General features: G+C 64.8%; 52 protein-coding genes (2 of these 52 running past the window's edge). 21 read left to right on the forward strand and 31 right to left on the reverse strand.

The genetic code is table 11. From position 1 onward, the window contains the following. From bamA to rpsB, 9 genes are all read right to left on the reverse strand, one after another. On the reverse strand, positions 1 to 1,567 hold the 5' portion of the coding sequence (gene bamA, locus CCOS865_RS22540; RefSeq protein WP_119144990.1) for an outer membrane protein assembly factor BamA. It extends 782 nt beyond the left edge of the window; the window shows 1,567 of its 2,349 coding nt (coding positions 1–1,567); its start codon is at positions 1,565 to 1,567; its stop codon lies off the left edge, out of view. A 73-nt stretch (positions 1,568 to 1,640) separates the two neighbouring features. Next, positions 1,641 to 2,993 (reverse strand): RIP metalloprotease RseP, encoded by a 1,353-nt coding sequence (gene rseP, locus CCOS865_RS22545; protein WP_119144992.1) that lies wholly within the window; start codon positions 2,991 to 2,993, stop codon positions 1,641 to 1,643. Positions 2,994 to 3,039: 46 nt separating this feature from the next. Continuing rightward, positions 3,040 to 4,230 carry a 1-deoxy-D-xylulose-5-phosphate reductoisomerase gene (ispC, locus tag CCOS865_RS22550; protein ID WP_119144994.1) on the reverse strand — a complete coding sequence of 397 codons (1,191 nt, stop codon included), beginning with the start codon at positions 4,228 to 4,230 and terminating at the stop codon, positions 3,040 to 3,042. After that, positions 4,227 to 5,042 carry a phosphatidate cytidylyltransferase gene (locus CCOS865_RS22555; protein WP_119144996.1) on the reverse strand — a complete coding sequence of 272 codons (816 nt, stop codon included), beginning with the start codon at positions 5,040 to 5,042 and terminating at the stop codon, positions 4,227 to 4,229. The genes ispC and CCOS865_RS22555 overlap by 4 nt, the downstream gene beginning before the upstream one ends. Then, complete coding sequence (uppS, locus tag CCOS865_RS22560; protein WP_119144998.1) at positions 5,042 to 5,797, reverse strand: polyprenyl diphosphate synthase; 756 nt, start codon at positions 5,795 to 5,797, stop codon at positions 5,042 to 5,044. Before uppS ends, CCOS865_RS22555 begins: the two co-directional genes overlap by 1 nt. Positions 5,798 to 5,813: 16 nt before the next feature. After that, positions 5,814 to 6,371 (reverse strand): ribosome recycling factor, encoded by a 558-nt coding sequence (gene frr, locus CCOS865_RS22565; RefSeq protein ID WP_119145000.1) that lies wholly within the window; start codon positions 6,369 to 6,371, stop codon positions 5,814 to 5,816. After that, the gene (gene pyrH / locus CCOS865_RS22570; RefSeq protein WP_084854362.1) at positions 6,368 to 7,111 is read right to left on the reverse strand and encodes a UMP kinase; all 744 of its coding nucleotides are present in this window, start codon (positions 7,109 to 7,111) and stop codon (positions 6,368 to 6,370) included. The genes frr and pyrH overlap by 4 nt, the downstream gene beginning before the upstream one ends. A 181-nt stretch (positions 7,112 to 7,292) precedes the next feature. Further along, positions 7,293 to 8,156 carry a translation elongation factor Ts gene (tsf, locus tag CCOS865_RS22575; RefSeq protein ID WP_119145002.1) on the reverse strand — a complete coding sequence of 288 codons (864 nt, stop codon included), beginning with the start codon at positions 8,154 to 8,156 and terminating at the stop codon, positions 7,293 to 7,295. A 187-nt stretch (positions 8,157 to 8,343) separates the two neighbouring features. Then, complete coding sequence (gene rpsB, locus CCOS865_RS22580) at positions 8,344 to 9,081, reverse strand: 30S ribosomal protein S2 (RefSeq protein WP_119145004.1); 738 nt, start codon at positions 9,079 to 9,081, stop codon at positions 8,344 to 8,346. 347 nt (positions 9,082 to 9,428) lie between these two features. Between rpsB and map the strand changes: the two genes are divergently transcribed. From map to dapC, 3 genes are read left to right on the forward strand one after another with little or no spacing between them, the layout of a single operon-like run. Next, complete coding sequence (gene map, locus CCOS865_RS22585; protein ID WP_119145006.1) at positions 9,429 to 10,211, forward strand: type I methionyl aminopeptidase; 783 nt, start codon at positions 9,429 to 9,431, stop codon at positions 10,209 to 10,211. 21 nt (positions 10,212 to 10,232) lie between these two features. Beyond that, the gene (locus CCOS865_RS22590; protein ID WP_119145008.1) at positions 10,233 to 12,935 is read left to right on the forward strand and encodes a [protein-PII] uridylyltransferase; all 2,703 of its coding nucleotides are present in this window, start codon (positions 10,233 to 10,235) and stop codon (positions 12,933 to 12,935) included. Between the two features lie 22 nt (positions 12,936 to 12,957). Then, complete coding sequence (gene dapC / locus CCOS865_RS22595; RefSeq protein ID WP_119145010.1) at positions 12,958 to 14,154, forward strand: succinyldiaminopimelate transaminase; 1,197 nt, start codon at positions 12,958 to 12,960, stop codon at positions 14,152 to 14,154. A gap of 135 nt (positions 14,155 to 14,289) precedes the next feature. Here the strand turns inward: dapC and CCOS865_RS22600 are convergent, their stop codons facing one another. Further along, positions 14,290 to 15,936 (reverse strand): Na+/H+ antiporter, encoded by a 1,647-nt coding sequence (locus CCOS865_RS22600; RefSeq protein ID WP_119145011.1) that lies wholly within the window; start codon positions 15,934 to 15,936, stop codon positions 14,290 to 14,292. Between the two features lie 338 nt (positions 15,937 to 16,274). Between CCOS865_RS22600 and CCOS865_RS22605 the strand changes: the two genes are divergently transcribed. The 5 genes from CCOS865_RS22605 to CCOS865_RS22625 all read left to right on the forward strand — a co-directional run bounded on the left by CCOS865_RS22605 (position 16,275) and on the right by CCOS865_RS22625 (position 19,878). Beyond that, the gene (locus CCOS865_RS22605; RefSeq protein ID WP_147406536.1) at positions 16,275 to 16,586 is read left to right on the forward strand and encodes a hypothetical protein; all 312 of its coding nucleotides are present in this window, start codon (positions 16,275 to 16,277) and stop codon (positions 16,584 to 16,586) included. 180 nt (positions 16,587 to 16,766) lie between these two features. Further along, on the forward strand, positions 16,767 to 17,114 hold the full coding sequence (locus CCOS865_RS22610; RefSeq protein WP_119145015.1) for an ArsC family reductase: 348 nt from the start codon (positions 16,767 to 16,769) through the stop codon (positions 17,112 to 17,114). 41 nt (positions 17,115 to 17,155) lie between these two features. After that, entirely contained in the window at positions 17,156 to 18,190 is a 1,035-nt protein-coding gene (gene dapD, locus CCOS865_RS22615; protein ID WP_119145017.1) for a 2,3,4,5-tetrahydropyridine-2,6-dicarboxylate N-succinyltransferase, read from the forward strand. Between the two features lie 75 nt (positions 18,191 to 18,265). After that, the gene (locus CCOS865_RS22620; RefSeq protein ID WP_119145401.1) at positions 18,266 to 19,471 is read left to right on the forward strand and encodes a cysteine desulfurase; all 1,206 of its coding nucleotides are present in this window, start codon (positions 18,266 to 18,268) and stop codon (positions 19,469 to 19,471) included. After that, positions 19,468 to 19,878: a SufE family protein gene (locus tag CCOS865_RS22625; RefSeq protein ID WP_119145019.1), complete on the forward strand. Its 411-nt coding sequence runs from the start codon at positions 19,468 to 19,470 to the stop codon at positions 19,876 to 19,878. Before CCOS865_RS22620 ends, CCOS865_RS22625 begins: the two co-directional genes overlap by 4 nt. Before the next feature lie 138 nt (positions 19,879 to 20,016). Here the strand turns inward: CCOS865_RS22625 and tcdA are convergent, their stop codons facing one another. Continuing rightward, on the reverse strand, positions 20,017 to 20,826 hold the full coding sequence (gene tcdA / locus CCOS865_RS22630) for a tRNA cyclic N6-threonylcarbamoyladenosine(37) synthase TcdA (RefSeq protein ID WP_119145021.1): 810 nt from the start codon (positions 20,824 to 20,826) through the stop codon (positions 20,017 to 20,019). A gap of 275 nt (positions 20,827 to 21,101) precedes the next feature. Here tcdA and CCOS865_RS22635 point away from each other — a divergent pair, with 275 nt between their 5' ends. The 4 genes from CCOS865_RS22635 (at position 21,102) to CCOS865_RS22650 (ending at position 26,208) form a co-directional block, all read left to right on the forward strand. Beyond that, positions 21,102 to 23,693 (forward strand): glycosyltransferase, encoded by a 2,592-nt coding sequence (locus tag CCOS865_RS22635; RefSeq protein WP_119145023.1) that lies wholly within the window; start codon positions 21,102 to 21,104, stop codon positions 23,691 to 23,693. 155 nt (positions 23,694 to 23,848) lie between these two features. Further along, positions 23,849 to 25,000 carry a succinyl-diaminopimelate desuccinylase gene (dapE, locus tag CCOS865_RS22640; RefSeq protein ID WP_119145025.1) on the forward strand — a complete coding sequence of 384 codons (1,152 nt, stop codon included), beginning with the start codon at positions 23,849 to 23,851 and terminating at the stop codon, positions 24,998 to 25,000. After that, positions 25,000 to 25,812, forward strand: coding sequence for a putative RNA methyltransferase (locus tag CCOS865_RS22645; protein ID WP_119145027.1), 813 nt, complete (start codon positions 25,000 to 25,002; stop codon positions 25,810 to 25,812). The genes dapE and CCOS865_RS22645 overlap by 1 nt, the downstream gene beginning before the upstream one ends. Positions 25,813 to 25,830: 18 nt before the next feature. Then, positions 25,831 to 26,208 carry a hypothetical protein gene (locus CCOS865_RS22650; RefSeq protein WP_119145029.1) on the forward strand — a complete coding sequence of 126 codons (378 nt, stop codon included), beginning with the start codon at positions 25,831 to 25,833 and terminating at the stop codon, positions 26,206 to 26,208. Positions 26,209 to 26,301: 93 nt separating this feature from the next. Here the strand turns inward: CCOS865_RS22650 and CCOS865_RS22655 are convergent, their stop codons facing one another. Further along, positions 26,302 to 26,511: a cold-shock protein gene (locus tag CCOS865_RS22655; protein ID WP_119145031.1), complete on the reverse strand. Its 210-nt coding sequence runs from the start codon at positions 26,509 to 26,511 to the stop codon at positions 26,302 to 26,304. 231 nt (positions 26,512 to 26,742) lie between these two features. Between CCOS865_RS22655 and plsB the strand changes: the two genes are divergently transcribed. From plsB to CCOS865_RS22670, 3 genes are all read left to right on the forward strand, one after another. Continuing rightward, positions 26,743 to 29,241, forward strand: a complete 2,499-nt coding sequence (gene plsB / locus CCOS865_RS22660; protein ID WP_119145033.1) for a glycerol-3-phosphate 1-O-acyltransferase PlsB — start codon at positions 26,743 to 26,745, stop codon at positions 29,239 to 29,241. A gap of 81 nt (positions 29,242 to 29,322) precedes the next feature. After that, complete coding sequence (locus CCOS865_RS22665) at positions 29,323 to 29,721, forward strand: YbaY family lipoprotein (RefSeq protein WP_119145035.1); 399 nt, start codon at positions 29,323 to 29,325, stop codon at positions 29,719 to 29,721. A gap of 33 nt (positions 29,722 to 29,754) precedes the next feature. Further along, complete coding sequence (locus tag CCOS865_RS22670) at positions 29,755 to 30,444, forward strand: DUF4197 domain-containing protein (protein WP_119145037.1); 690 nt, start codon at positions 29,755 to 29,757, stop codon at positions 30,442 to 30,444. A gap of 124 nt (positions 30,445 to 30,568) precedes the next feature. Here CCOS865_RS22670 and CCOS865_RS22675 read toward each other — a convergent pair whose 3' ends face one another. Both CCOS865_RS22675 and CCOS865_RS22680 read right to left on the reverse strand, forming a co-directional pair. Next, positions 30,569 to 33,634, reverse strand: a complete 3,066-nt coding sequence (locus CCOS865_RS22675) for an efflux RND transporter permease subunit (protein ID WP_119145039.1) — start codon at positions 33,632 to 33,634, stop codon at positions 30,569 to 30,571. Positions 33,635 to 33,640: 6 nt separating this feature from the next. Beyond that, positions 33,641 to 34,741, reverse strand: a complete 1,101-nt coding sequence (locus CCOS865_RS22680; RefSeq protein WP_119145041.1) for an efflux RND transporter periplasmic adaptor subunit — start codon at positions 34,739 to 34,741, stop codon at positions 33,641 to 33,643. Between the two features lie 169 nt (positions 34,742 to 34,910). Here CCOS865_RS22680 and CCOS865_RS22685 point away from each other — a divergent pair, with 169 nt between their 5' ends. Further along, positions 34,911 to 35,552 carry a TetR/AcrR family transcriptional regulator gene (locus CCOS865_RS22685; RefSeq protein WP_119145043.1) on the forward strand — a complete coding sequence of 214 codons (642 nt, stop codon included), beginning with the start codon at positions 34,911 to 34,913 and terminating at the stop codon, positions 35,550 to 35,552. Positions 35,553 to 35,556: 4 nt separating this feature from the next. Here the strand turns inward: CCOS865_RS22685 and CCOS865_RS22690 are convergent, their stop codons facing one another. From CCOS865_RS22690 to CCOS865_RS22705, 4 genes are all read right to left on the reverse strand, one after another. Further along, complete coding sequence (locus CCOS865_RS22690; RefSeq protein WP_119145044.1) at positions 35,557 to 36,840, reverse strand: TRAP transporter large permease; 1,284 nt, start codon at positions 36,838 to 36,840, stop codon at positions 35,557 to 35,559. Then, the gene (locus CCOS865_RS22695) at positions 36,834 to 37,439 is read right to left on the reverse strand and encodes a TRAP transporter small permease subunit (protein WP_119145046.1); all 606 of its coding nucleotides are present in this window, start codon (positions 37,437 to 37,439) and stop codon (positions 36,834 to 36,836) included. The genes CCOS865_RS22690 and CCOS865_RS22695 overlap by 7 nt, the downstream gene beginning before the upstream one ends. A 34-nt stretch (positions 37,440 to 37,473) precedes the next feature. Then, positions 37,474 to 38,523 (reverse strand): TRAP transporter substrate-binding protein, encoded by a 1,050-nt coding sequence (locus tag CCOS865_RS22700; protein ID WP_119145048.1) that lies wholly within the window; start codon positions 38,521 to 38,523, stop codon positions 37,474 to 37,476. A 66-nt stretch (positions 38,524 to 38,589) separates the two neighbouring features. Continuing rightward, positions 38,590 to 39,261: an RraA family protein gene (locus tag CCOS865_RS22705; RefSeq protein ID WP_119145050.1), complete on the reverse strand. Its 672-nt coding sequence runs from the start codon at positions 39,259 to 39,261 to the stop codon at positions 38,590 to 38,592. A 112-nt stretch (positions 39,262 to 39,373) separates the two neighbouring features. On the opposite strand from CCOS865_RS22705, the gene CCOS865_RS22710 reads away from it, so the two are divergent. Further along, positions 39,374 to 40,273, forward strand: a complete 900-nt coding sequence (locus CCOS865_RS22710; protein ID WP_119145052.1) for a LysR family transcriptional regulator — start codon at positions 39,374 to 39,376, stop codon at positions 40,271 to 40,273. Positions 40,274 to 40,318: 45 nt separating this feature from the next. On the opposite strand, the gene CCOS865_RS22715 is transcribed toward CCOS865_RS22710, so the two are convergent. From CCOS865_RS22715 to CCOS865_RS22740, 6 genes are all read right to left on the reverse strand, one after another. Further along, positions 40,319 to 41,122: an HpcH/HpaI aldolase family protein gene (locus CCOS865_RS22715; RefSeq protein ID WP_244216171.1), complete on the reverse strand. Its 804-nt coding sequence runs from the start codon at positions 41,120 to 41,122 to the stop codon at positions 40,319 to 40,321. 30 nt (positions 41,123 to 41,152) lie between these two features. Beyond that, positions 41,153 to 41,953, reverse strand: coding sequence for a carbon-nitrogen hydrolase family protein (locus CCOS865_RS22720; RefSeq protein ID WP_119145056.1), 801 nt, complete (start codon positions 41,951 to 41,953; stop codon positions 41,153 to 41,155). 58 nt (positions 41,954 to 42,011) lie between these two features. After that, on the reverse strand, positions 42,012 to 43,010 hold the full coding sequence (locus CCOS865_RS22725; protein ID WP_119145058.1) for a TRAP transporter substrate-binding protein: 999 nt from the start codon (positions 43,008 to 43,010) through the stop codon (positions 42,012 to 42,014). A gap of 28 nt (positions 43,011 to 43,038) precedes the next feature. Continuing rightward, complete coding sequence (locus CCOS865_RS22730) at positions 43,039 to 44,322, reverse strand: TRAP transporter large permease subunit (RefSeq protein WP_119145060.1); 1,284 nt, start codon at positions 44,320 to 44,322, stop codon at positions 43,039 to 43,041. Then, positions 44,322 to 44,840, reverse strand: coding sequence for a TRAP transporter small permease (locus CCOS865_RS22735; RefSeq protein ID WP_119145062.1), 519 nt, complete (start codon positions 44,838 to 44,840; stop codon positions 44,322 to 44,324). The genes CCOS865_RS22730 and CCOS865_RS22735 overlap by 1 nt, the downstream gene beginning before the upstream one ends. Before the next feature lie 307 nt (positions 44,841 to 45,147). Beyond that, the gene (locus tag CCOS865_RS22740; protein ID WP_415842602.1) at positions 45,148 to 45,909 is read right to left on the reverse strand and encodes a class I SAM-dependent methyltransferase; all 762 of its coding nucleotides are present in this window, start codon (positions 45,907 to 45,909) and stop codon (positions 45,148 to 45,150) included. Between the two features lie 115 nt (positions 45,910 to 46,024). On the opposite strand from CCOS865_RS22740, the gene CCOS865_RS22745 reads away from it, so the two are divergent. Next, the gene (locus CCOS865_RS22745; RefSeq protein WP_119145066.1) at positions 46,025 to 46,645 is read left to right on the forward strand and encodes an energy transducer TonB; all 621 of its coding nucleotides are present in this window, start codon (positions 46,025 to 46,027) and stop codon (positions 46,643 to 46,645) included. Position 46,646: 1 nt separating this feature from the next. Here the strand turns inward: CCOS865_RS22745 and CCOS865_RS22750 are convergent, their stop codons facing one another. From CCOS865_RS22750 to ppc, 7 genes are all read right to left on the reverse strand, one after another. Next, the gene (locus tag CCOS865_RS22750; protein WP_119145068.1) at positions 46,647 to 47,336 is read right to left on the reverse strand and encodes an extensin-like domain-containing protein; all 690 of its coding nucleotides are present in this window, start codon (positions 47,334 to 47,336) and stop codon (positions 46,647 to 46,649) included. Positions 47,337 to 47,342: 6 nt separating this feature from the next. After that, positions 47,343 to 48,173 (reverse strand): isocitrate lyase/PEP mutase family protein, encoded by an 831-nt coding sequence (locus tag CCOS865_RS22755; protein ID WP_119145070.1) that lies wholly within the window; start codon positions 48,171 to 48,173, stop codon positions 47,343 to 47,345. A 30-nt stretch (positions 48,174 to 48,203) separates the two neighbouring features. Further along, on the reverse strand, positions 48,204 to 49,073 hold the full coding sequence (locus CCOS865_RS22760; RefSeq protein ID WP_119145072.1) for a DUF72 domain-containing protein: 870 nt from the start codon (positions 49,071 to 49,073) through the stop codon (positions 48,204 to 48,206). A 3-nt stretch (positions 49,074 to 49,076) separates the two neighbouring features. Further along, the gene (locus tag CCOS865_RS22765; RefSeq protein WP_119145074.1) at positions 49,077 to 49,364 is read right to left on the reverse strand and encodes a hypothetical protein; all 288 of its coding nucleotides are present in this window, start codon (positions 49,362 to 49,364) and stop codon (positions 49,077 to 49,079) included. A gap of 130 nt (positions 49,365 to 49,494) precedes the next feature. Continuing rightward, complete coding sequence (gene tsaB, locus CCOS865_RS22770) at positions 49,495 to 50,169, reverse strand: tRNA (adenosine(37)-N6)-threonylcarbamoyltransferase complex dimerization subunit type 1 TsaB (protein ID WP_119145076.1); 675 nt, start codon at positions 50,167 to 50,169, stop codon at positions 49,495 to 49,497. 89 nt (positions 50,170 to 50,258) lie between these two features. After that, the gene (adk, locus tag CCOS865_RS22775) at positions 50,259 to 50,906 is read right to left on the reverse strand and encodes an adenylate kinase (protein ID WP_119145078.1); all 648 of its coding nucleotides are present in this window, start codon (positions 50,904 to 50,906) and stop codon (positions 50,259 to 50,261) included. Between the two features lie 258 nt (positions 50,907 to 51,164). After that, complete coding sequence (gene ppc / locus CCOS865_RS22780; protein ID WP_119145080.1) at positions 51,165 to 53,792, reverse strand: phosphoenolpyruvate carboxylase; 2,628 nt, start codon at positions 53,790 to 53,792, stop codon at positions 51,165 to 51,167. Between the two features lie 172 nt (positions 53,793 to 53,964). Between ppc and CCOS865_RS22785 the strand changes: the two genes are divergently transcribed. The 3 genes from CCOS865_RS22785 to lptF all read left to right on the forward strand — a co-directional run. Further along, positions 53,965 to 54,312, forward strand: a complete 348-nt coding sequence (locus CCOS865_RS22785; protein WP_119145082.1) for a pilin assembly protein — start codon at positions 53,965 to 53,967, stop codon at positions 54,310 to 54,312. A gap of 325 nt (positions 54,313 to 54,637) precedes the next feature. Beyond that, the gene (locus CCOS865_RS22790; RefSeq protein WP_119145084.1) at positions 54,638 to 55,051 is read left to right on the forward strand and encodes a DUF4398 domain-containing protein; all 414 of its coding nucleotides are present in this window, start codon (positions 54,638 to 54,640) and stop codon (positions 55,049 to 55,051) included. Positions 55,052 to 55,101: 50 nt separating this feature from the next. Beyond that, a protein-coding gene (gene lptF / locus CCOS865_RS22795; RefSeq protein ID WP_119145086.1) for a lipotoxin F family OmpA-related lipoprotein LptF crosses the window boundary here: on the forward strand, positions 55,102 to 55,389 show its 5' end (the start). It continues 501 nt past the right edge of the window; 288 of the gene's 789 nt are visible here — the first part of the coding sequence; it begins with the start codon at positions 55,102 to 55,104; its stop codon lies beyond the right edge, outside the window.

Consider the following 55,389-nt stretch of genomic DNA (forward strand, 5'->3'; position numbering starts at 1 on the left):
TCTCGCTGATCGGGTAACCGATGCTGACACCGGCACCCAGGCTGTCCACCGCGTAGCTGGCCACGTCGACGTCGAGGTCGTCGTAGTCGGTGCTGCGGTAGAACGCGTTGTAACCCAGGCTGACGCCATCGGCAGTCCAGTAGGGGTCAACGAAGCCGAAGTTGTAGCGGGTCTGGTATTCCGAACGGGTCAGACCGATCGAGACCTTGTTACCGGTACCGAGGAAGTTGGTCTGGCTGATCGAACCACCGAGGATCAGACCGGCGCTCTGGGCAAAGCCGACGCTGGCGGTGATCGAACCGGAGGCTTGTTCTTCGACGCTGTAGTTGACGTCGACCTGGTCATCGGTACCCGGTACCGGTGGGGTCTCGACGTTGACTTCCTTGAAGAAGCCCAGGCGCTCGAGGCGGGTCTTGGACTGGTCGATCAGGTAGGTCGAGGCCCAGCCGCCTTCCATCTGGCGCATCTCGCGACGCAGCACTTCGTCTTCGGTCTTGGTGTTGCCGCGGTAGTTGATGCGGTTGACATAGGCACGCTTGCCCGGATCGACCACGAACATGATGTCGACGGTGTGGTCTTCATCGTGCGGTTGCGGCACGCCGTTGACGTTGGCGAAGGTATAGCCTTCGTTGCCCAGGCGACGGGTGATCAGGTCGGACGTGGTGGTCATCACCTTGCGCGAGAAGACCTGGCCCGGCTGCACCAGCAGCAGCGACTGGACCTGGTCTTCCGGCACCTTGAGGTCACCGGAGAGCTTCACGTCACGGACGGTGTACTTCTCGCCTTCGGTGATGTTGACGGTGATGTAGACGTGCTTCTTGTCCGGGGTGATCGACACCTGGGTGGAGGCGATGTCCATGTTGATGTAGCCGCGGTCCAGGTAGTACGAGCGCAGGCGCTCGAGGTCACCGGAGAGTTTTTCGCGGGCGTACTTGTCGTCGTTCTTGAAGAACGACAGCCAGTTGGTGGTCTTCAGCTCGAACAGCTGACCGATTTCGTCATCATCGAACACGGTGTTGCCCACCACGTTGATGTGCTGGATCGCGGCCACCGTGCCTTCGTTGATCTTGATCTTCAGGCCGACGCGGTTACGCGGCTGCGGCACGACTTCGGCATCGACTTCGGCCGAGTAGCGGCCCTGGGCGACGTACTGGCGCTGCAGTTCGTTACGCACGCCTTCGAGGGTCGCACGCTGGAAGATCTCGCCTTCGGCCAGGCCCGATTGCTTCAGGCCCTTCATCAGGTCTTCGGTGCTGATCGCCTTGTTGCCTTCGATCTCGATGCTCGACACCGACGGGCGCTCGACCACGTTGATGATCAGGACATTGCCGTCGCGGCTCAGCTGGATGTCCTGGAAGAAGCCGGTCTTGAACAGCGAGCGGGTGGAGTCCACCAGGCGACGGTCGTCGGCCTGATCACCGACGTTGAGGGGCAACGCGCCGAACACGCTGCCGGCGGATACCCGCTGCAGGCCGTTGACACGAATATCGGAGATGGTGAAGGACTCGGCGTGAACTTCAGCGATCATCAGTGCGGAGAGGACCGCAGTTAGCAGCAGACGTTTCATGAAGTCCTTTTATTCCAACTGGCAATAAACAACCCGCCGCGAAAGGGCAGCGGGTTCGCAATTGAGTGAAGCTTTATAGTCGACCCAGATCGTTGATCAGGGCGAGCAACATCACCCCTATGACCAAACTGATACCGATCTGGACCCCCCAACCTTGCACCCGATCCGACAGCGGACGACCGCGCGCCAACTCGATCAGGTAGAACAGCAAATGCCCCCCATCCAGTACCGGGATGGGCAGCAGGTTCAGAACTCCCAGGCTTATGCTCAGGTAGGCCAGGAAATTCAGGAAATCCCCCACGCCGGACTGGGCTGAAGCGCCCGCCACTTTAGCAATGGTTATCGGTCCGCTCAAGTTTTTTACCGAGAGCTCCCCGAAGAGCATTTTCTTCAGCGATTCAAGGGTCAGGACGCTCATGTTCCAGGTGCGTGAAACGCCCTCGCCCAGGGCCGCCAACGGCCCGTAGCTGACTTCGCGGAGCATGCTCGCAGGCCATTCGACGCCTTTCACACCCGCACCCAGGTAGCCGCCGGAGGCCTGGCCTTCGCCGCGCCGCGCCAGGGTGACCGGGACATCCAGGGCTGCGCCATCGCGCTCGACGCGCAGCACGACCTTGGCGTCGGGACGCGCACGGACGCTGTCGACCACTTGCTGCCAGTCGTTCAACGCTACCCCGTCGAGGGCCAACAGTTTGTCGCCGGCCTTCAGCCCGGCAACGGCGGCCGGGCCCTTGGCCTCGATCTCGGCCAACACCGGCACCACGGCCGGGCGCCATGGGCGCAGGCCGAGCGACTGGATCGGGTCGGGCTCATCGGCGCCCTTGAGCCAGGCACTGAGCACGATGTCGTGCTGGCGCTCGGCCGTGGCGCCTTCGTCGAGCACGCCGAACCGCAGGGTGCCGCTCTCGCCGAGGCGGCGTACCAGCTGCAGGTTGACCGCAGACCAACCGTTGGTCGGCTTGCCATCAACCGAAACAATTTCCTGACCGGCGCTCAGGCCGGCAGTGGCAGCCAGGCTACCCGCCTCGACCGCACCGATCACCGGACGCACCTGCTGGGTGCCGAGCATCGCCAGCAGCCAGAAGAACACGATGGCCAGGAGGAAGTTGGCGATCGGACCGGCCGCGACGATGGCAATGCGCTGGCCGACCGTCTTGCGATTGAACGACTGGTCGGCGAGCGCTGGCGGGACGTCGCCCTCGCGCTCGTCGAGCATCTTCACGTAGCCGCCCAGAGGGATCGCCGCGACCACGAATTCAGTGCCGTGGCGGTCGTGCCAGCGCACCAGCGGCGTGCCGAAGCCCACCGAAAAGCGCAGCACCTTGACCCCACAACGGCGGGCCACCCAGAAGTGGCCGAATTCATGGAAGGTAACCAGCACACCCAGCGCAACCAGGGTACCGATAATCATGTAGAGCGCAGTCATATCCATCTCCGAATGACGTTCAGGACAACCCTGGAGCGAGCGCGCATCAGCGACCGTGTCGCCGCAACCATTCCCGCGACAGCTCGCGGGCGCGCTGGTCGGCGGCGAACACCGCCTCCAGCGACGACACTGCCACTACGGGCTCCTGGTCGAGCACCTGTTCGATCATACCCGCGATCTCCGGGAAGCGGATACGCCGCTGGAGAAATGCCTCCACGGCCACTTCGTTGGCCGCGTTGAGCACCGCCGGGGCACTGTTACCCGCTTCGGCAGCCTGACGCGCCAGGCGCAGGCAGGGGAAGCGCTGTTCGTCAGGTGCCTGGAAATCCAGACGGGCGATGGCGAACAGGTCCAGTGGCGCCACGCCGGAGTCGATCCGCTCGGGCCAGGCCAAGGCATTGGCGATCGGCGTGCGCATGTCCGGGTTGCCCAGCTGGGCCAGCACCGAACCGTCGACATAGTCGACCAGCGAATGAATCACGCTCTGCGGATGCACCACCACTTCGACCTGGGCCGGCGCGGCATCGAACAACCAGCACGCCTCGATCAACTCGAGGCCTTTGTTCATCATGCTCGCCGAGTCGACGGAAATCTTGCGCCCCATCGACCAGTTAGGGTGCGCGCACGCCTGCTCGGGGGTGACCTGCTCGAGCTGCGCCGCCGGCGTTTCGCGGAACGGCCCGCCCGAGGCGGTCAGCAGGATCCGCCGCACGCCGACCGCACCCAGGCCGCGGGCGTAGTCGCCAGGCAGGCACTGGAAGATCGCGTTGTGCTCGCTGTCGATCGGCAGCAACACCGCGCCACTGCGGCGCACGGCCTGCATGAACAGCGCGCCGGACATCACCAGCGCCTCTTTATTGGCCAGCAAGACTTTCTTGCCCGCCTCGACCGCCGCCAGGGTCGGACGCAGGCCGGCCGCGCCGACAATGGCCGCCATCACCGCATCGACATCACTGGCCGACGCGACCTGGCACAACCCCGCCTCGCCTTCGAGCACCTCGGTGGCACTGCCAGCGTCGGCCAGGCCTGCGCGCAGCCGCGCGGCAGCCTCGGCGCTGGGCACCACGGCATACACCGGGCGATGGCGCAGGCACAGCGCCAACAGCTGCTCGACCTGCGAGTAGCCACTGAGGGCGAATACCTGGTAGCGCTCGGGGTGACGCGCGATCACATCGAGGGTGCTGAGGCCGATCGAACCGGTCGCGCCCAGTACCGTGATGCGCTGGGCACGGCTCACATGACACCCCATTCGGCGGCCCAGAGCAGTACCGCGAACATCGGGATGGCTGCGGTCAGGCTGTCGATGCGATCGAGCACGCCGCCGTGACCGGGCAGCAGGTTACTGCTGTCCTTGATCCCTTCGCGGCGCTTGAACATGCTTTCGGTCAGGTCACCGACCACCGAGGCCATGACCACCACCACCGCACCGAGCAGGCCGAGCAGCAGCTGGCCGATGCTCCACTCACGCACCAGGGCAACGCCCAGGGCGATCAGCAGGCTGACCGTGAGGCCGCCATAAACGCCCTCCCAGCTCTTGCCCGGGCTCACCTGCGGGGCCAGCTTGCGCTTGCCGAAGGCACGCCCGGAGAAGTAGGCACCGATGTCGGCCGCCCACACCAGGACCATCACCGACAGGATCAGCCCGTTGCCCAGCGGCCAGTGCTTGAGCAGCACCAGGCCCTGCCAGGCCGGCAGCAGCACCAGCAGGCCGATCAGCAGGCGGCAGGCGGCACTCGCCCACAGCTCGCTGCTGCGCGGGTAGGTCAGCACCAGCCAGGTAGCCAGCGCCCACCAGATCACCGAAGCACCGAGCACCCAAGGCGCCAGGTCGGGCATCAGGTACAGCAGCATCAAGGCCCCGGCGACCACCGCGGCATAGGCAATGCGCAGCGGCTGGGCCATGAGCCCGGCCAGGCGCGCCCATTCCCAGGCGCCCAGCGTCACCACAAAGCCGATGAAGAGTGCGAAATCCCCGCCATTGAGCAGGAAGAAGCCGCACAGCGCGACCGGCAACAGGATCAGCGCAGTAATGATGCGTTGTTTAAGCATTAAGCACGAGCTCCAGCTTCGACCTGCTCGCTGGTCTTACCGAAGCGGCGTTGGCGCGAAGCGAAATCGGCCAGGGCGGTACGCATGGCCTCGTGTTTGAAGTCCGGCCAGAAGAGGTCGGAGAAGTACAGCTCGGCATACGCCAGCTGCCACAGCAGGAAGTTGCTGATGCGGTGCTCGCCACCGGTGCGGATGCACAGGTCCGGCAACGGCAGGTCGCCGGTCGCCAGGCAGGTCTGCAGCAGACCCGGGGTGATGTCGTCCGGCCGCAGATGCCCCGCCTGGACCTCGCGCGCCAGCCGCTGGGCGGCCTGGGCGATGTCCCACTGGCCACCGTAGTTGGCAGCGACCTGGAGGATGAAGCGATTGCTCCCGGCCGTCGCCGCCTCGGCTTCGCGCATGGCGGCCTGCAGCCCCGGATGAAAGCGGGTGCGATCACCGATGATGCGCAGGCTGATGTTGTTGTCGTTGAGGCGCCTGGCCTCGCGGCGCAAGGCCGTGAAGAACAACTCCATCAACGCACCGACTTCTTCGGCCGGGCGCTGCCAGTTTTCGCTGGAGAAGGCGAACAGGGTCAGCACCTCGACCCCGGACTCGGCGCAGACCTCAATCACCGCCCGCACGGCATCGACGCCGGCTTTATGGCCGGCAACACCGGGCAGCAGACGCTTCTTTGCCCAGCGATTATTGCCGTCCATGATGATCGCGACGTGGCGCGGCACCGATGACGGTACCGCTTGCTTGGTCTTTTCCATGAAGAGAACCCTGGCCTCAGACGGCCATCAGGTCCGCTTCCTTGGCCTTCACGGCAACCTCGATCTGAGCCACGAACTTGTCGGTCAGCTTCTGGATCTCATCCGCAGCGCGGCGCTCTTCGTCTTCGCTGATCTCTTTCTCTTTGACCAGGTCCTTGAGTTGGCTCAGCGCGTCGCGACGGATGTTGCGCACGGCGATACGACCGTCTTCAGCAGCGTCACGCGCCTGCTTGGTGAAGCCCTTGCGGGTTTCTTCGGTCAGTGCCGGCATGGTGATCAGCAGCAGCTCGCCGAGGTTGGTCGGGTTCAGGTTCAGGCCTGCACTGCCGATCGCCTTGTCGACGGCGCCCAGCATGTTGCGCTCGAAGGCGACGACTTGCAGGGTGCGCGAATCCTTGACGGTGATGTTGGCCACTTGCTTGATCGGCGTGTCCGCGCCGTAGTAAGGCACCATCACACCTTCCAGAATGCTCGGGTGGGCTACACCGGTGCGGATACGGCTGAACGCGTGCTGGAGCGATTCCAGCGACTTGGTCATGCGTTCCTGAGCATCTTTCTTGATTTCGTTGATCATGCTTGGCCTTCCTCGATCAAAGTACCTTCAGCGCCACCCACCACGATGTTCAGCAGGGCGCCAGGCTTGTTCATGTTGAATACCCGCAATGGCATCTTGTGGTCGCGGCACAGGCAGATTGCGGTCAGGTCCATCACACCCAGCTTGCGATCCAGGACCTCATCGTAGGTGAGGTGATCGAACTTCTCGGCGTGTGGGTCCTTGAATGGATCGGCAGTGTACACACCGTCGACCTTGGTCGCCTTCAGCACCACATCGGCATCGATTTCGATGGCACGCAGGCAGGCTGCGGAGTCGGTGGTGAAGAACGGGTTGCCGGTACCGGCGGAGAAAATTACCACATCCCCGGAGTTGAGGTGGCGAATAGCTTTGCGACGATCGTAATGATCGGTGACACCGACCATGGAAATGGCCGACATGACCAGCGCCGGGATGTTCGAACGCTCAAGGGCGTCGCGCATGGCCAGGGCGTTCATCACGGTGGCAAGCATGCCCATGTGGTCGCCGGTAACGCGATCCATGCCGGCGGCGCTGAGCGCGGCGCCGCGGAACAGGTTGCCGCCGCCGATGACCAGGCCGACCTGCACGCCGATGCCGACCAGCTGGCCGACTTCCAGGGCCATGCGGTCCAATACTTTCGGGTCGATCCCGAACTCTTCCGAGCCCATCAGGGCCTCGCCGCTAAGTTTGAGCAAAATGCGTTTATAGCGAGGTTGGCGACCACTCACCTGCTGAGCCATTGCGAGTCTCTCCTGCGGCGTCTAAAGAAAATTCTGCGCGGGCTGGGTAACAGCCTGCTAACTGTAGCGTGGCGCTGCTTCAGCGCCAGCGGAGCCAGGCCGGATAAACCTGGCTCCGGTTTGACAAAGAGGCTGCGCGCGTGAGCGGGCAGCCTCTTTGGGGCGACAGACGGTGTCTGTCTTACTGCTTGGCAGCAGCCAGCTGGGCGGCAACTTCTTCAGCGAAGTTGTCAACCGGCTTCTCGATGCCTTCGCCGACCTTGAAGTAGGTGAAGGAAACGATTTCAGCGCCGGCCTTCTTGGCCAGTTCGCCGACTTTGACTTCCGGGTTCTTGACGAAGGCCTGTTCTACCAGGCTGGCTTCGGCCAGGAACTTGGAAATACGGCCTTTGACCATGTTTTCAACGATGTTCTCAGGCTTGCCTTTGATTTTTTCTTCGTTGAGGGTCAGGAACACGCCCTTCTCACGCTCGATCGCTTCAGCCGAGACTTCCGATGGCAGCAGGAACTCTGGGTTGCTTGCAGCGACGTGCATGGCGATGTCTTTGGCCAGCTCGACGTCACCGCCTTTCAGGACCACAGCGACACCGATCTTGTTGCCGTGCAGGTAGGTACCGACAACGTCACCCTCAACGCGCACCAGGCGACGGATGTTGACGTTCTCACCAACCTTGGCGACCAGGGCTTCACGCGCCGATTCGCGAGCAGCGATCAGCGGTGCGGCATCGGTCAGCTTCTCGGCGAAAGCAGCTTCGACGCTTTCAGCGACGAAGTTCTTGAAGTCGTCTTGCAGGGCCAGGAAGTCGGTCTGCGAGTTCACTTCCAGCAGTACGGCAGACGTGTCGTCGGCCTTGATGGCGATAGCGCCTTCAGCGGCAACGTTGCCAGCCTTCTTGGCGGCCTTGATGGCGCCCGAAGCACGCATGTCATCAATGGCTTTTTCGATGTCGCCGTCAGCCTTTTCCAGGGCTTTCTTGCAATCCATCATGCCTTCGCCGGTACGCTCGCGCAGTTCTTTGACCAGCGCTGCAGTAATTGCTGCCATTTCAAAATCCTCTTGGAAAGTTTTTCAACCATTCCACCCGCTCGTCACGGGCGTTCAATTCTGTAAATCCACTGTCATCATGCCAGCAGGACATCATCATGCGGCCGTGTTGCTGACAGGAGGATTTCAGGTGGCAAAAAGGGGGCCAAGCCCCCTTTTCGCGTGCCAAGTAGACGCCGGGCGTCAATTACTCAGCAGCAGGTGCCGCCGCTTCTTCAACATAGACTTCGGTGCCGCCAGCAACATTGTTGCGGCCGCGGATGACGGCGTCAGCCATCGAAGTCATGTACAGCTCGATGGCGCGGATGGCGTCGTCGTTGCCTGGGATGATGTAATCAACACCTTCCGGGCTGCTGTTGGTATCGACTACGCCGATAACCGGGATACCCAGCTTGTTAGCTTCGGTGATCGCGATGCGCTCGTGATCAACGTCGATAACGAACAGAGCGTCTGGCAGACCGCCCATATCCTTGATACCACCCAGGCTGCGGTCCAGTTTCTCCAGATCGCGCGAACGCATCAGAGCTTCTTTCTTGGTCAGCTTGGTGAAGGTACCATCTTCGGCCTGGACTTCCAGGTCACGCAGACGCTTGATCGAAGCGCGGATGGTCTTGTAGTTGGTCAGCATGCCGCCCAACCAGCGGTGGTCAACGTACGGCGAGTTGCAACGAGCGGCTTGCTCGGCGACCAGTTTGCCGGCGGAACGCTTGGTACCGACGAACAGGATCTTGTTTTTGCCCTGGGCCAGGCGCTCGACGAACGACAGAGCGTCGTTGAACATCGGCAGGGTTTTTTCCAGGTTGATGATGTGAATCTTGTTACGCGCGCCGAAAATGTACTTACCCATTTTCGGGTTCCAGTAACGGGTCTGGTGACCGAAGTGCACACCGGCCTTCAGCATATCGCGCATATTGACTTGGGACATGATAGTTCCTTGATAAGTCGGGTTGGGCCTCCACGTATCCCAATGACCAACCCACGACGCCGAAGCGTTCGGGGCACCCAGGTCATCGTGTCGACACGTGTGTGGGTTAATGCTCACGGGGTCGTCCCCGAAAGCGGCGCATTTTATACCACAGACCGCGGCTTAACGGAACCCGGATACTGCCTCGTCCGTCAGTGGTTTTTGCAGCGAGCCGTCAATCGCGCCAGAATGCCCTCAATAGACCGCAGCCGAGGGGCCTTTTCTCCCGACAGAGGGGGGCGCTGCTCTGCTAGAATCCGGCCTTTCCCGTTTGTTCGCGCCCTGTACGGCGCCGTAGAGAGCCTGTAATGACCGTTACCATCAAGACCGCAGAAGACATCGAAAAGATGCGCATCGCCGGCCGCCTGGCCGCCGAAGTGCTGGAAATGATCGAAGAGCACGTCAAGCCCGGTGTCACCACCGAAGCGCTCGACCGCCTGTGCCATGACTATATCGTCAACGTCCAGCAGGCCATACCGGCGCCCCTCAACTACAAGGGTTACCCGAAGTCGATCTGCACCTCGATCAACCACGTGGTCTGCCACGGCATCCCCAGCGACAAGCCGTTGAAGGACGGTGACACGCTGAACATCGACGTGACCGTGATCAAGGACGGCTACCACGGCGACACCAGCCGCATGTTCCACGTCGGCACCGTGCCGGTCTGGGCCGAGCGCCTGTCGCAGATCACCCAGGAATGCATGTACAAGGCCATCGAGCTGGTCAAGCCGGGCTGCCGCCTGGGCGACATCGGTGAAGTGATCCAGAAGCATGCCGAGAAGAACGGCTTCTCGGTGGTCCGCGAGTTCTGCGGCCACGGTATCGGCAAGGTGTTCCACGAAGAGCCGCAAATTCTTCACTACGGCCGCGCCGGCACGGGCATGGAGCTCAAGGAAGGCATGACCTTCACCATCGAGCCGATGATCAACCAGGGCAAGGCCGACACCAAGGTGCTGGGCGACGGCTGGACCGCCATCACCAAGGACCGCAAGCTCTCGGCGCAGTGGGAACACACCCTGGTGGTCACCGCCACCGGCTACGAGATCTTCACCCTGCGCAAAGACGACACCATCCCGCGCGTTTCGGCCTAACACTTCCAGGAAAGCGACTCGATGCCCCAGGTGGATCCAGAGCTGTTCGACCGCGGTCAGTTCCAGGCCGAGCTGGCGCTCAAGGCCAGCCCTATCCCTGCCTTCAAGAAGGCCCTGCGGCTGGCCCGCGAGGAGCTCGACCGGCGCTTTCGCGAAGGCCGCGAGATCCGCCGACTGATCGAGGATCGCGCCTGGTTCGTCGACAATATCCTGCAACAGGCCTGGAACCAGTTCGACTGGCACAACTCCAGCGGTATCGCCCTGGTCGCCGTCGGCGGCTACGGCCGCGGTGAGCTGCACCCGTATTCGGACATCGACCTGCTGATCCTGCTCGACGGCGCCGAGCACGAGACCTACCGCGACGCCATCGAGCGCTTCCTGACCCTGCTCTGGGACATCGGCCTGGAAGTCGGCCAGAGCGTGCGCAGCATCGAGGAATGTGTCGAACAGGCGCGCGCCGACCTGACGATCATCACCAACCTGATGGAAAGCCGCACCGTCGCCGGCCCCGAATCACTGCGCCAGCGCATGCTCGAGGCGACCAGCACCGCGCACCTGTGGCCGAGCAAGGAGTTCTTCCTGGCCAAGCGCGCCGAGCTCAAGGCCCGCCACCACAAGTACAACGACACCGAGTACAACCTCGAACCCAACGTCAAGGGCTCGCCGGGCGGCCTGCGCGACATCCAGACGGTGCTCTGGGTGGCGCGCCGCCAGTACGGCACCCTGAACCTCCATGCACTGGCGGGCGAAGGCTTCCTGCTGGAGAGCGAGAACGAGCTGCTGGCGTCCTCGCAGGCGTTCCTGTGGCGCGTGCGCTATGCCCTGCACATGCTCGCCGGGCGTGCCGAAGACCGCCTGCTGTTCGACCACCAGCGCAGCATCGCCGCGCTGCTGGGCTTCAGCGACGAGAACCCGAAGCGCGCCATCGAGCAGTTCATGCAGCAGTACTACCGGGTGGTGATGAGCATCAGCCAGCTGTGCGACCTGATCATCCAGCACTTCGAGGAGGTCATCCTCGCCGACGACGACAGCGGCACCACCCAGCCGCTGAACGCGCGCTTCCGCCTGCATGATGGCTACATCGAGGCGGTCAGCCCGAACGTCTTCAAGCGCACCCCGTTCGCCATGCTCGAGATCTTCGTGCTGATGGCCCAGCACCCCGAAATCAAGGGCGTGCGCGCCGACACGGTGCGTCTGCTGCGCGAGCATCGGCACCTGATCGACGACAGCTTCCGCAACGATATCCGCAACACCAGCCTGTTCATCGAGCTATTCAAGTGCGAGATCGGCATCCACCGCAACCTGCGGCGGATGAACCGCTACGGCATTCTGGGCCGCTACCTGCCGGAGTTCGGCCTGATCGTCGGGCAGATGCAGCACGACCTGTTCCACATCTATACGGTTGACGCGCACACCCTCAACCTGATCAAGCACCTGCGCAAGCTGCAGTACACCCCAGTGTCGGAGAAATTCCCGCTGGCCAGCAAGATCATGGGCCGCCTGCCCAAGCCTGAGCTGATCTACCTGGCCGGGCTCTACCACGACATCGGCAAAGGCCGCCAGGGCGACCACTCCGAACTCGGCGCGGTCGACGCCCAGGCCTTTGGCGAGCGCCACCAGCTGCCCACCTGGGATACCCGGCTGATCGTCTGGCTGGTGCAGAACCACCTGGTGATGTCCACCACGGCCCAGCGCAAGGACCTCTCCGACCCGCAGGTGATCAACGACTTCGCCCTCTTGGTCGGCGACGAGACGCGCCTGGACTACCTCTACGTGCTGACCGTCGCCGACATCAATGCGACCAACCCCAGCCTGTGGAACTCCTGGCGCGCCAGCCTGCTGCGCCAGCTCTATACCGAGACCAAGCGTGCCTTGCGTCGCGGCCTGGAGAACCCGCTCGACCGCGAGGAGCTGATCCGCCAGACGCAAAGCTCGGCGCTCGACATTCTTATCCGCGAGGGCACCGACCCCGACGATGTCGAGCAACTCTGGTCGCAGCTGGGCGATGACTACTTCCTGCGCCACACCGCCGCCGATGTCGCCTGGCACAGTGACGCGATCCTCCAGCAGCCTGCCGATGGCGGCCCACTGGTGCTGATCAAGGAAACCACCCAGCGCGAATTCGAGGGCGGCACGCAGATCTTCATCTACGCGCCCGACCAGCACGACTTCTTTGCCGTGACCGTGGCCGCGATGTCGCAGCTCAACCTGAACATTCATGACGCGCGGATCATCACCTCGAGCAGCCAGTTCACCCTCGACACCTACATCGTGCTGGACAACGACGGTGGCTCGATCGGTGACAACCCGCAGCGGGTCAAGCAGATCCGCGAGGGCCTGACCGAGGCCCTGCGCAACCCCGAGGACTACCCGACCATCATCCAGCGCCGGGTACCGCGCCAGCTCAAGCACTTCACCTTTGCGCCGCAGGTGACCATCCACAATGATGCCCAGCGGCCGGTGACCGTCCTCGAGATCATCGCTCCCGACCGCCCTGGCTTGCTGGCGCGGATCGGGCGGATCTTCCTCGAGTTCGACCTGTCCTTGCAGAACGCCAAGATCGCCACCCTCGGCGAGCGCGTGGAAGACGTGTTCTTCGTCACCGATGCCGACAACCAGCCGCTGTCCGACCCGCAACTGTGCGCCCGCCTGCAGGAGGCGATCGTCCAGCAGCTGCAGGCCGGCCAGGCCAGCGACGCCAGCCCTACCCGCATAACCTTCTAACGATTGACGAGACCTTGCGCCGATGAACCATGCCTTGACCCAGCTGCAGCCCTACCCGTTCGAGAAACTCCGCGCCCTGCTGGGCAGCGTGACGCCGGCGGCGGACAAACGCGCCATCGCCCTGTCGATCGGCGAGCCGAAGCACGAATCGCCGGCATTCGTCGCCAAGGCCCTGGCCGACAACCTCGACAAGCTGGCGGTGTACCCGAGCACCCTGGGCCTGCCAGGCCTGCGCCAGGCCATTGGCCAGTGGTGCGAGCAGCGCTTCGGCGTGCCGACCGGCTGGCTCGATGCCGACCGCCACATCCTGCCGGTCAACGGCACCCGTGAAGCGCTGTTCGCCTTCACCCAGACGGTGGTCAACCGTGCCGATGACGGCCTGGTGATCAGCCCGAACCCGTTCTACCAGATCTACGAAGGCGCGGCGCTGCTGGCCGGCGCCACCCCGCACTACCTGCCGTGCCTGGAAGACAACGGCTTCAACCCCGACTTCGACGCGGTCTCGGCCGACGTCTGGCAGCGCTGCCAGATCCTCTTCCTCTGCTCCCCGGGCAACCCCACGGGCGCCCTGGTGCCGATGGATACCCTGAAGAAGCTGATCGCCCTGGCCGACGAGCATGACTTCGTGATCGCTTCGGACGAGTGCTACAGCGAGCTGTACTTCGACGAAGAGAACCCGCCGCCGGGCCTGCTGACCGCCTGCGCCGAGCTCGGCCGCAGCGACTTCAAGCGTTGCGTGGTGTTCCACAGCCTGTCCAAGCGCTCCAACCTGCCGGGCCTGCGTTCGGGCTTCGTCGCTGGCGACGCGGCAATCATCAAGCCGTTCCTGCTGTACCGCACCTACCACGGCTGCGCCATGCCGGTGCAGACCCAGCTGGCGAGCATCGCCGCCTGGCAGGATGAAGCGCACGTGCGCGCCAACCGCGATCAGTACCGCGCCAAGTACGACGCAGTGCTGGATATCCTGCAGCCGGTGATGGACGTGCAGCGTCCGGATGGCAGCTTCTACCTGTGGGCCAAGGTCCCGGGCGGTGATGCCGAGTTCACCCGCGACCTGTTCGAGGCACAGCACGTGACCGTGGTGCCGGGTTCGTACCTGTCGCGTGAGGTGGATGGCGTGAATCCGGGCGCTGGCCGTGTGCGCATGGCGCTGGTTGCGCCGCTGGCCGAGTGCATCGAGGCCGCCGAGCGGATTCGGGATTTCCTTGGCAAACGCTGAGACCTGAACCCGCTGGGCCCGCGCTGCGGGCCCAGCGGGTAAATCGCATCGGCGCACCGCCGCTCCCATAGAGATCAGCGCGCAGCCTGTAGGAGCGGGCTTGCCCGCGAAGGGCCGCACAGCGGCCCCGGCGATCTACCTGACCTGCCCCAGGTTGGCTTCACTCAAGTCCAGCTCCCCCAGCACCTGGCGCACCACCTCATCGCCCACCAGATGCTGGCGATGCAGGTTGTACAGTTCCAGCCGCTGCGCCCGCAGCGCCTTCACCCGCAAGCGCCGTTCGAGCAGGTCCATCTGCTCAGCCAGGGCCCGCGCCTCGGCACTGTCGTTGTAGCTGTCCAGTTCATCCCGGTATTCCGCCATCAAGCGCGCCTTGAGCTCCACGGCCAACGTCGCCTGGGCCGCGTCCTGCGGCGCATTGGCATCGACCACCTCTTCCGCCTCAAGGGCGTGAATGGCCGCCTCGGCAGTGCGCCGCCAGGCTTCCTGAACCTCCTGCTGCAAACGCTCGTCCGGGCTCTTGGTGACCCCGCGCAAAAGGATCGGCAAGGCGATACAGGCCCCGATCAACGACAGCAGGATCACCCCCGCAGCGATGAAGATCAGCAGGTCGCGCTCAGGAAAGGCCTGGCCCGCCCCCATCAGCAGCGGCACCGACATCACACCCGCCAGGGTCACCGCACCGCGCACGCCGCCCAGGGTCAGCAACCAGCACGAACGCGCGGTGGGCACCAGCACCAGCTCGGGCTTGCCGCGCCAGCGACGGACCACGCCGATCGCCCGCCAGATGCTCTGCACCCAGATGAAGCGCAACAGGATCAGCGCAGCAAAGATCGCCAGCACATCGAGGCAGCGGTAGGCCAGGGTCGGCCAGACGGTCGCCTCGTGGCTGACCACGGCCTTGATGATGTCCGGCAGCTGCAAGCCCAGCAGCAGGAAGATCAACCCATTGAAGGCGAATTCGAGCAGCGACCAGACGCTGCGGTTGAGCAGCCGTGTACTCGTCTGGCGCGGCAGCAGGTCGAGCCAGCTCTGCATCATGCCGGCCGCCACCGCCGAGAGAATCCCCGACACGCCCAGGCGTTCGGCCAGCACATAGGCGGCAAACGGCAGCAACAGCATGAACACCACGTGGGTGGCCGGGTCATCCCAGCCACGGGTGATCATCCACATGCGCAGCCGCCCGATCAGCCAGCTCAGGCCAACCCCCACCGCCAGGCCACCCAGCGCCACCAGGACGAAGGTGAAGCTGGCCTCGGCCAACGAGAACGCACCGGTGATCGCCGCGACCAGGGCGAACTTGAAGGTCACCAGGCCCGTGGCATCGTTCATCAACGCCTCGCCCTGAAGCATGTGCATCAAGGGCGCCGGCAAACGGTCCTGGGTAATCGCCGAGACGGCCACGGCATCAGTGGGCGACAGCACCGCAGCGAGGGCGAAGGCCACCGGCAGCGGGATGCTCGGCAGCAACCAGTGAATGAAGTAGCCGGCGCCGACCACCGTGAACAGCACCAGCCCCACCGCCAGTGCCACCACCGGCCCGCGCAGGCGCCACAGTTGACGCTTGGGGATGCGCCAGCCATCCGCGAACAGCAGCGGTGGCAAGAACAGGAACAGGAACAACTCCGGCTCCAGCGCCACATGCAGCCCCAGGCTCGGCCAGGCCAGCAGTGCCCCCGCGGCGATCTGCACCAGCGGCAGTGGCAGGGGGATCATCCGCCCCAGCAGTTTCGATACGCTTACCAGCGTCAGCAGAATAAGGACGGTATAGGCTGACTGCATCAGCAAGCTTCCTGTGTCATTCGAAAAGTCCCGGCGGTGCGCAGACAGTGCCGTTGAAACAATATGTTAGCGGTGAGCGGTGATACTGCACCGCTGCACGATAGTCGCAGGCGCCAGGTGAATGTGTAACACAATGCTACCCGATGGCCTATGACACGGTTTGCCACAGAAGGCCTCACGCCCGCCGTGGTAGCGGGTGAAGCGATGGCGCATAATTCCTTTGCTCGCAGGATCGCTTGCGTCAGGGAGGACCCGATGTGCATGAGCCCCGTTCGACGATTTACCTTGGCACTGCGCCGGGCGGCACTGCAGGCCGAAATCCACCGGGAGGCGGCAACTTGGACGTTCGCGTTACAGCGTTAGAAAAATCGACCCAAGCAATGCGCGACAGGCTCGGGGGCATCGAGGTAAGTCTGGGCAGAATCGAGGCGACCCTCGATGGCTTGCGGACAGACGTCTTTCCCAACCTGGCCAGCAAGGCTGACCTGGTGAGCGAAACCGGCACTCTCAATCAAAGTGTGGCCAATTTTCGCACCGACCTCACGCGCACCGAAGGCTCGATGATCAAGTGGTTCCTGGCGACCGCCGTGATCCTTTCAGGTGGCATCGGGGCGATCGCGTTTGGCCTGGCGCGGTCCGTAGCTCACTGAGCCAGGCGCGCAGGTTGCCATCGCTTACCTCCCCAGAGGCGACTGCGCCCTGCAGCGCCGATCGGCGAGCCGAGCAACCCAGCCGTGGCGCTGGAAGGTTCGATGTCGCATAATCCAGCGAATTATTTTCGGGAGATATCGGGAACGTTTTGGGCAAGCCCATACAACCCTTTAAATTCAATGACTTACACTCTCTACGGCATCAAAGCCTGCGACACCATGAAAAAAGCCCGTACCTGGCTTGAAGAACAGGCCATCGAGTACGCGTTCCACGACTACAAGGTTCAGGGCATCGACCGCGACAGCCTCGACCGCTGGTGTGACGAGCACGGCTGGGAGGTTGTCCTCAACCGCGCCGGCACCACCTTCCGCAAGCTCGACGACGCCAGCAAGGCCGATCTCGACCAGGCCAAAGCCGTTGCACTGATGCTCGCCCAGCCCTCGATGATCAAGCGCCCGGTGCTCGATCTCGGTGAGCGCACCCTGGTCGGCTTCAAGCCTGACCTGTACGCCGCTGCGCTGACCTGAGCCCGCCTTCGCATCAACCCTTATTCGCAAGAGGTAATCGCATGTCCACTACCCTGTTCAGCCTGGCCTTTGGTGTCGGCACCCAGAACCGCCAGGGCACCTGGCTGGAAGTCTTCTACGCGCAGCCGCTGGTCAACCCGAGCGCCGAACTGATCGCTGCCGTCGCACCGATCCTCGGCTACGCAGGCGGCAACCAGGCGATCGCGTTCAGCAACGCGCAAGCCGGCCAACTGGCCGATGCGCTCAAGTCGGTGGATGCCACCCAGTACGCCCTGCTGACCCGTCTGGCCGAAAGCCACAAGCCGCTGGTCGCCACCCTGCTGGCCGAAGACGCCGCACTGACCTCGACACCTGAGGCCTACCTCAAGCTGCACCTGCTGTCGCACCGCCTGGTCAAGCCGCACGGTGTGAGCCTGGCCGGCATCTTCCCGCTGCTGCCAAACGTCGCCTGGACCAACCAGGGCGCCGTCGACCTGGGCGAAGTGGCCGAACTGCAACTGGAAGCACGCCTGAAGGGCGAGCTGCTGGAAGTGTTCTCGGTGGACAAGTTCCCGAAGATGACCGACTACGTGGTCCCGGCCGGCGTGCGCATCGCCGACACCGCCCGTGTACGCCTGGGCGCCTACATCGGCGAAGGCACCACGATCATGCACGAAGGCTTCGTCAACTTTAACGCCGGCACCGAAGGCCCAGGCATGATCGAAGGCCGCGTCTCCGCGGGCGTGTTCGTCGGCAAGGGCTCGGACCTGGGCGGCGGCTGCTCGACCATGGGCACCCTGTCCGGTGGCGGCAACATCGTCATCAAGGTCGGCGAAGGCTGCCTGATCGGCGCCAACGCCGGTATCGGTATCCCGCTGGGCGACCGCAACACCGTCGAAGCCGGCCTGTACATCACCGCAGGCACCAAGGTGAACCTGCTCGACGAGAACAACGAGCTGGTCAAAGTGGTCAAGGCCCGCGACCTGGCAGGCCAGACCGACCTGCTGTTCCGTCGTAACTCGCTGAACGGCGCCGTGGAGTGCAAGACCCACAAGTCGGCCATCGAGCTGAACGAGGCGCTGCACGCGCACAACTGAGAACCTGCCGGTTCGAAGTGATAAGATCGGGTCTGGCGTAATGCCAGACCCGTTTTTATTTCCAGGTCTATGAACATGTTCCAGCCCTCCCCATGGCGTGCCGACTTCCCCGCCATCGCCGCACTCGAGCGCCAGCACCAGACGTACCTGGACAGCGCCGCCACCACCCAGAAGCCCCAGGCCCTGCTCGATGCCCTGAGCCACTATTACGGCCATGGCGCGGCCAACGTGCACCGTGCCCAGCACCTGCCCGGCGCCCTCGCGACCCAAGCGTTCGAAGCCAGCCGCGACAAGGTCGCCGCCTGGCTGAATGCCGCCGACTCGCATCAGGTCATCTTCACCCACGGCGCGACCTCGGCGCTGAACCTGCTGGCCTATGGGCTGGAGCACGGTTTCAACGAGGGCGACGAGATCGCCATCAGCGCGCTGGAGCACCACGCCAACCTGCTGCCCTGGCAACAGCTGGCCCGGCGCCGCAACCTGCGCCTGGTGATACTGCCAGTGAACGAGCAAGGCTTTATCGACCTCAACCAGGCCCTGCAATTGATCGGCCCGCGCACCCGGCTGCTGGCGGTCAGCCAGTTGTCCAACGTACTGGGGACCTGGCAGCCATTGCCAGCGCTGCTCGCCCACGCGCGCGCCCAGGGCGCATTGACGGTGGTCGATGGCGCTCAAGGCGTGGTTCATGGCCGGCATGACGTGCAGCAGCTGGGCTGCGATTTCTACGTCTTCTCCAGCCACAAGCTGTACGGCCCGGAAGGCGTTGGCGTGTTGTACGGCCGCAAGCAGGCGCTGGAGCAACTGCTGCACTGGCAGTTTGGCGGCGAGATGGTGCAACTGGCCGACTACCACGCCGCCAGCTTTCGCCCGGCGCCGCTGGGTTTTGAAGCGGGCACCCCGCCGATCGCCGGGGTCATTGGCCTGGGCGCGACCCTCGACTACCTGGCCAGCCTGGATGCCCTTGCCGTCGAGCGGCACGAAGCCAGCCTGCACCAGCACCTGCTGCGCGGCCTGGCCGATCGCGATGGCCTGCGCATCCTCGGCACCCCGCAGACCGCGCTGGTCAGTTTTGTCGTCGACGGCGTGCACAACGCCGATATCGCCCACCTGCTGACCGAACAGGGGATTGCCGTGCGCGCCGGTCATCATTGCGCGATGCCGCTGCTCAAGGGGCTGGGGCTGGAAGGGGCGATCCGCGTTTCGTTGGCGGTGTACAACGACAGTGATGATCTGCAGCGCTTCTTCGATGCGCTGGATCAAGGCCTGGAGCTGCTGCGATGAGCCTGTCGAACGAGGCCCGCGAGGCGCTGGAGGCGTTTCAGCAGGCACGCGGCTGGGAGCAGCGTGCGCGCTTGCTGATGCAGTGGGGTGACCGGCTGGCAGCGCTGGATGAGGCGGAGAAGTCCGAGGACAACCGTGTCCATGGCTGTGAAAGCCTGGTCTGGCTGGTGGCGTTTGAAGACAATGGCCAGTGGCGGTTCAAGGCCTCCAGTGATGCGCGGTTGTTGCGCGGTTTGCTGGCGCTGCTGCTGGTACGGGTGCAGGGGTTGCCGAGCGCGGAGCTGGCCGAGCTGGATTTACCTGGCTGGTTTGCCGAGCTGGGGCTGGAGCGTCAGCTGTCGCCGTCGCGCAGCAATGGCTTGCATGCCGTGTTGCGGCGCATGGGGGAGTTGGCGACGGCTAGTTGAGGTGGGGTCAGTCAGGGCCCCTTCGCGGGGCAAGCCCGCTCCCACAGGATTCCATGAAACCCCAAAATTCGGGTTTTACCGACAATCCTGTGGGAGCGGGCTTGCCCCGCGAAGAGGCCTGGGCTGATACCCCGCCGATTACTCGGCCACCACCCGCTCCGAAGGCCGTCGGGCGCCGCCGACCAGCTTCTCGACCGCCTTGCTCGCCGCCACCATGCCAAAGGTCGCCGTCACCATCATCACCGCGCCAAAGCCGCCCGAGCAGTCCAGCCGCACGCCTTCACCGACAAAGCTCTTCTGCAGGCAAACGCTGCCATCGCCCTTGGGATAGCGCAGCTGCTCGCTGGAGAACACACACGGCACGCCGTAGTTGCGCGAGGTGTTGCGCGAGAAGTTGTAGTCGCGCCGCAGGGTCGAGCGCACCCGCGAGGCCAGCGGGTCATTGAAGGTCTTGTTCAGATCGCCGACCTGGATCTGGGTCGGGTCGATCTGCCCGCCCGCGCCGCCGGTAGTAACCACGCCGATCTTGCGCCGACGGCACCAGGCGATCAGCGCGGCCTTGGCCATCACGCTGTCGATGCAGTCGATCACGCAGTCCATGTCCACCGTGATGTGCTCGGCCATGCTCTCGCGGGTGACGAAATCGGCCACCGCATGCACCGTGCACGCCGGGTTGATCGCCCGCAGGCGCTCGGCCATGACCTCGACCTTGGGCCGCCCGACCTGCCCTTCGAGGGCATGCGCCTGGCGGTTGGTGTTGCTCACGCAGACGTCGTCCAGGTCGAACAGGCTGATCTCGCCGACGCCACTGCGGGCCAGGGCTTCGGCAGCCCACGAACCCACGCCACCGATGCCGACGATCGCCACATGGGCCTCGCGCAGGCGTTGCAGCCCCGCATCGCCGTACAGCCGGGCGACGCCGGCGAAGCGTGGATCTTCTGTGCTCATGGTCAGTACCCCGAAAAAACCGGCGCGCAGTATATGCCAGCTGGCAGACCGTGGGGCTGCTTTGCACGCCGATCGCGACGCAAGGCCGCTATCACGCGGGCATTCAGGCACCCCGATTAGCAACTCTCCGAGCAACCCTGCTTTAATGTCCTATCAGTTAATACGAAATGGACGACAACAGAGCGGGATCGAAAACTTCATCCCCTGAGGCTAGTCCAACCCATTGCCTCATCTGAAAACCGCCCCGCTCCCCTCTTCGGAACCTTGAAACGCTTATGTCATCACGCAAATTCGGCCTCAACCTGGTGGTGGTGCTGGTCATCGCCGCGCTGTTCACGGGGTTCTGGGCGCTGATCAATCGCCCGGTCTCGGCCCCTGCCTGGCCAGAACAGATCTCCGGTTTCTCCTACTCGCCGTTCCGCCTAGGCGAAAGCCCGCAAAAGGGCCAGTACCCGACCGACGACGAGATGCGCCAAGACCTCGAGCAGATGAGCAAGCTGACCGACAACATCCGCATCTACACCGTCGAAGGCACCCAGGCCAACATCCCGCGCCTGGCCGAAGAGCTGGGCCTGCGCGTCACCCTGGGCATCTGGATCAGCCCGGATCTTGCGCGTAACGAGCGTGAGATCAGCAAAGCCATCGAACTCGCCAACAGCTCGCGCAGCGTGGTCAGGGTGGTGGTCGGCAACGAGGCGCTGTTCCGCGAAGAGGTCACCGCAGAAGACCTGATCGGCTACCTGGACCGGGTCCGCGCGGCGGTCAAGGTCCCGGTCACCACCAGCGAGCAATGGCACATCTGGAAGGAACACCCGCAGTTGGCGCAACACGTCGACCTGATCGCCGCGCACATCCTGCCGTACTGGGAGTTCGTGCCGATGCAGGATTCGGTGGAGTTCGTGCTCGACCGCGCGCGTGACCTCAAGCTGCAGTTCCCGCGCAAGCCGCTGCTGCTCTCCGAGGTCGGCTGGCCGAGCAATGGGCGCATGCGCGGCGGCGCCGATGCCACCCAGGCCGACCAGGCCATCTACCTGCGGACCCTGGTCAACACGCTCAACCGGCGCGGCTATAACTACTTCGTCATCGAAGCCTACGACCAGCCGTGGAAGGCCAGCGACGAAGGCTCGGTGGGTGCCTACTGGGGCGTGTTCAACGCCGAGCGCCAGCAGAAGTTCAACTTCGACGGGCCGGTGGTGGCCATCCCGCAGTGGCGTGCACTGGCGGTCGCCTCGGTGGTGCTGGCCATGCTCGCGTTGACCATCCTGCTGATCGACGGCTCGGCCCTGCGTCAGCGTGGGCGCACCTTCCTGACCTTCATCACGTTCCTGTGCGGCTCGGTGCTGGTGTGGATCGCCTACGACTACAGCCAGCAATACAGCACCTGGTTCAGCCTGACCGTGGGCTTCCTCCTGGCGCTGGGGGCGATCGGCGTGTTCATCGTGCTGATGACCGAGGCCCATGAGCTGGCCGAAGCCGTGTGGACGTTCAAGCGCCGGCGCGAATTCCTCCCGGTGCAGGGTGACAGCGCCTACCGGCCAAAAGTCTCGGTGCATGTGCCGTGCTACAACGAGCCGCCGGAGATGGTCAAACAGACCCTCGACGCCCTGGCCGCGCTGGACTACCCCGACTACGAAGTGCTGGTGATCGACAACAACACCAAGGACCCGGCCGTGTGGGAGCCGCTCAAGGCCCACTGCGAACTGCTCGGCGAGCGCTTCAAGTTCTTCCATGTCGCGCCGCTGGCCGGCTTCAAGGGCGGCGCGCTGAACTACCTGCTGCCGCACACCGCCAAGGACGCCGAAGTGATCGCGGTGATCGACTCGGACTACTGTGTCGACCGCAACTGGCTCAAGCACATGGTGCCGCACTTCGCCGACCCGAAAATCGCCGTGGTGCAGTCCCCCCAGGACTACCGCGACCAGCACGAAAGCGCCTTCAAGAAGCTGTGCTACAGCGAGTACAAGGGCTTCTTCCACATCGGCATGGTGACCCGCAACGACCGTGACGCGATCATCCAGCACGGCACCATGACCATGACCCGACGCGCGGTGCTCGATGAGCTCGGCTGGGCCGACTGGTGCATCTGCGAAGACGCCGAACTGGGCCTGCGGGTGTTCGAGAAGGGCTTGTCGGCCGCCTACGCGCACAACAGCTACGGCAAGGGCCTGATGCCCGACACCTTCATCGACTTCAAGAAGCAACGCTTCCGCTGGGCCTATGGCGCGATCCAGATCATCAAGCACCATGCCCGCGCCCTGCTTCGCGGCAAGGGCAGCGAGCTGACCCGAGGCCAGCGTTACCACTTCCTGGCGGGCTGGCTGCCGTGGGTCGCCGACGGCATGAACATCTTCTTCACGGCCGGTGCACTGCTGTGGTCGGCGGCGATGATCATCGTCCCGCACCGGGTCGACCCGCCGCTGATGATCTTTGCCATCCCGCCGTTGGCGCTGTTCTTCTTCAAGGTCGGCAAGATCCTGTTCCTCTACCGTCGCTCGGTCGGGGTAGACCTCAAGGACGCCTTTGCCGCGGCCCTGGCCGGGCTGGCGCTGTCGCACACGATCGCCAAGGCGGTGCTGTACGGCTTCTTCACCAGCAGCATGCCGTTCTTCCGCACGCCGAAGAATGCCGACAGCCATGGCTTGCTGGTGGCGATCTCGGAAGCCCGCGAAGAGCTGTTCATCATGCTCCTGCTGTGGGGGGCGGCAGCCGGGATCTACCTGGTCCAGGGCCTGCCGAGTTCGGACATGCGCTTCTGGGTGGCGATGCTGCTGGTGCAGTCGCTGCCGTACCTGGCGGCGTTGATCATGGCCTTCCTGTCATCGCTGCCCAAGCCGGCGGAAAAGTCTGTCGAGCCTTCGACCGCCTGAGGTCAGCGTCAGCGTGGGAGGGGCGTGCCCCTCTCCTGCGCTGCCTGGAGCCTGATCACAGACGTCCCGCCTGCCGGGTGCCCACCCACGCAGACATCATTTGATATAAGATAACGCCCCTCGTTTTTTCGCCTTGCCTTGCCCCGGAGTTCCCCATGACGGCCCCAGCCGAGCTCTCGCCTACCCTTCAACTGGCCTGCGACCTGATCCGCCGCCCTTCGGTGACCCCGGTCGACGCCGACTGCCAGTCGCAGATGATGAACCGCCTGGGCGCCGTCGGCTTCCAGCTCGAGCCGATGCGCATCGAAGACGTCGACAACTTCTGGGCCACCCACGGCAACCAGGACGGCCCGGTGCTGTGCTTCGCCGGCCACACCGACGTGGTCCCGACCGGCCCGGTGCAACACTGGCAGCACGAACCGTTCGAGGCCCTGATCGACGCCGACGGCATGCTCTGTGGCCGTGGCGCCGCCGACATGAAAGGCAGCCTGGCATCGATGGTGGTGGCCAGCGAGCGCTTCGTCAGTGACTACCCGAACCACCGCGGCAAGGTCGCCTTCCTGATCACCAGCGACGAAGAAGGCCCGGCCCACCACGGCACCAAGGCCGTGGTCGAGCGCCTGGTGGCGCGCAACGAGCGCCTGGACTGGTGCATCGTCGGCGAGCCGTCGAGCACCCACCTGCTCGGTGACGTGGTCAAGAACGGCCGTCGTGGCTCGCTCGGCGCCAAGCTGACCGTGCGCGGCAAGCAAGGCCACGTGGCCTACCCGCACCTGGCGCGCAACCCGATCCACCTGGCCGCGCCAGCCCTGGCCGAGCTGGCCGCCGAGCATTGGGACGAAGGCAACGCATTCTTCCCGCCGACCAGCTTCCAGATCTCCAACCTCAATTCCGGCACCGGCGCGACCAACGTGGTGCCGGGTGACCTGACGGCGCTGTTCAACTTCCGTTTTTCCACCGAGTCGACCGTCGAAGGCCTGCAGGCCCGCGTCGCGGCGATCCTCGACAAGCATCAGCTGGAGTGGTCGATCGACTGGGCGCTGTCCGGCCTGCCGTTCCTCACCGAGCCGGGCGAGCTGCTCGACGCGGTGGCGGCGAGCATCAAGGCGGTCACCGACCGTGACACCCAGCCGTCGACCAGCGGCGGCACCTCCGACGGGCGCTTCATCGCCACCATGGGTACCCAGGTGGTCGAACTCGGCCCGGTCAACGCGACGATCCACCAGGTCGATGAGCGGATCCTGGCCAGCGACCTCGAGTTGCTGACCGAGATCTACTACCAGACCCTGGTACGGTTGCTCGCCTGATGCTCGCCTGCCCACTTTGCCAGGCGCCCCTGTCGGCGCTGGACAACGGCGTGGCCTGCGCCGCCGGCCACCGCTTCGACCGGGCCCGCCAGGGCTACCTGAACCTGTTGCCGGTGCAGCACAAGAACAGCCGCGACCCGGGTGACAACCAGGCCATGGTCGAGGCGCGCCGGGACTTTCTCGACGGCGGCCACTATGCCCCCGTCGCCCGCCGCCTGGCCGAGCTCGCTGCCGAGCGGCAGCCCGGCGCCTGGCTGGACATCGGCTGCGGCGAAGGCTATTACACCGCGCAGCTGGCCGAGGCCCTGCCCGCGGCTGACGGCTATGCCCTGGACATCTCCCGCGAGGCGGTCAAACGCGCTTGCCGCCGCGCGCCGCAGGTGACCTGGATGGTCGCCAGCATGGCCCGGGTACCCTTGGCCGATGCCAGCTGCCAGTTCATCGCCAGCGTCTTCAGCCCGCTCGACTGGCAGGAAGCACTGCGCCTGCTCAGCCCCGGTGGCGGCCTGATGCGGGTCGGGCCTACGAGCGGCCACCTGATGGAACTGCGCGAAGTGCTCTACGATGAAGTACGCCCTTATGCCGACGACAAACACCTGGCCCTGGTGCCACCCGGCATGGCCCATGCCCACAGCGAGACCCTCGAGTTTCGCCTGAGCCTGGCCGCGCCCAAGGCCCGCGCCGACCTGCTGGCGATGACCCCGCACGGCTGGCGCGCGAGCGCCGAGAAGCGTGCCCTGGTGATCGACCAGGCCGCGCCGTTCGAGGTCACGGTTTCCATGCGTTATGACTATTTCGTGCGCCAACACTGAGCACATCCGGAGCCCTTTATGCGTCAACCTGATATCGAGATCTACCTGAAGGACACCGACGTCGACCACAAGCAGGTTGCCGCGTGGCTTGCCGAGGCGTTGGGCACTTGCAGCGAATGGACCCAGAAGGGCCTGACCTGGAAATGCCTGGCCGGTAACATTCCGGTCACCTGGTTACCGAAGGCTGTAGGGAAATGGAACAGCCTGTACCTGGAAAGCGACCAGACGCCGTGGGACGACGACATCGCCTGCGCCCGCGCAGCGCATGCCGCCCTGCAGGTCGAAGTGCGTTGTGCACCCGGCAGCTGGAGCGAGGAACATGGGGAAGAAGATGCCGATCGCTGGATCCGCATCAGTGCCGACGGTGAAGAAGAGATCACCTGGCGCACGCAATAACCGCTGCAAGCGGTAAGCGGGGAGCTACAAGAGGGATCGCATCAGGCTGCAAGTTCCACGGTCAACTTGCAGCTTGAGGCTTGAGCTTGCGGCTTAGAGACCGATTACGTCTTCAGCCTGCAGGCCTTTCTGGCCCTGCGTCAGGTTGTACTCCACCTGCTGTCCTTCGACCAGGGTACGATGCCCCTCACCGCGGATCGCCCGATAGTGGACGAATACATCCGCCCCACCTTCGCGCTGAATGAAGCCATAACCCTTGGCATCGTTGAACCACTTTACATTCCCAGTCTCACGAGACGACATCTGAACCACTCCGATTTTTTATTGTGAAGATCGCCTAGCAGGCACTGGGGCCTCCCCGTGCCGTCGCAGCTTGCTGAAATATCCTGCAAGGTGCGGACCGAGTATATGACACAGAACAAAGAAAATTCATGACCGGGAAATGAATTGCAGTTTTTTGCTGAACTTACGCGGATACGGCAGACTAACTGATTGGAAATCGACCCGAATCTCCTTCCAGGGCACCTATACCCCATGACCCGATCTCCCTTGCGACGCCTGATCTTCGGCGCCCTGCGCCGCGTGATGTACCTGTGGGTGCGCTCCGAGACCATCAACCAGTCGTCCCTGACCCTCAAGCTCGACCGCAGCCGCCCGGTGTTCTACGCCCTGCCCTCGCCCGCGCTGACCGACCTGGTGGTGCTCGACCGCGAGTGCACCAAGGCGGGGCTGCCGCGCCCGGTGCTGCCCGTTGCCGTGGGCAACCTGCACGAGCCGGCGGCGTTCTTCTACCTGACCCCCGACCCGGACTGGCTCGGCCGGCAGGACAAACGCGGCGCGCCGCCGACCCTCGAGCGGCTGGTCGCGGCGATCAGCCAGCATGCCGAAGAAGACGCGCAGATCATCCCCGTCAGCGTGTTCTGGGGGCAGACCCCGGCCAGCGAATCCAGCCCCTGGAAGCTGTTGTTCGCCGACAGCTGGGCGGTCACCGGCCGCCTGCGCCGTTTGCTGACCATCCTGATCCTCGGGCGCAAGACCCGGGTGCAGTTCTCGGCGCCGATCCACCTGCGCGAGCTGGTGGAGCACAACAAGGGCCACGAGCGCACGGTACGCATGGCCCAGCGCCTGATGCGGGTGCATTTCCGCAACCTCAAGACCGCCGTGATCGGCCCGGACATCTCGCACCGGCGCAACCTGGTCAAGGGCCTGATCCACGACCCGCAGGTGCGCCAGGCGATCGCCGACGAGGCCGAGCGCGAGCACATCCCCCTGGCCAAGGCCGAGGCGCAGGCGCTGCGCTACGGCAATGAGATCGCCTCGGACTACACCTACACCGCGATCCGCTTCATGGAAGTGGTGCTCAGCTGGTTCTGGAACAAGATCTACGACGGCATCAAGGTCAACAACATCGAGCAGGTGCAGAGCATCGCCCCGGGCCACGAAGTGATCTACGTGCCGTGCCACCGCAGCCATATCGACTACCTGCTGCTGTCCTACCTGCTGTTCCGCAACGGCCTGACGCCACCGCACATCGCCGCCGGGATCAACCTCAACATGCCGGTGATCGGCGGCCTGCTGCGGCGCGGCGGGGCGTTTTTCATGCGCCGCACCTTCAAGGGCAACCCGCTGTACACGGCGGTGTTCAACGAGTACCTGCACACCCTGTTCAGCAAAGGCTTCCCGGTCGAGTACTTCGTCGAAGGCGGCCGCTCGCGCACCGGGCGCATGCTCCAGCCGCGTACCGGCATGCTGGCGATCACCTTGCGCAGCTTCCTGCGCTCGTCGCGCACGCCGATCGTCTTCGTGCCGGTGTACATCGGCTATGAGCGCGTGCTCGAAGGGCGTACCTACCTGGGCGAACTGCGCGGGGCGAGCAAGAAGAAAGAGTCGATCTTCGACATCTTCAAGGTCATTGGCGCGCTCAAGCAGCGCTTTGGCCAGGTGTCGGTCAACTTTGGCGAGCCGATCCGCCTGGCGGGCTTCCTCGACCAGCAGCAGCCTGGCTGGCGCGAGCAGGACCACGGCCCGCAGTTCCGCCCGGCCTGGCTCAACCAGGCCACCACCCGCCTGGGCGAGACGGTGGCCCGCCACCTCAACGAAGCGGCGGCGATCAACCCGGTCAACCTGGTGGCCCTGGCGCTGCTCTCGACCAGCCGCCATGCCCTGGACGAGCGGGCCCTGGTGCGCATCCTCGACCTGTACCTGGCACTGCTGCGCCAGGTGCCCTACTCGGCCCACACGACCCTGCCCGAAGGCGATGGCCTGGCGCTGATCAGCCACGTGCGCGGCATGGACCTGCTGGCCGAACAGAACGACGCCATGGGGCGCATCCTCTACCTGGATGAGGCCAACGCGGTATTGATGACCTACTACCGCAACAACGTGCTGCACATCTTCGCCCTGCCCGCGCTGCTGGCGAGCTTTTTCCAGAGCAGCTCGCGGATGAGCCGCGAACTGATCGGCCAGTACGTCAAGGCGCTGTACCCGTACCTGCAGGCGGAGCTGTTCCTGCGCTGGCCGCTGGAGGAGCTGGACGCGGTCATCGACCAGTGGCTCGGGGCATTCGTCGAGCAAGGCCTGCTGCGCTTCGAGAACGACGTCTACCTGCGTCCGGCGCCCAGTTCGCGGCAGTTCGTCCTGCTGACCCTGCTGGCGCGGACCATCACCCACGCCCTGCAGCGCTACTACATGGCCACCTCGTTGCTGCTCAACAACGGCCAGCAGACGCTGACCGCCGAGGAGCTCGAAGACCTCTGCGTGATGATGGCCCAGCGCCTGTCGATCCTGCATGGGCTGAATGCGCCGGAGTTCTTCGACAAGACCCTGTTCCGCCATTTCATCCAGCAACTGCTGCAGCAAGGTGTGTTGCGCCCGGACGGCAACGGCAAGCTGGGCTACCACGACAAGCTCGGCGAACTGGCCGAAGGCGTGGCCAAGCGGGTGCTGTCGGCGGAGTTGCGCCTGTCGATTCGCCAGGTCGCGCTGCACCGCGAGGAGCCTGAAGCGGCGGCGATCCACGCCGCCATCGTCTGATCGAGCGCACGACCTGCCTGGGAAAATCCGCTAAAGTCCCTGGGGTTGGCCACAAGCCGGCCCCAGGACTACGGAGATTCCATGAAAAAACTCTTTATGCTGTGTTGCGCATCCCTGCTCGCAGCCTGCTCCAGCACCAGCCCCTCGCACCAGGCCAGCCTGGATGGCGAAGTCTTCTACCTGCAGCGCATCGCCCTGCCGCCCAGCGCAACCCTCAGCGTGAGCCTGCAGGACGTCTCGCTGATGGACGCCCCGGCGGTGACCCTGGCCAGCCAGGCCGGGCCGATCAAGGGCAACGTGCCGCTGCCGTTCCACCTGACGTACGACCCGGCACAGGTCAAGCCTGGCCATCGCTATGCGCTCAGTGCGCGCATCGAACTGGACGGCAAGCTGCTGTTCATCAATACCGAACACCACGGCGTCGAGCTCGACGGCAGCGCCGTACAGCCCGTGCGGATCAAGGTCGATCCGGTTCGCTGATTCCGCTCAATTACCCGTTAAAAGGAAGTACCCATGATTCGCTCCTCCCTGCGCCTCTCCACCCTGTGCGCCGGTCTGTTGCTGTCGGCCAGCGCCCTGGCCCTGTCGCTCGGCGACCTGACCCAGCAGGACGCAGCCGGCGGCCTCAAGGATGCCCTGACCCAAGGTGCACAAGTTGCGGTCAAGCAACTGAGCACCCCGGGCGGCTTCAGCAACAACCCCGACGTGCGCATCGAGCTGCCCGGCAACCTCGGCAAGGTCGCCAAGACCATGAAGATGCTCGGCAAGGGTGACCAGGTCACGGCCCTCGAAGACGGCATGAACAAAGCCGCCGAAGCGGCCATGCCACAGGCCCAGGCAATTCTGGTCGATGCGGTGAAGAAGATGACCGTGACCGATGCCAAGGGCATCCTCAGCGGCGGTGACGACTCTGCCACCCAGTACCTGAACACGAGCAGCCGCGAGCAGATCCGCGCCAAGTTCCTGCCGATCGTCAAGGCGGCGACCGACAAGGTCGGTGTGGTCCAGCAGTACAACAGCTTCGCCGGTCAGGCTTCGGCGCTCGGCCTGGGTAGCTCGAAGACTGCCAGCGTCGAAAGCTACGTGACCGAGAAGGCCCTGGATGGGCTGTTCGAGATGGTTGCCAAGCAAGAGCAGAGCATTCGCCAGAACCCGGCCCAGGCGGCGACCAGCCTGGCCAAGAAAGTCTTCGGCGCGCTCTGATTCAACCGTTGTATCGCCGGGGGCTGCTTCGCAACCCTTCGCGGGCAAGCCCGCTCCTACAGGTATGAACCAAGCTGTAGGAGCGGGCTTGCCCGCGAAGGGCCGCACGGCGGCCCCAAACGCTTCACTCCTTGCTGACCTTGAACCACGCCGCATACAACGCCGGCAGGAACAACAACGTCAGCACCGTGGCAACGATCAATCCGCCCATGATCGCCACCGCCATCGGCCCGTAGAACACGCTGCGCGACAGCGGGATCATCGCCAGCACCGCCGCCAGCGCGGTCAGCACGATCGGCCGGAAGCGCCGCACCGTGGCCTCGATGATCGCCTGCCAGCGTGCCATCCCCGAGGCGATGTCCTGCTCGATCTGATCGATCAGGATCACCGAGTTGCGCATGATCATCCCCGCCAGGGCAATGGTCCCGAGCATCGCCACGAAGCCGAACGGCTGACGGAACACCAACAGGAACAACGTCACCCCGATCAGCCCCAACGGTGCGGTGAGGAACACCATCACCGTGCGCGAGAAGCTGCGCAGCTGGATCATCAGCAGGCTTAACACCACCACGACGAACAACGGCATGCCGGCGTTGACCGACTTCTGCCCGCGCTCGGCGTCTTCCACGGTGCCGCCGATTTCCAGCTGGTAGCCGTCCGGCAGGCTCGCGCGCACCTCCTGCAAGTTCGGCAGGATCTGCTGGACCAGCGTCGCCGGCTGCTCCTTGTCATAGATATCGGCACGCACGGTGACCGTCGGCAGGCGGTTGCGGTGCCAGATGACGCCCTCCTCGAAGCCGTATTCAAGGGTCGCCACCTGCGCCAGGGCGACACTCTGGCCGTTCTCGGTGGGCACCGCCAGGCTGCCTATGTTGGCCAGGTCGCTGCGCTCTTCAACGGTGCCGCGCAAGAGGATCTCGATCAGTTCATTGTCTTCGCGGTACTGGCTGACCCGGCTGCCGGTCAGTGAGCTCTGCAAGAAGCTCGACAGGTGCGCCGTGCTCACCCCCAAGGCGCGCGCACGGTCCTGATCGATCTCCAGGAACACCGCCTTGCTCGGCTCTTCCCAGTCCAGGTGGACGTTGACCACATGCGGGTTGTCGCGCACCTTGTCGGCCACCCGACGGGCCAGCGCACGCACCTGCTCGATGTGCTCGCCGGTCACCCGGAACTGCACCGGATACCCCACGGGCGGGCCGTTTTCCAGGCGCGTGACGCGCGAGCGCAACTGCGGGAACTGCTCGTCCAGCGTGCCGATCAGCCAGCTGCGCAACGCCTCACGCTGCTCCAGCGACTTCGCCAGGACGACGAACTGGGCAAAGCTCGGCGCGGGCAACTGCTGGTCAAGCGGCAGGTAGAAGCGTGGCGAGCCGGTGCCGATATAGGCCACATAATTGTCGATGCCGTCTTGCTGCTTGAGCAGGCCCTCGAGGCGCTTGACCTGTTCGGCCGCATTACTCAGCGAGGCGCCCTCGGCCAGTTTCAGGTCGATCATCAGCTCGGGGCGGCCCGACGCCGGGAAGAACTGCTGCGGCACGAAGCGGAACAACAGCAGGCTGCCGACAAACGCGGCAAGGGTCAGCACGATCACCGTCTTGCGGCGCTGCACGCACCACTCGACCAGGCGCCGCACGCGCTGGTAGAACGGCGTGGCATACGGGTCGGGCGCCTGCCCGTCGCTGCCATGCCGCGCCGCATGGCGCTTGGCCAGGTCCGGCAGCAGGCGCTCGCCCAGGTATGGCACGAACAGCACCGCCGCCACCCACGAGGTGAGCAGGGCAATGGTCACCACCTGGAAGATCGACCGGGTGTACTCGCCGGTGCTCGACGCCGCCGTGGCAATCGGCAGGAAGCCCGCCGCAGTGATCAGGGTACCGGTGAGCATCGGGAACGCCGTGCTGGTCCAGGCATAGCTGGCCGCCTTGAAGCGGTCGAAGCCCTGCTCCATCTTGATCGCCATCATCTCCACGGCAATGATCGCGTCGTCCACCAGTAGCCCCAGCGCCAGCACCAGCGCGCCAAGCGAGATCTTGTGCAGGCCGATGCCGAAGTAGTGCATCGCGGCAAAGGTCATGGCCAGCACCAGCGGAATGGCCAAGGCCACCACCAGGCCGGTGCGCAGGCCGAGCGAGAAGAAGCTCACCAGCAATACGATCACCAGGGCCTCGATCAGCACCTGAACGAACTCGCCGACCCCGGCCTTGACCGCCGCCGGCTGGTCCGAGACCTTGCGCAGCTCCATCCCCGCCGGCAAGTTGTGCGCCAGCCGCTCGAACGCGCTTTCCAGCGCCTTGCCCAGCACGAGGATATCGCCGCCGTCCTTCATCGCCACCGCCAGGCCGATGGCGTCTTCGCCCATGAAGCGCATGCGCGGTTCGGGTGGGTCGTTGAAGCCGCGGTGCACCTCGGCCACATCGCCGATGCGCAAGGTCCGCTCGCCGACCCGGATGGGGAACTGACGAATCTGCTCAACGCTGTCGAAACGGCCACTGACGCGCAGCTGCAGGCGCTCGCTGGGGGTCTCGAAGAAGCCGGCGGTGCTCACCGCGTTCTGCTCCTGCAGGGCTTGCTTGACCGCCGCCAGCGGCACGCCGAGGGTCGCCAGCTTGAGGTTGGACAGCTCGATCCAGATCTTCTCGTCCTGCAGGCCGATCAGCTCGACCTTGCCGACGTCCTTGACCCGCTGCAGCTGGATCTGGATGCGGTCGGCGTAATCCTTGAGCACGGCGTAGTCAAAGCCTTCACCGGTCAGCGCATAGATATTGCCAAACGTGGTACCGAACTCGTCATTGAAGAACGGCCCCTGGATTTCCGGCGGCAAGGTATGGCGGATGTCCGCGACCTTCTTGCGGATCTGGTACCACAGCTCGGGAATGTCCTTGGAGTGCAGCGAGTCGCGGGCCACGAAGGTCACTTGCGATTCGCCGGGGCGCGAGAACGAGACGATCTTTTCGTATTCGCCGGTCTCCATCAGCTTCTTTTCAATGCGTTCGGTGACCTGACGCGCGACCTCCTCGGCCGTCGCGCCGGGCCAGACGGTCTGGATGACCATGGCCTTGAAGGTAAACGGCGGGTCCTCGCTCTGCCCCAGCTTGGTGTAGGACATCGCGCCGACGGCCGCGAGCAGGATCATCAGGAACAGTACGATCTGGCGATTGCGCAGCGCCCAGGCGGAAAGGTTGAAACCCATCGGGACTTACTCCTTGGCCGCCAGGTCGACGTCGCGGTTGCTGCGGTCGACGGGCCGCACCTGCTGCCCCTCACGCAGTACATGGCCACCGGCAGCGACCACCCAGTCGCTGGCCGTGAGCCCTTCGAGCACCGGCACGCTGTCGGCGCCATAGGCCCCCAGGCGCACCGCCGCACGCTGCAGGCGCTTGTCCTTGCCGACCCGCCAGACATACGCCTGGCCCTGCTCGGCAGTGACCGCCGAGAGCGGCACCGAGAGCGGCACCTGGCCGTCGTGGGCAACGAATACCCGCGCGCTCTGGCCCAGCTCGGCCGGGGCGTCGGTCGAATCGAAGGCGATCCGCGCGGCGAACGTGCGCGAGCGCGGATCGGCGGCCGGTGACAGCTCACGGATATGCGCGGCAAAACGCTGGTTGGGGTGCGACCAGAGTTCGACGCTGACCGCCTGGCCGACCGCGAAGCGTGCGAACTGCTGCTCTGGCAGGCCGATCAGCACCTCGCGCTCGCCATCTGCGGCCAGGGTGAACACCGTCTGCCCGGCCGCCACCACTTGGCCGGTTTCGACCTGGCGCTTGGCGATCAGCCCCGCCCGCGGTGCACGCAGCACGGCGTAGTCGGCCTGGTTGCCGGCGACATCGAACTCGGCCTTGGCCTGCTTGAGCCGCGCCATGCCAGCGCGGTAGAGGTTCTCTGCATTGTCGTACTGGGAGTGGCTGACCATCTGCCGGTCGAGCAGTTTGCGGTAGCGCTCACGCTCGGCCTGCACCAGTGCCAGGTTGGCCTGGGCCGCCGCCAGCTGGGCGCGGTTGGCCTCCAGCTGCAGGCGCACGTCCTGCGGGTCGAGCTCGGCCAACGGCTGATCGGCCTTGACCCGCTGGCCCTCCTCGACCAGCCGCTTGCTGACCTTGCCGGCGATACGGAAGGCCAGCTCCGGTTCGAACCTGGCCCGCACCTCGCCCGGGTAGCTGTCGACGGCAGCAGCAGCCGGCTGGGGCTGCACCACCAGCGCCGGACGCGGCGTGGCCGGGGCGCTGGCTTCCTGGCCGCAGGCGGCCAGCAGCAAGGCTGCAGCGGCGGGCAAAACGATGGACAAGGCATGACGCAACATGATGGAAGACCTTCTGCGAAAAGCACTTTGAATATTTATACTGCCGAGTATATTAAATCAGCGAAACGACGCCGGGAAGCCGCTGTCGGAGAAAATCGATATTAACGATTGGTCGCTGGTTGCAGCCGGACCGCGCCTGACCCGGTAAGATGAGCGCCTGTTCACCGAGATGCGGATTCCAATGCCCAACGACGCACCCATCGGCCCCGGCCGGCCGAAGGACCTGGCCAAGCGGCAGGCCATCCTCGAAGCCGCCAAGGCGCTGTTTCTCAGCCTTGGCTATGGCAACACCAGCATGGATGCGGTCGCTGCGGCGGCAGGTGTTTCAAAACTGACGGTCTACAGCCACTTCACCGACAAGCAGACCCTGTTCAGCTCGGCGGTCATGGCGACCTGCCAGAGCCAACTGCCAGAGTTGATCTTCGAGCTGCCCGAAGACGTGCCACTCGATCAGGTGCTGCTGAACATCGGCCGCAGTTTCCAGGCGCTGATCAGCAGTGACGAGGCGGTGAAGTTGAGCCGCTTGATCATCGCCCTGGGCAGCCAGGACCCGAGTTTCGGAGCGTTCTTCTATGAGGCGGGGCCCAAGCGGGTGGTCGCCGAGATGGAGGCACTGCTGCGCTGCGTAGCCGAGCGCGGCCTGCTGCGGATTGCAAATCCGTTGCACGCGGCAGAGCACTTCTTCTGCCTGATCAAGGGCGCGCCGGATTACCGCCTGCTGCTGGGCTGTGCGCCGGCACTCGAGGGCGACGAGGCCGAGGCGCATGTGCGCGAAGTGGTCGAGCTGTTTATCCGCGCCTACCGCGACTGACGGCTCACGAGACCGCTTGCGGCAGCCACAGGGCCAACTGCGGAAAGCCGATCAGCAGCGCGATCAGGGCCAACAGCGCTACACAGAACGGTAGCGCGCCATACACCACGTCCATGAAATTGCCGCGGCCGCGGATGCTCTGCACCACGAACAGGTTCATGCCGAACGGCGGGGTGATCTGCCCCATCTCGCAGAGGATGATCATGATCACGCCGAACCACAGCGGGTTGAACCCCAGCCCCACGACAATCGGCACGATCAGCGGCGCGGTGGTGATCAGCATGGCCAGGGTGTCCATGAAGCAGCCCAGCACGATGTAGAACAGGATGATCACCAGCAGGGTCGCCATGGGCGAGATCCCCAGGTCGCTGACAAAGCCCACCAGGGCCGTGGTCAGGCCGATGGAGGCCAGCACGAAGTTGAGGAAGAACGCCGACAGGGTGATCAGGATGATCATGCCGGTGGTGCGCAGGGTCGCCTCGAACGCCTTGCCCAGGCTCTGCCAGGTCAGGCTCCGCCGCCACAGGCCAAGGCCGAAGGCCGCGAGCACGCCCAGCGCTGCCGACTCGCTGGCGGTGGCGAAGCCGCTGTAGATCGACCCGATCACCAGGACGAAGATCGCCAGCGGCGCCAGCAGGTCGGGCACGCTCGCCAGGCGCTCGGCCCAGCTGTAGTGCTCGCGGGTGCCACCCAGTTCGGGGCGGATCAGGCAGGCCACGACGATCACCGCGACGAACATCAGGCTCAGCAGAATGCCGGGGATTGTCGCCGCCAGGTACAGCTTGGGCACCGAGACGTTGGCGATCAGGGCGAACAGGATCATGTTGATCGACGGCGGAATGAGGATGCCCAGCGTCCCGCCCGCGGCGATCGAGCCGAGGAACAGCGGCGCGTTGTAGCCCTTGCGCTGCTGCTGCGGGATGGCCAGGGTCGAGATGGTCGCCGCGGTCGCCACGCTGGAGCCACTGGTGGCGGAGAACAGCGCCGACGCGCCGATGTTCGAATTCATCAGGCCACCGGGCAGCCACGACAGCCATTTCTCGACCGCCTGGTACATCCGCCCCGCCACCCCCGAACACACCAGCAATTCGCCCATCAGGATGTACAGAGGGATCGCCACCAGGAGGAACTCGGCGCTGGTGTTCCAGGCGATCTCACCCATGGCACTGCTCAGCGGCAGGGTCGAGTAGAACATCGACAGCGACATGCCGAGCAGGCCTACGCTGACCGCCGCCGCGACGCTCAGGGCCAGCAGGGCCAGCAGGATGACCAGGGTCAGGCTCAGCATGGATCTTGCTCCTTGCGCAGCGCTGGGCTGGGGCTGAGTTCTTTGTCGATTTCTTCCTCGACCGAATTGATGCCGATCAGCCGGCTCACCGCAGCCCAGCGGCCGTGGCGCAAGTGATCGAGGCTGCTGACCAGCAGCACCAGCACCACCAGGGCAAAGAACAGGTAGCCGGCAAACCAGATCGATTGCGGGATCCACTGCGCCACCTGCAACGGCGTATTGGAGACCGAGTGGTACTCGATCGAGTCACGCAGCACGTTGCCCGCATGCACCAGCAGTGTGCCGACCAGCAGCGCCATGCACAGCAGCGCGAACAGGTCGAGCAGCACCCGCGGCTTGAGCCCCAGGCGCGCATAGAGAATGTCGACGCGCACGTGCGAGCGCTTCAGCAGCGCCACCGGGAAGGCCCAGGCGCTGGTGATCGCCAGCACATACCCGGCGATCTCGTCGGCCCCGCCCATGGACACACCGAGCGTCTTGCGCAGGACCAGGTCGACCCCGATCAGCGCGGCACAGCCGAGCAAGGCCAGCCCGCCGCCCCAGATGCCGACGTTGGCAATCGCGTTGATGAAGCTCGCGCCTGAACGGACCTTGTGCATGCTACGGCTCTCCGGAAAAAAGACGGCGTTCGCCTCAGTTGTTCAGTTGCACACCGACGAGCGTGCCGACGCTGGCGTTCCAGCGCGCGCTGCAGGCGGCGCCACAACGCTTGCCCCACTCGTTGGCGATGTCGATGACGATGTGCCGTAGCGACTGGCGCTCAGCTGCACTCGGCGCCGACACCGTCATGTGCGCCGGGTGGTGAATCTGGCAGTCGGGCTGGCCCAGGTTGCAGGCCAGCGCGTAGCGATTCTCGTTGCCGGTGGCCTGCCACAAGGCATCCTCGAGGACCCGCGTCTGTGCCTGCAACAGCTGTTGCACCGAAGCCGGCAACTGCTGCCAACGCGCGAGGCCGATACCGTAGAAACCGATCGACCAGTCCACCGGCAGGTTGTAGAGGTAGCCGGCCACGTCATACCACTTGGCGGCGTTGCCCGAGCCGATACCGGTCACCGCGCAGTCGATGACGCCGGTCTGCATGGCCGTCACCACCTCGGCGAACGGCAGGGTCACCGGCGCGCCACCGATGGCCTTGACCAGCTCGGCCATGTTCCTGCCGCGGGTGCGGATCTTGCGGCCCTTGAGGTCGCCGATGGCGTTGACCGGCTTGCGGCAGAAGAACACCTGGGCAGTGTAAGGCACCGTGGCCAACAGCTTGATGCCATGGCGCTCGGCCAAGCGCTGTTCGAGCACTGGCCGGTAGGCATCGGCGATGGCGCGGGCCTGCTCGATGCTGGTGGCCATGCCCGGCAGGTCGACACCTTCGAAGGTGGCGTCGTCACCGGCGACAAAGGCGAACACGCCCATGCCGATGTCGACCGCGCCAAAGCGCATCAGGCGAATGATCTCGGGGCCCTTGAGGCCGCTCTCCGACAGGCCCAGCAGTTGCGCGGTGACCTTGCCCTGCGAGCTCTCGGGCAGGGTCTTGTTCCAGAAGGGTTGTTCCACCGCGCGAAAGCTGTAGTTGTGGCTGCCACCGCCCACCACGTTGAAGCGGATGGCGGGATAGTCTTCGCCACGGACGGATTGGCTGGTCAGCAGCAGCGCGGCCATGAACAGGGCGATTCGAGCGCAGAGTGGCATGCTAGTCCTGGGGTTATGGGCGCAGCGACGGGACGCAGACAGCAGGCGAAGCGGGCTCTGCGTCGATCAGCAACGCGAGCGGATCGCCGCATCGATCATCGGCCGTGAGCCGACGATGTCGGGAAACTTCTCCCCCTTGGCCAGGCGCGCCAGCGTGTGCTTTTCGTTTTCCTGGAAGGCGATCGCCTGCTCGGCCAGCGCGCGCACCTGGCCAGGCCTGAGGATGACGATACCGTTCTCGTCCGCCACCACCGCATCACCCGGCTGCACGACCACGCCGCCGCACTGGATAGGGGTGCAGAACTCGCCTTCAGCGGCGAGGATACGCGTAGTCACCGCACTGGCGCCACGCGACCAGACCGGCACGCCATGCTGGCGAATCTCGCCGAGGTCGGTCACCAGGCCGTCGACGATGATCCCGGCGATCCCGGCCTGCTTGGCGGCATACGCCATGGCCCCGCCGAGCGCCGCAGTGACCCGCTCGCCGCAACGATCGACGACCAGGAAGTCCCCCGGCCGCGCGCAGCCCATGGCGTAATGCAGGATGCCGCCATCGGTGCCCGGCATGCGTACCGTGACGGCGGTGCCGACGGCCCGCACGGCCTGCAGGTGCGCCTTGATGTCAGGGCTGGGGATACCGCGGGTGGTGAAGTGGCCAATGGTGGCGGGCTCGGCCTTGAGCAGCACAGCGAGATCGTCAGCGGCGATCTGCTCGGGAAGTTGTTCAATGAGGTACATGAGCAAGTCTTCTTCTGATGGATGCATTTCCGTATGGGTTCAGTCATCCTAACAAGCACGTCTTCGTGTCGATAATAAAAATCAATGAGCCGATTTCGGGGATATTTTTATCATGCGAATTACCCTGATGCAGATCGAGGCGTTCTACTGGACGGCCCGTTTGGGCGGCGCACATGCAGCCTCTCGCCATCTTCATCTGACCCAGCCGGCCATCTCTTCGCGGATCAAGGAGATGGAGTCGCTGTTGAGCGTCAAGCTGTTCGATCGCAGCAAGCAGCGCATGACCCTCACCGCCGATGGCCACACCGCACTCAGGCATGCCGAGCTGGTGCTCAACAACAGCGTTCAGCTGGAACAGTTCGCGGCCAAGCAGAAGGTCCATCGACGCTTGCGCCTGGGCGCTGACGAGTGTTCGGCCATGGTCGGCCTGACCGCCGTAATCAGCGAGATCAAGGCGCACTTCCCGGAAATCACCCTGGAAATCTCGATCAACGTCGGCGCCGAACTCAATCGCAAACTCAACGACCATGAGCTGGATATCGCCCTGCTGACCAACCCGGCCACGCGCGAGGACGTCACCGATGTGTTCCTCGGCTGGATGACCTTTCAGTGGGTAGCCGCGCAGCACCTGGAGGTGGGCGAAGGGCCGTTCATGGCGGCGCAGGCGGGGGCGCATTCGATCGTTACGCACAGCGCCCCCTCGACCTTGTATTCGGTGGTCGAGCGCTGGTTGAAGGAAGGTGGGATGGCCTCGAACGCCTTTCATTCGAGCAACTCGCTGGCGTTCATCGCCAAGATGGTCTCGGCCGGTCACGCGATCGGCATCCTGCCGGTGCCGTTGATCCGCGACATGCTCGCGGTCGACATGCTCAAGATCCTCCCGTGCGACCCGCCGATAGCGCCCGCCCGGTTCTGCCTGTCGTACCTCACGGAGCGGCCCGACCTGCAGCTCGAAGAGCTGGTCGCGATCACCCGGGCGACCCTGGTCAAACAGAACTTCCTGGTCGATTGAGCCGCCAGGCGCTGCCGGGCATCCCTGCCCCGCAGCGCCTGGGCGTTAGCCGCGCAACGCCTGCTGCACCGCGGCGATCTGCTGCCCGGCGCTGTTCAGCCACGACAGGTCACTGCCCATCAGGAGCATGTCGCTGCCCATCTCGATCAGCCGCCGGGCGGTGTCCAGGTCAGCCGGGAAGCACGGCACCATGACCTTGATCGAGCGTGCATGGCACTTGCTGATCAACAGCTGCAGGCGCTCGAGTACCTCGGGGTTGCCCAGTCGGTAGTCGACCGGCAGGCCGCGCGAAAGTGAGTAGTCAGCCGGGCCGAAATGCACCGCGTCGATGCCCTCGACCGCGAGGATTTCATCGATGTTGTCGAAGAACTCGTAGCTCTCGGCCATCGGCACAATCACGCTCTGGGCGTTCTGCGCCTCGGTGTAGCGCGCCCAGTCGAACCCCGGCCCGGCGTAGCCCGCCGAGCGCACCGAGCTGTCGCCGCCGCGCCGGCCCAGCGGCGCAAACTTGCTGAAGCGGATGATCTCGCGCATCTGCGCGGCGTTGTGCACCTGCGGCACGATGACGCCCGACGCGCCCATTTCCAAGGCCTTGCGGATATCCCATTCGAGCGTGCCGCGCACCCGCACCAGGCTGTGAATGGCGGCGCTCCTGGCCGCCAACAGGAGTTTTTCCATGTCCCGGTCGACGCCCAGGGCGGTGTGTTCGGCGTCGATGAAGACGAAGTCCAGGCCCCAGTTGCCCGCCACCTCGATGGGCATGCAGGCGGTGCTGTAGATGTTCATGCCAAAGGTGGTTGCGCCCGACATGCGTTGCTTCAATGACAGCGGTTGATCATGCGTGGTCATGGTCAGAACCTGTGTGGGTGGGGGTGGCCATCAGAGGCGATAGGTTTCTGGCAGGCGGTCGCGGAACGGGTGCACCTCGAACACGCCAGGGTCGCGGATCAGCGACTTGTTGCGGGCCTTGGCCAGGTCGATCTCGACACTGAACACGCCATCTTCCAGCCCCGCGCGCACCAGGGTCTTGCCGGACGGCTCGATGATGTGGCTGGTGCCGATGAACTGCATGCCGCCATCCATGTCGTTGCGGTTCGGCGCCACGAAATAGACCATGTTTTCCGCCGCCCGCACGGTGCTGAAGATGTCCGGCAGCATGCGTGCCTGCTCCGGCCAGGCGGCGGGCAGGACAACGATATCGGCACCTTCCAGGGCCAAGGTACGGACCACCTCGGGGAAGCGGATCTCGTAGCAGATGGCCAGGCCGATGCGGCCGATCTCGGTGTCGAAGATCGGCACCGTCCACTCCTGCGGACGATCGGTGAAGCGGTCACCGATCATGAACGGCAGGTGACGTTTGCGGTGCAGGCCGATGATGCCCTGCGGGCCGATCAGTGCCGCGGTGTTGAAGATCGACTGCGCATGGCGTTCATAGAAGCCGACGACGATAAGGATGCCGGTCAGCGCCGAAACCTCCAGCAGCGGTGTCAGGGCGTCGATGGCGATCGCGCCGCGCTCGAGGTCTTCACGGCTGTCGAACGAGCCGCCGGTCAGCAGGCATTCGGCGAAGGTGATCAGGCGCGAGCCTTCCTCAGCCGCCTGGCGCGCCAGCGCAGCGACCTTGTCGATGGTCTGGGTCGGGTGCTCGGCAGGGTGGATCTGGGCAACGGAGATTTTCATGCTGTTCCTCTTGGAGCATTGGGCGCGCCACCGCAGCAGCGCGCGAAAGGGCGTGGCGTCACTGCGGGTTGAAGTCCATGGCCTGGTAGACCTTGCGCACCAGCTCGGGATTGATCTGCGCGGCGTACTTGCTGATCACCGGGCGGATGGTCTGCTGGATCCGCGCGACCTCCTCGGCCGGCAGCTCGTTGACCTGCATGCCAGAGGCCTGTAGCTCGGCAATCGCCTTGCCGTCGGCTTCGCGGGAGATCCGCCGCTGCTCCAGGCGCACTTCCATGGCCACCTCCGACAAGAGCTTCTGCTCGTCGGCATTGAGCGAGTCCCAGAAGGTCTTGCCGATCAGCACGATCTGCGGGTTGTAGTTGTGCCGGGTCAGGCTCAGGTACTTCTGCACCTCGTTGAATTTCGAGGCGAGGATCAGCGCGGCGGGGTTTTCCTGGCCGTCGACGGTGCCGGTTTCCAGCGCGGTGTGCACTTCGGTGAACGGCAGCGGTGTGGGGTTGGCACCCAGCGCGGTCCACACATCGAGGAACAACGGCGACTGCTGGGCGCGGATTTTCAGCCCGGCGATGTCATCCATCTTCTGCACCGGGCGCACATTGTTGCTCAGGTTGCGCACGCCCAGCTCCCAGAACGCCAGGCCGACCAGGTTCTTCTCCGGCAACTGGTCGGTGAGCATCTTGCCCACCTCGCCGTCGAGCATGGCATCGACCTTGGCGGTGTCGGTGTAGAGGAACGGGAAGTCGAGGATGCCGAAGTCGGTCACATGATTGAGCATCAGGCCGGCGTTCCAGGTCATCATTTCGATCACCCCGCCCTGCAGCGACGACAGCACCTGTACATCACCGCCGAGCACACCGTTGGGGAAAGTGCGCACTTTGATCTTGCCACCGCTGCGCGCCTCGACCTGCTTGGCGAACAGCTCCATGCCGATCGCCGGGGGCGTGCCCTTGGGGCTGGTGGCGGCAAACTTGATGACCCGCGAATTGTATTCGGCGGCAACGCTCATGCTGCTGACGAGCAGCATGGCAACCACCGCGGCTAGGCGTTTGTTCATGGTGTGTTCCTTTTTTATTGTCAGGTGTTCAGTGGGCAAACCATTGCGCAGGCACGGTGACCAGCTCGGGGAAGATCACCAGCAGGAAGAGCACGACGATTTCCGCGATGAGGAACGGGAAGGTGCCTTTGAGCAGCGCTTCGTAGCGCATTCGGCCGATACCGCAGACCACGTTGAGCACCGTGCCCACCGGCGGCGTGATCAGGCCGATCGAGCAATTGACCATGAACAGCACGCCGAAATAGATCGGGTCGATGTTCGCCGCGGTGACCACCGGTACCAGGATCGGCGCCAGCAGCAGCACGGTCGGGGTGAGGTCCATGACCATCGAGATGAGCAGGATCAGCAGCATCAGCACCACGATCAGCAGCCGAGGGCTGTCGATCACCGGCTGGATCAGGTCGATGATCTGCCCGGGGATATCGGCGATGGTGATCATCCAGGCCGGGATCGACGCACAGGCCACCAGGAACATCACCGCCGCCGTGGTCTTGCCGGCACGCAGCAGCAGGTCGTTGAGCGACTTCAGGTCGAGCTCGCGGTACACCAGGCACGACACCAGCAGCGCATAGACGCTGGCCACCGCGCCGGCCTCGGTCGGGGTCACCACGCCAAAGCGCAGGCCGACGACGATGATCACCGGCAGCATCAGCGCCCAGATACTGTCGACGAAGGCCTTGAGACGTTCCTTGCCGGAGGCCTTGGGGCTCAACTGGACATCGGTATCACGGCGCGACACCAGCCACCAGGCGATGACCAGGGCCAGGGCGATCAACAGCCCCGGGGCGATCCCGGCGAGAAACAGCTTGGTGATCGACAGGCCCGAGGCGACGCCGAAGACCACGAAGCCGATGCTCGGCGGGATGATCGAACCGAGCACCGACACCGAGGCGATCAGGCCGCCCGAGCGATTGCGGTTGTAGCCGGCGATGACCATCATCGGCAGCAGCAGCGCGGTCAGCGACGCGGCATCGGCAAGCGCCGAACCGGACAGGCTCGACAGCAGCACACCGGCAAAGATGGTCACGTAGCCCAAGCCGCCGCGCATGTGCCCGACCATGGCAATCGCCAGGTTGATGATGCGCTTGGACAGCCCGCCACTGTTCATCACCTCACCGGCAATGATGAACAGCGGGATCGCCAACAGCGGAAAGCTGCCGGCCGAGTTGATGATGTTCTGCGCGATGATCTGCCCGTCGAACAGGCCCAGCAGGCCCATCAGGGCAACGCCACAGAGGATCAGCGCATAAGCGATCGGCACACCGATCAGAATGGCGGCCATCAGCACGCCAACGAATACGTAAAGGGCCATTATTTGACTGCTCCCTGCTCGACTGCCGGGGTGTGCTCAGGGCTGGGCGCGGCGGGCGCGCTGATCAGGGTCTTGATCAGCTGGGCGCTGAGCAGCAAACCGCTGAACACCGAGAACACCAGGCCGGCGCCGTAGAACAGCGCCATGGAGATGCCGGTCGAGGGTGCGCCGACGTGCAGGTTGATCAGGGTCTGCTTCCAGCTGCCGTCGAAAAACAGCCAGGTCACGTAGAGCATCAGCACTTGCGTGAGTGCCAGCAGGTACTTGCCCATCTGCGGCGAAACGCGGCTGGTCAGCACGTCGACGCCGATGTGGCCGTTTTCATGGAGCATCAGTTGGGCGCCGGCAAACACCAGCCAGACGAACGCCAGGCGCGAGAACTCTTCACTGAAGAACAGCCCGGAATTGAAGCCGTAGCGCAGCACGACGTTGGTGAAGATCAGGCACGTGATGCACACCAGGCACGCGACGACCAGGACCTTGAGCGCCAGAAAGTAGCCGTTGAGGAGTGTTTTCATGGCGCCTCCCGCAGATCGACTGGCGGGAAGTGGGCGGGAGGACATGGCCTTTCGGGGCCAGCGACGCGGACGCAGGTCTGCGCACGAGGACGTGAACTGAGCATGGAGATCACCTTGTTATTTTTTGGTTATACGTCGTCGTATGACCCAACAAAGTGTCTGCGAAAATGCCCGTTCCTCGCTGCCTCAACATTTTTATCAGGGCAATAAGGAATACCGATCATCGCAGCCCAGCCCGCCCCTGCCGGTGCGCAGGAGCGGGCTGGCGCGCATCGCTGCGATCAGCCGCGATGCATCGATCCTGCCCTCAGGCCTTCAAGGCCTTCTTCGGGTAGATGTCATAACGGCTCGATTTGCCTTCGAGGCTATGACTCGGCTTGGGCCCGTCGATGATCGGCGCCTTGCGCGGGCGCTTGACCACCACCCGGTGACTGGCCAAGGCCAACGCCGCCTCGAGCAACGCCGGCGCGTCCAGGTCGTCCCCGACCAACGGCCGGAACACCCGCATCTCCTTCTTCACCAGGGCGCTCTTGTCGCGGTGCGGAAACATCGGATCGAGGTAGATCACCTGCGGCGGTTCACCCTCCCAGCCGCGCATTTGCTCGATGGCATTGCCTACCAGCAAACGCATCCGCGCGACGATAGGCCCCACCTCGCCATCACCGCGGCCGCGCGCCAGGCCATCCTCGAGCAACGCGGCAATCAGCGGCTGACGCTCGATCAGGGTCATCTGGCAACCGAGGCTGGCCAGCACGAACGCATCCTTGCCCAACCCCGCAGTGGCATCCAGCACCTGCGGGCGGACGCCTTGGGCGATGCCCACGGCCTTGGCGATCATCTGCCCACTGCCACCGCCAAACAGCCGCCGATGCGCAGCCTGGCCCTCGACGAAATCCACCCGCACCGGGCCCGGCGCCTGCGGCCCGAGCTGCTGCACCTGCAACCCCTCAGCGCCCACCTGCACCGCGAACCCCGCCGCCTCGTCAGCCAACGGCAGCCCCAGTCGCTCGGCCCACGCCGCCGCTTGCGCCTGGTACTCCGGGGCCATTGCCTCGACCCTGATGCCCATGCCCTGCTCTTGCTCTACCATCCGTTCCCGCACCCGAAATAATTAATGAAACGCCGGCCACGGCCGATACACGCAGTATCCGCTATTCTGCCAGAGCACAACACGCGCAACTGCCATGTCAGATACTCTTCCCATCGGCTTGACCTACCTGTCGCCTGTCGGCAACTACGGTCGGCAGAATACCCAGGCACTCGGCGGCGTCAGCCACCTGTGGCAGGATTTCTTTGCCCGGGCGATGGCCGACCAGCAAGGTCAGGAAGAAGACGCCTTCAGCCAGGCGCTGGTGCAGTATGACCAGAGCAGCGGCGAACCGGTCGGTGGCGCCCGCGCCCTGGCACTGATCGACGCGCAGCGCGCGTGCAACGTCAAAGACACCCAGGTCGCACCGCCCGAGCCGCTGTTCCTGCCCAAGGCAGAGCTCGAGGCCAATCTGCTGGAGCCTGCCGCAGAGCCGTTCAGCGCCGTCGAACTGATCCAGCAGCAACGCGACCTCGACCTCAACAACAGCTGGTTGCGCCCGGTGGTCATGAGCCAGGGTCAGCCACTGCCCACGCCGGCTGCCGCACCTGCACCGCGCCCGCTGTACCTGCCGATCGCCGAGCTCGAAGCGAACCTGCTGGACCCTGCCCCAGAGCCGTTCGATGACAGCACCCTGGCGCAACAGCAGAACGACCTCGCGTTCGATACCCACTGGGCGCGCCCGGTGGTGCTGAACAACGTCCGCGTTCACGCCTGAGTCATCGGCAGATCTGCCAAAGCCCCATGTCCAGGTGAAAGTGATTGTGGTGCGCGGCGTTGTAGTCCGGCCCCAATACCGTACTGAAACTGTCGCAGGCCGCCTGGCGCACCTGCCGAAGAAACTCCGCCTTCTGCCCGCCCGCCTGCCAGTCCTGGGCCAGGACGATGCGCTGGCCGTCCTTCAGGCGAAAGCCGCTGATGTCCAGGGCATTGGCCGTCGCATGCTGGCTCAGGCGACCTTGCTTGCGGTTATAGACGTTGCGGCAGGCAAAGCTGCCCAGGTGCTCGACCTGCGCCACCGGCTGGCCGAACACGCGCTGCGCGGCGGGCTGCAGGCCGTGCGCCTCGAACAGTGCATAGGCCACCGCCAGCGGGCAGCTGGCGAGAAAACTGCTGCTCAGGCGCGCCTGGCCCGCCTCGACTCGCCACACGTTGTGCAGAGGGCAGCGCGCGCTCGCCGGGCTGTCGGCCTGCTGGCGATAGCGCAGGGCTGATGTCGCCAGGGCCTGTTGGCACAGCGCTGGATCGTTGCGCAGGCGCGACAGTTTGTACGGGCTGAGCAGGTTTGGCGGCTGCCGTACGTCGAGCACCGCCCACGGGTTCCACTCCGCCGGTGGGCGCCAGCCCAGGTACCAGGCCTGCCCCGCCACAAGCAGCAGCGCCAGCAGCAGCCAGGCTAGCCAGCGCATCCGGGCTCAGCGCCGAAACAGGTCATTGAGCTGGGCAAACGGCAGCGCCTGCTCGGCATAGCCGAACGTACCGTGCTCATGAATCTCCAGCGCCGCCCGCTGCAACGCCCCCAGCGCCGCCCGCGCCAACGACGAACCGACGCTGATCCGGCGCACGCCGAGGTCCTCCAGCTGATTCACGCTTAACGGTACCCCTGCCAGGCCCATCAGCACATTCACCGGCTTCGGCGCGACGGCCTGAACCACCGCGCGCACTTCGTCGACGCTGCGCAGGCCCGGCGCGTACAGCACATCGGCACCCGCCTCGGCATACGCCTGCAGGCGCAGGATGGTGTCGTCGAGGTCCAGGCGTCCGTGCAGCAGGTTTTCCGCACGGGCACACAGGGTGAAGGGGAACGGCAGGCTACGCGCGGCCTGCACCGCGGCGCGGACACGCTCGACGGCCAGGCCGAAATCATAGATCGGGGCATCCACGCGGCCACTGGCGTCCTCGATCGAGCCGCCAACCAGCCCAGCCTCAGCGGCGCGCAAAATGGTCTGGGCGCACGATTCCGGCAGGTCGCCGAAGCCATTCTCGAGGTCGGCGGCCACCGGCAGCGGCGTGGCATCGACGATCGAGCGGGCATTGGCCAGGGTCTCATCGAGACTCAGCGCGCCCTCCGCGTCCGGCCGACCGAGGCTGAACGCCAGGCCGGCGCTGGTAGTCGCCAGGGCCTCGAAGCCGAGGCTGGCCAGCAGCCGCGCCGAGCCGGCATCCCAGGGGTTGGGGATGACAAAGGCGCCATCACGCTCATGCAGCGCCTTGAAGGCCTCCGCTCGCAGGGTTTGCACATCCATGGTCACAGGCTCCGGCAGGTTGAGGAGTGGTCAGAGTAGTCCTAGCTGTTCGACCTCAGGGGCGCGCGGCAATTCCGGCAACGCTGCCAGGCCCGGCAAACGTTCGCTCAGGCGCTGGTGAAAACGCTGGGCCAGGGCGGCAGCCAGGCGGTTGTCCGAGGTGTGCAGGAAGATATACGGGGTAAGCCCCTGCTCGATCCATTCGGCAACCTTGGCCACCCACGGCGTCAGGAACGGCTCGTTCGCCTCCAGCTGCGGATGGCCGATGAAACGCACCTGCGGGTGCTGGCTGAAGGCTGCAGGGCGGGGCGGCACACGCGGCTTCTTGGATTGCGCATGGAGCACTGCGGGGTCGCTCGAGCTGCAGCTGAACAGCGCGCGCGGGTCCAGGCAGATCCGCTCTACGCCGCGCCCGAGCAGCAGCCGATTGAGTGCCCGCTCTTCCTCGCCACGGGCGAAGAAGGCGTTGTTGCGCACCTCGACCGCGACCGGTACACCGATCTGATCGAGGAAGTAGTCCAGCTCCGGCAGACGCGCGGGGCCGAACCCCTTGGGCAATTGCAACCAGTAAGGTGACACGCGATCGCCCAACGGCGCCAACAAGCGGGTGAAATCGATCGCCGACTGCAGGTGCTCACGCAGGTCGCCGGCGTGGCTGACGTCACCCGGAAATTTTGCGGTAAAGCGAAAGTGCGCCGGCATCACCTGCGCCCAGCGGGCTACCGTGGCGAGCGCAGGGCGGGCATAGAAGGTGGTGTTGCCTTCGACGGCATTGAACACCTGGCTGTACAGGCCGAGGAATTCAGTGGGTTTGGCGTCGGCGGGGTACAGGTAGTCGCGCCAGGCGTTTTCACTCCAGGACGGACAACCGAGAAAGTAAGGCAGTAGCGATGGATTCATCCATCAAATGTACAGATCCAGCCCCATCACATCCATCTCCCATTCGCTGAAGCCGGCGGTGGCCAGGTAGCTGGCCAGCGCGGTTGCGGTGCGCCGGTCGCGCGCGCGGGGGAAGATCATGTCCTGCGGGCGGGCCGGCAGGCCGCCGCTGCGACGCGGCGTGCGCGCCTCCTGCGGCACGTCGGTGTCCTCGATCAGCTCGGCGTCTTCTACCGCTTCATCACGCACCGGTGCCTTGCGCGTAGGGCGCTTGATCGGATAGGACTGCGAGGAGAAGCCGTCGATACGCATGAAATGAACACTCAGGACCAATGATGGCAATCTAGCAGCATCCACCGTACACCGCGAATGCCGTTGTGATAACTGGACCACATTTCATACGAAAGGTTTAGCGCGAAGGTGATTAGCCGACGAACAGCCGTCAGAACGCCTTGGGCGTCGCGACATTGTCGCGCAAGTACACCGGTTGCGCCTGGTCGGCCGGGATCGCCTCGCCCCGCGCCCAGGCATAACCGGCCAGGCTGAGGACGTCGAGGGCGTTGGGCAGCAACGTGGCATCGCTGGCACTCACCGGCACCGCCAGGCGCTCGCCGTAGCTCCAGCCGGTACCGGCGCCAAACCAGTCGCCGGTGCTGCCCTCGGGCAGCGCGACGCGCTCGGGAGCAATCACTGCCTCACGCCCGACCAGGCGCATTTCGCCGTCGCTGGCCTGGTAGCACCCCCAGTACACCTCGTCCATGCGCGCATCGATGGCCGCCGCAACGTGCTGCAGGCCGCGCTCACGCAGTACGCCCTGGGCCAGTGCCGCCAGGTTGGAGACCGGCAGCACCGGACGCTCCAGGGCAAACGCCAGGCCCTGCACCACACCGATGGCGATGCGCACGCCGGTAAAGGCGCCCGGCCCACGGCCAAAGGCGATGGCGTCGAGGGCGCTCAGCGGCACCCCCGAGTCGGCCAGCAGTTGCTTGATCATCGGCAGCAGCTTTTGCGCATGCAGGCGGGGGATGACCTCATAGTGGCTGGTCACCTTGCCGTCATGCAGCAGCGCGACGGAACAGGCTTCGGTGGCGGTATCCAGGGCCAGCAGGGTGGTCATCGAACGGGTTTCCAAACGCAAGGGGAAGAGCGCGCCAGTATAAACGACAACGGCCCGCAAGCGGGCCGTTGTCAGCTACAAGGCAAGGATCAGCTCAGGGCTGCCAGGACCTTGGCGGTAATCGCTTCAACCGAGCCGACACCTTCGATGTGGCTGTACTTCGGCTTGCCGTTGGCGGCAGCCAGGTTCTGGTAGAAGGCGACCAGTGGCTTGGTCTGGTCGTGGTAGACCGACAGGCGATGACGCACGGTTTCTTCAGTGTCGTCCTTGCGCTGGACCAGGTCTTCACCGGTCACATCGTCTTTGCCGGCCACTTTCGGCGGGTTGTAGACCACGTGGTAGACGCGGCCCGAGCCTTCGTGCACACGACGGCCGGCGATACGCTGGACGATCTCTTCGTCTTCCACGGCGATCTCGACCACGGCGTCCAGCTCGACGCCGGCGGTGACCAGGGCTTCAGCCTGCGGAATGGTGCGCGGGAAGCCGTCGAACAGGAAGCCATTGGCGCAGTCGGCCTGGGCGATCCGGTCCTTGACCAGGTTGATGATCAGCTCGTCGGAAACCAGCTTGCCGGCGTCCATGATCGCCTTGGCTTCCAGGCCCAATGGAGTACCAGCCTTCACCGCGGCACGCAGCATGTCACCGGTGGAGATCTGTGGAACACCGAACTTCTCGGTGATGAACTTTGCCTGAGTACCTTTACCGGCCCCGGGAGCTCCCAGCAGAATTACGCGCATCTCGTGCTCCTCATATTTTTTTATGCAAATCAATGGATTCGGCGTCAGGGCCAATTCCGGAAAATCGGGTATCGACCAGAAAATCGGTCAAAAGGCTGCTCAAGATACACAGCACCCGGCGACCAGACAAGCGTCCCAAAGTTGCAGCAAAGCGCCAGTTGCGACCTGCCGCCGCAGGGGTTGCGCTCAGCGCAACCCCCCTCCTCGCCCCCGGCCCGACCCTGCGCCTGGCCAGGCCATGCGCCGCCCTGCAGTGGCCTAGCCGGTGTTGCGCAGGCCGGCGGCAATGCCCGCCACGGTGACCAGCAAGGCCTGTTCCAACGGGCTGTCCAGAGCGGCTTCGCGGCTGCGCGAGCGCGCCAGCAGCTCGGCCTGGAGGCGGTGCAGCGGGTCCAGGTAGGTGTTGCGCAGGCTGATGAATTCCAGGGTCTCGGGGCTGTGCGCCAGTAGCACCGGCTGCCCGGTGAGGCCCAGCACCACCTGGCAGGACTGCGACAATAGGTCGCGCAGCTGAGCTCCTAAAGGAAGCAGTTGCGGTTGCACTAGACGTTGGTCGTAGGCCTGGGCGATTTGCGCGTCGGCCTTGGCCAGGACCATTTCCAGCATGTCGATGCGGGTGCGGAAGAACGGCCACTGTTCGCGCATCTGCCCCAGCAACTCGCCCTGGCCGCGGGCCAGGGCGTTGTTCAGCGCGGTTTCCCAGCCCAGCCAGGCCGGCAGCATGAGCCGCGTCTGGGTCCAGCCGAAGATCCACGGGATCGCCCGCAGGCTTTCGATACCCCCCGCCCGGCGCTTGGCCGGCCGACTGCCCAGCGGCAAGCGGCCGAGCTCCTGCTCCGGGGTCGACTGGCGGAAGTACTCGACGAAATCGGGGTTCTCGCGAACCACCGCGCGGTAGGCCTTGACCCCGTCGGCGGCCAGTTGGTCCATCACCTCGCGCCAGGCCGGCTGGGGTGGCGGTGGCGGCAACAGGGTCGCCTCGAGTACCGCGGCCAGGTACAGGTTGAGGTTCTGCTCGGCGATGCCTGGCAGGCCGAACTTGAAGCGGATCATCTCGCCCTGCTCGGTGGTCCGGAAGCGCCCCGCCACCGAGCCTGGCGGCTGCGACAGGATCGCCGCGTGGGCGGGACCACCACCACGGCCAACGGTGCCGCCGCGACCGTGGAACAGCAGCAGCTCGACCTGATGCTCACGGCAGATGCGCACCAGGTTCTCCTGGGCGCGGTACTGCGCCCAGGCCGCCGCGGTGGTGCCGGCGTCCTTGGCCGAGTCGGAGTAGCCGATCATCACTTCCTGCGGGCCACGCAGGCCGCTGCGGTAGCCCGGCAGGCCGAGCAGGCGCTGCATCACCGGCCCGGCGTTGTCGAGGTCGGCCAGGGTCTCGAACAGCGGCACCACACGCATCGGCCGGGTCAGCCCGGCCTCCTTGAGCAGCAGTTGCACCGCCAGCACATCGGATGCGGCGCCGGCCATCGAGATCACGTAGGAGCCCAGCGACGCGGCAGGCGCGGCTGCGATGACACGGCAGGTATCGAGCACCTCGGCAGTGTCGGCCTGGGGCTTGAAATGCGCCGGGAGCAACGGCCGACGGTTTTTCAGTTCGGCCTGGAGAAAGTCGATGCGCTGCGCTTCGTCCCAGTCGGCATAGCGCCCCAGGCCCAGGTAGTCGGTGATCTCCGACAGCGCGTCACGGTGGCGGGCGGCATCCTGGCGCACGTCCAGGCGCACCAGGAACAACCCAAAGGTGACCGCCCGCCGCAGGCAATCGAGCAACGGCCCATCGGCGATCACGCCCATGCCGCATTCGTGCAGGGACTGGAAGCACAGCTCGAGCGGCTCGATCAGGTCGCGGCTGTCGACCAGCACCTGGGCGCTGGCGGCCTGGCTGCTGGTCAGCGAAGCCTGTGCCCAGGCACGGGTGGCACGCAGCCGCTCGCGCACTTGCTTGAGCAGGCTGCGGTAAGGTTCGGCGCTGTCACCGACACGCTCGCGCAGGGCCGCGCTGGCCTGCTGCATGGACAGCTCGGCGGCCAGGTTGTCGATGTCGCGCAGGAACAGGTCGGCGGCCATCCAGCGCGCCAGCAGCAACACCTCGCGGGTTACCGTGGCGGTGACGTTGGGGTTGCCATCACGGTCGCCGCCCATCCACGACGCGAAGCGGACCGGCGCAGCCTCCAGCGGCAAGCGCAGGCCGGTGGCCTCGAACAGCGCCTTGTCGACCTTGCGCAGGTGGCTGGGGATGGCCTGCCAGAGCGAATGTTCGATGACCGCGAAGCCCCATTTGGCTTCGTCTACCGGGGTCGGCCGGGTACGGCGGATCTCCTCGGTGTGCCAGGCTTCGGCGATCAACCGGCGCAGGCGTTCGCGGATCTGCTCGCGCTCGGCCGGGCTCAGGTCGCGGTGGTCCTGCGCGGCCAGCTGGGCGGCGATGGCGTCGTACTTCTGGATCAGCGTGCGGCGGGCGACTTCGGTCGGGTGGGCGGTGAGCACCAGCTGGATATCCAGCTTGGCCAACTGCCGGGCCAGGGCGTCATCGCTGTGCCCGGCCGCCTTGAGGCGCGCCAGCAGTTCCGGCAGCACCCGCGCCTCGAACGGCTCGGGCTGGCCAGGTTCGCGGCGGTGGATCAACTGGTACTGCTCGGCGATGTTGGCCAGGTTGAGAAACTGGTTGAACGCCCGCGCCACCGGCAGCAGTTGCTCATCGTCCAGGTCGTCCAGGGTCGAGCTCAGTTGCTCGGCCGCGCCACGCCGGTCGGCCTTGGCGCTGTGGCGGATGTCTTCGATCTTCTGCAGGAACGCGTCGCCGTGTTGCTGGCGAATGGTTTCGCCAAGCAACTCACCCAACAGATGAACATCCTCACGCAAGCGTACATCGATATCGGTCATCAGCCCTCTCTCCGGCGCGGTGCGTCCGCGCATCCGTTCAGGAACCCGCACGTGCCCAAGAGTGCCCACAGCGGTGCCATCTAGGCAAGCCTGCTGCAGGTTAAGCAACTAAAGTGAATGCAGGGCACTCCCTATCAAGCAATGCCCATTTCCTGGCTTCACAGAGGTCACCATGAAAATCCGCGAACTCGCCCAGCACTGGGAACAGAACGCCGCAGGAAGCTTGAGCGCCACCGGTCACCTGCTCCACCTGGACCTTGAATCTGAAGCGCGCCTGGCCGCGCTGATCGACATGTACCCCAAGCGCACCGCCGAGGAACTGCTCGGTGAACTGGTCGCTGCCGCGCTCGAAGAGCTGGAGGCGAGCTTCCCGTATATCCAGGGCCGGCAGGTGATCGCCACCGACGAGGAAGGTGACCCGCTGTATGAAGACATCGGCCCTACGCCGCGGTTTCTGGCGCTGTCGCGGCGCCATCTGCATGAGCTGAGCAGTACTGGAGAGGACCCACGCACTGACTGAAACGACGAATCCCGGGGGGCGCCTCGCGCGCCCATTCGCGGTGCAATGCCGCGGGTTTGAGATCGCTACCCCAGCGCTGGAAGACCGAACCCCTACCCTCCTGAAGCGCAAAAGTTCCGAAAAAAACCGCTGACCAATCAGTCAGAAAATTCTTGCCTCGCCTAGGCATTTATTTCGGAACTATTCGAAAAACGCTCCAGTCCGAGCCAATAGCCATCACGCTAAAACCCTGCACACAGGGGCTGTGCACAGTTCAGCTGAAGCGCGCGCACTGTCAGGGAAAGAGCGATGGACTGCCACGGACATTGTTATCAGGAGTGATCCAATGGAGCTGACCAACATGAAGACCCGCACTTCGCCAACCTCATCCACTCACTTGCGCGGGCTCAAGCTGGCCGCGCTGGCCCTGGGCAGCAGCCTGGTGCTGGCCGGTTGCGCAGGCAAGCCGCCAAGTGAACAGTATGCCGTCACCCAGTCGGCGGTGAATTCCGCCGTCAGTGCCGGTGGCACCGAGTTCGCCGCCGTGGAAATGAAAGCGGCGCAGGACAAGTTCAAGCAGGCGGAAATCGCCATGCACGACAAGAAATACGACGACGCCAGGCTGCTCGCCGAACAGGCCGAGTGGGACGCCCGGGTTGCCGAGCGCAAGGCGCAGGCTGCCAAGGTCCAGAAGGCCTTGCAGGACTCCCGCCAAGGCGTCCAGGACCTGCGTGAGGAAGGGCTGCGCAGCGCCGAGTGAGCCTGCCCAGCGGTTTCTGAGCCTTCGTAATTGATCAAAGGATGAACACTATGCGCAACTACGTCATGATCCCCGCCCTGCTGGCCCTGAGTGTTGGCCTTGCCGCCTGCTCGCATGATCCGAACGCCAACCTGGAGTCGGCCCGCACTAACTTCTCGGCGCTGCAGAGCGACCCGCAATCGAGCAAGCTGGCCGCGCTCGAGACCAAGGACGCGCAGGACTGGCTGAACAAGGCCGACAAGGCCTACCTGGAGCGCGAGAACGACAAGAAGGTCGATCAACTCGCCTACCTGACCAACCAGCGTGTCGAAGTGGCCAAGCAGACCATTGCCCTGCGC

Origin of the sequence: Pseudomonas reidholzensis (assembly GCF_900536025.1) — a bacterium.
In the GTDB taxonomy this organism is placed as follows: domain Bacteria; phylum Pseudomonadota; class Gammaproteobacteria; order Pseudomonadales; family Pseudomonadaceae; genus Aquipseudomonas; species Aquipseudomonas reidholzensis.

What these genes read in the sequence shown, in the direction of transcription:
- rseP (WP_119144992.1), bottom strand. Translation starts at nt 2,993, where the DNA reads ATGACTGCGCTCTACATGATTATCGGTACCCTGGTTGCGCTGGGTGTG.
- CCOS865_RS22555 (WP_119144996.1), bottom strand. Translation starts at nt 5,042, where the DNA reads ATGCTTAAACAACGCATCATTACTGCGCTGATCCTGTTGCCGGTCGCG.
- uppS (WP_119144998.1), bottom strand. Translation starts at nt 5,797, where the DNA reads ATGGAAAAGACCAAGCAAGCGGTACCGTCATCGGTGCCGCGCCACGTC.
- frr (WP_119145000.1), bottom strand. Translation starts at nt 6,371, where the DNA reads ATGATCAACGAAATCAAGAAAGATGCTCAGGAACGCATGACCAAGTCG.
- pyrH (WP_084854362.1), bottom strand. Translation starts at nt 7,111, where the DNA reads ATGGCTCAGCAGGTGAGTGGTCGCCAACCTCGCTATAAACGCATTTTG.
- tsf (WP_119145002.1), bottom strand. Translation starts at nt 8,156, where the DNA reads ATGGCAGCAATTACTGCAGCGCTGGTCAAAGAACTGCGCGAGCGTACC.
- rpsB (WP_119145004.1), bottom strand. Translation starts at nt 9,081, where the DNA reads ATGTCCCAAGTCAATATGCGCGATATGCTGAAGGCCGGTGTGCACTTC.
- map (WP_119145006.1), top strand. Translation starts at nt 9,429, where the DNA reads ATGACCGTTACCATCAAGACCGCAGAAGACATCGAAAAGATGCGCATC.
- CCOS865_RS22590 (WP_119145008.1), top strand. Translation starts at nt 10,233, where the DNA reads ATGCCCCAGGTGGATCCAGAGCTGTTCGACCGCGGTCAGTTCCAGGCC.
- dapC (WP_119145010.1), top strand. Translation starts at nt 12,958, where the DNA reads ATGAACCATGCCTTGACCCAGCTGCAGCCCTACCCGTTCGAGAAACTC.
- CCOS865_RS22600 (WP_119145011.1), bottom strand. Translation starts at nt 15,936, where the DNA reads ATGCAGTCAGCCTATACCGTCCTTATTCTGCTGACGCTGGTAAGCGTA.
- CCOS865_RS22610 (WP_119145015.1), top strand. Translation starts at nt 16,767, where the DNA reads ATGACTTACACTCTCTACGGCATCAAAGCCTGCGACACCATGAAAAAA.
- dapD (WP_119145017.1), top strand. Translation starts at nt 17,156, where the DNA reads ATGTCCACTACCCTGTTCAGCCTGGCCTTTGGTGTCGGCACCCAGAAC.
- CCOS865_RS22620 (WP_119145401.1), top strand. Translation starts at nt 18,266, where the DNA reads ATGTTCCAGCCCTCCCCATGGCGTGCCGACTTCCCCGCCATCGCCGCA.
- CCOS865_RS22625 (WP_119145019.1), top strand. Translation starts at nt 19,468, where the DNA reads ATGAGCCTGTCGAACGAGGCCCGCGAGGCGCTGGAGGCGTTTCAGCAG.
- tcdA (WP_119145021.1), bottom strand. Translation starts at nt 20,826, where the DNA reads ATGAGCACAGAAGATCCACGCTTCGCCGGCGTCGCCCGGCTGTACGGC.
- CCOS865_RS22635 (WP_119145023.1), top strand. Translation starts at nt 21,102, where the DNA reads ATGTCATCACGCAAATTCGGCCTCAACCTGGTGGTGGTGCTGGTCATC.
- dapE (WP_119145025.1), top strand. Translation starts at nt 23,849, where the DNA reads ATGACGGCCCCAGCCGAGCTCTCGCCTACCCTTCAACTGGCCTGCGAC.
- CCOS865_RS22645 (WP_119145027.1), top strand. Translation starts at nt 25,000, where the DNA reads ATGCTCGCCTGCCCACTTTGCCAGGCGCCCCTGTCGGCGCTGGACAAC.
- CCOS865_RS22650 (WP_119145029.1), top strand. Translation starts at nt 25,831, where the DNA reads ATGCGTCAACCTGATATCGAGATCTACCTGAAGGACACCGACGTCGAC.
- CCOS865_RS22655 (WP_119145031.1), bottom strand. Translation starts at nt 26,511, where the DNA reads ATGTCGTCTCGTGAGACTGGGAATGTAAAGTGGTTCAACGATGCCAAG.
- plsB (WP_119145033.1), top strand. Translation starts at nt 26,743, where the DNA reads ATGACCCGATCTCCCTTGCGACGCCTGATCTTCGGCGCCCTGCGCCGC.
- CCOS865_RS22665 (WP_119145035.1), top strand. Translation starts at nt 29,323, where the DNA reads ATGAAAAAACTCTTTATGCTGTGTTGCGCATCCCTGCTCGCAGCCTGC.
- CCOS865_RS22670 (WP_119145037.1), top strand. Translation starts at nt 29,755, where the DNA reads ATGATTCGCTCCTCCCTGCGCCTCTCCACCCTGTGCGCCGGTCTGTTG.
- CCOS865_RS22675 (WP_119145039.1), bottom strand. Translation starts at nt 33,634, where the DNA reads ATGGGTTTCAACCTTTCCGCCTGGGCGCTGCGCAATCGCCAGATCGTA.
- CCOS865_RS22680 (WP_119145041.1), bottom strand. Translation starts at nt 34,741, where the DNA reads ATGTTGCGTCATGCCTTGTCCATCGTTTTGCCCGCCGCTGCAGCCTTG.
- CCOS865_RS22685 (WP_119145043.1), top strand. Translation starts at nt 34,911, where the DNA reads ATGCGGATTCCAATGCCCAACGACGCACCCATCGGCCCCGGCCGGCCG.
- CCOS865_RS22690 (WP_119145044.1), bottom strand. Translation starts at nt 36,840, where the DNA reads ATGCTGAGCCTGACCCTGGTCATCCTGCTGGCCCTGCTGGCCCTGAGC.
- CCOS865_RS22695 (WP_119145046.1), bottom strand. Translation starts at nt 37,439, where the DNA reads ATGCACAAGGTCCGTTCAGGCGCGAGCTTCATCAACGCGATTGCCAAC.
- CCOS865_RS22700 (WP_119145048.1), bottom strand. Translation starts at nt 38,523, where the DNA reads ATGCCACTCTGCGCTCGAATCGCCCTGTTCATGGCCGCGCTGCTGCTG.
- CCOS865_RS22705 (WP_119145050.1), bottom strand. Translation starts at nt 39,261, where the DNA reads ATGTACCTCATTGAACAACTTCCCGAGCAGATCGCCGCTGACGATCTC.
- CCOS865_RS22710 (WP_119145052.1), top strand. Translation starts at nt 39,374, where the DNA reads ATGCGAATTACCCTGATGCAGATCGAGGCGTTCTACTGGACGGCCCGT.
- CCOS865_RS22715 (WP_244216171.1), bottom strand. Translation starts at nt 41,122, where the DNA reads ATGACCACGCATGATCAACCGCTGTCATTGAAGCAACGCATGTCGGGC.
- CCOS865_RS22720 (WP_119145056.1), bottom strand. Translation starts at nt 41,953, where the DNA reads ATGAAAATCTCCGTTGCCCAGATCCACCCTGCCGAGCACCCGACCCAG.
- CCOS865_RS22725 (WP_119145058.1), bottom strand. Translation starts at nt 43,010, where the DNA reads ATGAACAAACGCCTAGCCGCGGTGGTTGCCATGCTGCTCGTCAGCAGC.
- CCOS865_RS22730 (WP_119145060.1), bottom strand. Translation starts at nt 44,322, where the DNA reads ATGGCCCTTTACGTATTCGTTGGCGTGCTGATGGCCGCCATTCTGATC.
- CCOS865_RS22735 (WP_119145062.1), bottom strand. Translation starts at nt 44,840, where the DNA reads ATGAAAACACTCCTCAACGGCTACTTTCTGGCGCTCAAGGTCCTGGTC.
- CCOS865_RS22740 (WP_415842602.1), bottom strand. Translation starts at nt 45,909, where the DNA reads ATGGGCATCAGGGTCGAGGCAATGGCCCCGGAGTACCAGGCGCAAGCG.
- CCOS865_RS22745 (WP_119145066.1), top strand. Translation starts at nt 46,025, where the DNA reads ATGTCAGATACTCTTCCCATCGGCTTGACCTACCTGTCGCCTGTCGGC.
- CCOS865_RS22750 (WP_119145068.1), bottom strand. Translation starts at nt 47,336, where the DNA reads ATGCGCTGGCTAGCCTGGCTGCTGCTGGCGCTGCTGCTTGTGGCGGGG.
- CCOS865_RS22755 (WP_119145070.1), bottom strand. Translation starts at nt 48,173, where the DNA reads ATGGATGTGCAAACCCTGCGAGCGGAGGCCTTCAAGGCGCTGCATGAG.
- CCOS865_RS22760 (WP_119145072.1), bottom strand. Translation starts at nt 49,073, where the DNA reads ATGAATCCATCGCTACTGCCTTACTTTCTCGGTTGTCCGTCCTGGAGT.
- CCOS865_RS22765 (WP_119145074.1), bottom strand. Translation starts at nt 49,364, where the DNA reads ATGCGTATCGACGGCTTCTCCTCGCAGTCCTATCCGATCAAGCGCCCT.
- tsaB (WP_119145076.1), bottom strand. Translation starts at nt 50,169, where the DNA reads ATGACCACCCTGCTGGCCCTGGATACCGCCACCGAAGCCTGTTCCGTC.
- adk (WP_119145078.1), bottom strand. Translation starts at nt 50,906, where the DNA reads ATGCGCGTAATTCTGCTGGGAGCTCCCGGGGCCGGTAAAGGTACTCAG.
- ppc (WP_119145080.1), bottom strand. Translation starts at nt 53,792, where the DNA reads ATGACCGATATCGATGTACGCTTGCGTGAGGATGTTCATCTGTTGGGT.
- CCOS865_RS22785 (WP_119145082.1), top strand. Translation starts at nt 53,965, where the DNA reads ATGAAAATCCGCGAACTCGCCCAGCACTGGGAACAGAACGCCGCAGGA.
- CCOS865_RS22790 (WP_119145084.1), top strand. Translation starts at nt 54,638, where the DNA reads ATGGAGCTGACCAACATGAAGACCCGCACTTCGCCAACCTCATCCACT.